This is a genomic window from Erythrobacter sp. WG (genome assembly GCF_026586795.1).
Classification (GTDB): Bacteria; Pseudomonadota; Alphaproteobacteria; order Sphingomonadales; family Sphingomonadaceae; genus Erythrobacter.
Map to the genome: position 1 here is coordinate 1 of NZ_JAPFGY010000018.1, position 57,671 is coordinate 57,671.

Annotated in this window: 45 protein-coding genes (1 of these 45 running past the window's edge); 19 read left to right on the top strand and 26 right to left on the bottom strand. The window is 68.0% G+C overall.

What is annotated here, in order from left to right; genetic code table 11:
- Window positions 1-43: 43 nt before the first annotated feature.
- Both OPU67_RS10320 and OPU67_RS10325 read right to left on the bottom strand, forming a co-directional pair.
- Window positions 44-712: a hypothetical protein gene (locus tag OPU67_RS10320; RefSeq protein WP_267619454.1), complete on the bottom strand. Its 669-nt coding sequence runs from the start codon at window positions 710-712 to the stop codon at window positions 44-46.
- The gene (locus OPU67_RS10325) at window positions 696-947 is read right to left on the bottom strand and encodes a helix-turn-helix transcriptional regulator (RefSeq protein WP_267619455.1); all 252 of its coding nucleotides are present in this window, start codon (window positions 945-947) and stop codon (window positions 696-698) included. The genes OPU67_RS10320 and OPU67_RS10325 overlap by 17 nt, the downstream gene beginning before the upstream one ends.
- 171 nt (window positions 948-1,118) lie before the next feature.
- Between OPU67_RS10325 and OPU67_RS10330 the strand changes: the two genes are divergently transcribed.
- Complete coding sequence (locus OPU67_RS10330) at window positions 1,119-1,622, top strand: lysozyme (protein WP_267619456.1); 504 nt, start codon at window positions 1,119-1,121, stop codon at window positions 1,620-1,622.
- A 43-nt stretch (window positions 1,623-1,665) separates the two neighbouring features.
- Here the strand turns inward: OPU67_RS10330 and OPU67_RS10335 are convergent, their stop codons facing one another.
- From OPU67_RS10335 to OPU67_RS10350, 4 genes are all read right to left on the bottom strand, one after another.
- Window positions 1,666-5,904 carry a translocation/assembly module TamB domain-containing protein gene (locus OPU67_RS10335; protein WP_267619457.1) on the bottom strand — a complete coding sequence of 1,413 codons (4,239 nt, stop codon included), beginning with the start codon at window positions 5,902-5,904 and terminating at the stop codon, window positions 1,666-1,668.
- Window positions 5,904-8,321 carry a BamA/TamA family outer membrane protein gene (locus tag OPU67_RS10340; protein WP_267619458.1) on the bottom strand — a complete coding sequence of 806 codons (2,418 nt, stop codon included), beginning with the start codon at window positions 8,319-8,321 and terminating at the stop codon, window positions 5,904-5,906. The genes OPU67_RS10335 and OPU67_RS10340 overlap by 1 nt, the downstream gene beginning before the upstream one ends.
- Complete coding sequence (locus OPU67_RS10345) at window positions 8,290-9,135, bottom strand: arginyltransferase (protein WP_267619459.1); 846 nt, start codon at window positions 9,133-9,135, stop codon at window positions 8,290-8,292. Before OPU67_RS10345 ends, OPU67_RS10340 begins: the two co-directional genes overlap by 32 nt.
- A 192-nt stretch (window positions 9,136-9,327) precedes the next feature.
- Entirely contained in the window at window positions 9,328-10,590 is a 1,263-nt protein-coding gene (locus OPU67_RS10350; RefSeq protein ID WP_267619460.1) for a threonine ammonia-lyase, read from the bottom strand.
- A gap of 142 nt (window positions 10,591-10,732) precedes the next feature.
- On the opposite strand from OPU67_RS10350, the gene OPU67_RS10355 reads away from it, so the two are divergent.
- Window positions 10,733-12,388 (top strand): amidohydrolase, encoded by a 1,656-nt coding sequence (locus OPU67_RS10355; protein ID WP_267619461.1) that lies wholly within the window; start codon window positions 10,733-10,735, stop codon window positions 12,386-12,388.
- 13 nt (window positions 12,389-12,401) lie between these two features.
- On the opposite strand, the gene tatC is transcribed toward OPU67_RS10355, so the two are convergent.
- The 9 genes from tatC to OPU67_RS10400 all read right to left on the bottom strand — a co-directional run bounded on the left by tatC (window position 12,402) and on the right by OPU67_RS10400 (window position 19,949).
- Window positions 12,402-13,211: a twin-arginine translocase subunit TatC gene (gene tatC, locus OPU67_RS10360; protein WP_267619462.1), complete on the bottom strand. Its 810-nt coding sequence runs from the start codon at window positions 13,209-13,211 to the stop codon at window positions 12,402-12,404.
- On the bottom strand, window positions 13,204-13,605 hold the full coding sequence (tatB, locus tag OPU67_RS10365; protein WP_267619463.1) for a Sec-independent protein translocase protein TatB: 402 nt from the start codon (window positions 13,603-13,605) through the stop codon (window positions 13,204-13,206). Before tatB ends, tatC begins: the two co-directional genes overlap by 8 nt.
- Before the next feature lie 33 nt (window positions 13,606-13,638).
- Window positions 13,639-13,899, bottom strand: a complete 261-nt coding sequence (locus OPU67_RS10370; protein WP_267619464.1) for a twin-arginine translocase TatA/TatE family subunit — start codon at window positions 13,897-13,899, stop codon at window positions 13,639-13,641.
- Window positions 13,900-14,010: 111 nt separating this feature from the next.
- The gene (gene scpB / locus OPU67_RS10375) at window positions 14,011-14,634 is read right to left on the bottom strand and encodes an SMC-Scp complex subunit ScpB (protein ID WP_267619465.1); all 624 of its coding nucleotides are present in this window, start codon (window positions 14,632-14,634) and stop codon (window positions 14,011-14,013) included.
- The gene (locus OPU67_RS10380; RefSeq protein WP_267619466.1) at window positions 14,631-15,416 is read right to left on the bottom strand and encodes a segregation and condensation protein A; all 786 of its coding nucleotides are present in this window, start codon (window positions 15,414-15,416) and stop codon (window positions 14,631-14,633) included. Before OPU67_RS10380 ends, scpB begins: the two co-directional genes overlap by 4 nt.
- A complete protein-coding gene (gene nagZ, locus OPU67_RS10385) occupies window positions 15,413-16,426 on the bottom strand; it encodes a beta-N-acetylhexosaminidase (RefSeq protein ID WP_267619467.1) in 1,014 nt (337 codons plus the stop codon). Before nagZ ends, OPU67_RS10380 begins: the two co-directional genes overlap by 4 nt.
- 153 nt (window positions 16,427-16,579) lie before the next feature.
- Window positions 16,580-17,296 carry an SPOR domain-containing protein gene (locus OPU67_RS10390; RefSeq protein WP_267619468.1) on the bottom strand — a complete coding sequence of 239 codons (717 nt, stop codon included), beginning with the start codon at window positions 17,294-17,296 and terminating at the stop codon, window positions 16,580-16,582.
- 28 nt (window positions 17,297-17,324) lie between these two features.
- A complete protein-coding gene (gene argS / locus OPU67_RS10395) occupies window positions 17,325-19,073 on the bottom strand; it encodes an arginine--tRNA ligase (RefSeq protein WP_267619469.1) in 1,749 nt (582 codons plus the stop codon).
- A 228-nt stretch (window positions 19,074-19,301) separates the two neighbouring features.
- Window positions 19,302-19,949: a hypothetical protein gene (locus tag OPU67_RS10400; protein WP_267619470.1), complete on the bottom strand. Its 648-nt coding sequence runs from the start codon at window positions 19,947-19,949 to the stop codon at window positions 19,302-19,304.
- Between the two features lie 72 nt (window positions 19,950-20,021).
- Here OPU67_RS10400 and ispH point away from each other — a divergent pair, with 72 nt between their 5' ends.
- Genes ispH through rnhA form a run of 3 tightly spaced genes read left to right on the top strand, consistent with a single transcriptional unit; the run spans window position 20,022 to window position 22,469 of the window.
- A complete protein-coding gene (gene ispH, locus OPU67_RS10405) occupies window positions 20,022-20,999 on the top strand; it encodes a 4-hydroxy-3-methylbut-2-enyl diphosphate reductase (protein WP_267619471.1) in 978 nt (325 codons plus the stop codon).
- 28 nt (window positions 21,000-21,027) lie between these two features.
- The gene (locus OPU67_RS10410; RefSeq protein ID WP_267619472.1) at window positions 21,028-21,999 is read left to right on the top strand and encodes a homoserine kinase; all 972 of its coding nucleotides are present in this window, start codon (window positions 21,028-21,030) and stop codon (window positions 21,997-21,999) included.
- A gap of 26 nt (window positions 22,000-22,025) precedes the next feature.
- Window positions 22,026-22,469, top strand: a complete 444-nt coding sequence (rnhA, locus tag OPU67_RS10415; RefSeq protein ID WP_267619473.1) for a ribonuclease HI — start codon at window positions 22,026-22,028, stop codon at window positions 22,467-22,469.
- Between the two features lie 99 nt (window positions 22,470-22,568).
- Here rnhA and OPU67_RS10420 read toward each other — a convergent pair whose 3' ends face one another.
- From OPU67_RS10420 to OPU67_RS10430, 3 genes are all read right to left on the bottom strand, one after another.
- The gene (locus OPU67_RS10420) at window positions 22,569-22,745 is read right to left on the bottom strand and encodes a YegP family protein (protein WP_267619474.1); all 177 of its coding nucleotides are present in this window, start codon (window positions 22,743-22,745) and stop codon (window positions 22,569-22,571) included.
- A gap of 61 nt (window positions 22,746-22,806) precedes the next feature.
- A complete protein-coding gene (locus tag OPU67_RS10425) occupies window positions 22,807-23,922 on the bottom strand; it encodes an NAD(P)/FAD-dependent oxidoreductase (RefSeq protein WP_267619475.1) in 1,116 nt (371 codons plus the stop codon).
- Window positions 23,919-24,878, bottom strand: a complete 960-nt coding sequence (locus tag OPU67_RS10430) for an alpha/beta hydrolase (RefSeq protein ID WP_267619476.1) — start codon at window positions 24,876-24,878, stop codon at window positions 23,919-23,921. The genes OPU67_RS10425 and OPU67_RS10430 overlap by 4 nt, the downstream gene beginning before the upstream one ends.
- An 84-nt stretch (window positions 24,879-24,962) precedes the next feature.
- Here OPU67_RS10430 and OPU67_RS10435 point away from each other — a divergent pair, with 84 nt between their 5' ends.
- From OPU67_RS10435 to OPU67_RS10465, 7 genes are all read left to right on the top strand, one after another.
- Entirely contained in the window at window positions 24,963-25,496 is a 534-nt protein-coding gene (locus tag OPU67_RS10435; RefSeq protein ID WP_420708999.1) for an A24 family peptidase, read from the top strand.
- Window positions 25,497-25,584: 88 nt separating this feature from the next.
- Window positions 25,585-26,724 (top strand): Flp pilus assembly protein CpaB, encoded by a 1,140-nt coding sequence (gene cpaB, locus OPU67_RS10440; RefSeq protein ID WP_267619477.1) that lies wholly within the window; start codon window positions 25,585-25,587, stop codon window positions 26,722-26,724.
- A gap of 44 nt (window positions 26,725-26,768) precedes the next feature.
- The gene (locus tag OPU67_RS10445) at window positions 26,769-28,358 is read left to right on the top strand and encodes a type II and III secretion system protein family protein (RefSeq protein WP_267619478.1); all 1,590 of its coding nucleotides are present in this window, start codon (window positions 26,769-26,771) and stop codon (window positions 28,356-28,358) included.
- Between the two features lie 37 nt (window positions 28,359-28,395).
- Complete coding sequence (locus OPU67_RS10450; RefSeq protein WP_267619479.1) at window positions 28,396-29,028, top strand: CpaD family pilus assembly protein; 633 nt, start codon at window positions 28,396-28,398, stop codon at window positions 29,026-29,028.
- A gap of 3 nt (window positions 29,029-29,031) precedes the next feature.
- A complete protein-coding gene (locus OPU67_RS10455) occupies window positions 29,032-30,312 on the top strand; it encodes a pilus assembly protein CpaE (protein WP_267619480.1) in 1,281 nt (426 codons plus the stop codon).
- 68 nt (window positions 30,313-30,380) lie between these two features.
- A complete protein-coding gene (locus OPU67_RS10460; RefSeq protein ID WP_267619481.1) occupies window positions 30,381-31,352 on the top strand; it encodes a type II secretion system F family protein in 972 nt (323 codons plus the stop codon).
- 19 nt (window positions 31,353-31,371) lie between these two features.
- The gene (locus OPU67_RS10465; protein WP_267619482.1) at window positions 31,372-32,367 is read left to right on the top strand and encodes a type II secretion system F family protein; all 996 of its coding nucleotides are present in this window, start codon (window positions 31,372-31,374) and stop codon (window positions 32,365-32,367) included.
- Between the two features lie 51 nt (window positions 32,368-32,418).
- Here OPU67_RS10465 and OPU67_RS10470 read toward each other — a convergent pair whose 3' ends face one another.
- The 6 genes from OPU67_RS10470 to OPU67_RS10495 form a co-directional block, all read right to left on the bottom strand.
- Window positions 32,419-32,904, bottom strand: coding sequence for a MarR family winged helix-turn-helix transcriptional regulator (locus OPU67_RS10470; protein WP_267619483.1), 486 nt, complete (start codon window positions 32,902-32,904; stop codon window positions 32,419-32,421).
- The gene (locus tag OPU67_RS10475) at window positions 32,897-33,769 is read right to left on the bottom strand and encodes a crotonase/enoyl-CoA hydratase family protein (protein ID WP_267619484.1); all 873 of its coding nucleotides are present in this window, start codon (window positions 33,767-33,769) and stop codon (window positions 32,897-32,899) included. The genes OPU67_RS10470 and OPU67_RS10475 overlap by 8 nt, the downstream gene beginning before the upstream one ends.
- Window positions 33,770-33,973: 204 nt before the next feature.
- Entirely contained in the window at window positions 33,974-34,759 is a 786-nt protein-coding gene (locus OPU67_RS10480; protein WP_267619485.1) for an SDR family NAD(P)-dependent oxidoreductase, read from the bottom strand.
- Window positions 34,760-34,787: 28 nt separating this feature from the next.
- Complete coding sequence (locus tag OPU67_RS10485; protein ID WP_267619486.1) at window positions 34,788-35,960, bottom strand: acetyl-CoA C-acetyltransferase; 1,173 nt, start codon at window positions 35,958-35,960, stop codon at window positions 34,788-34,790.
- A 201-nt stretch (window positions 35,961-36,161) separates the two neighbouring features.
- The gene (locus tag OPU67_RS10490; RefSeq protein WP_267619487.1) at window positions 36,162-37,424 is read right to left on the bottom strand and encodes an aspartyl/asparaginyl beta-hydroxylase domain-containing protein; all 1,263 of its coding nucleotides are present in this window, start codon (window positions 37,422-37,424) and stop codon (window positions 36,162-36,164) included.
- A 114-nt stretch (window positions 37,425-37,538) separates the two neighbouring features.
- Window positions 37,539-40,511 (bottom strand): TonB-dependent receptor domain-containing protein, encoded by a 2,973-nt coding sequence (locus OPU67_RS10495; RefSeq protein WP_267619488.1) that lies wholly within the window; start codon window positions 40,509-40,511, stop codon window positions 37,539-37,541.
- A gap of 221 nt (window positions 40,512-40,732) precedes the next feature.
- On the opposite strand from OPU67_RS10495, the gene OPU67_RS10500 reads away from it, so the two are divergent.
- The 3 genes from OPU67_RS10500 to OPU67_RS10510 all read left to right on the top strand — a co-directional run bounded on the left by OPU67_RS10500 (window position 40,733) and on the right by OPU67_RS10510 (window position 48,240).
- On the top strand, window positions 40,733-41,260 hold the full coding sequence (locus tag OPU67_RS10500; RefSeq protein ID WP_267619489.1) for a hypothetical protein: 528 nt from the start codon (window positions 40,733-40,735) through the stop codon (window positions 41,258-41,260).
- A 147-nt stretch (window positions 41,261-41,407) separates the two neighbouring features.
- A complete protein-coding gene (locus tag OPU67_RS10505) occupies window positions 41,408-44,764 on the top strand; it encodes a TonB-dependent receptor domain-containing protein (protein ID WP_267619490.1) in 3,357 nt (1,118 codons plus the stop codon).
- Between the two features lie 368 nt (window positions 44,765-45,132).
- A complete protein-coding gene (locus OPU67_RS10510) occupies window positions 45,133-48,240 on the top strand; it encodes a TonB-dependent receptor domain-containing protein (protein ID WP_267619491.1) in 3,108 nt (1,035 codons plus the stop codon).
- Window positions 48,241-48,317: 77 nt separating this feature from the next.
- Here the strand turns inward: OPU67_RS10510 and clpB are convergent, their stop codons facing one another.
- Window positions 48,318-50,894: an ATP-dependent chaperone ClpB gene (clpB, locus tag OPU67_RS10515; RefSeq protein ID WP_267619492.1), complete on the bottom strand. Its 2,577-nt coding sequence runs from the start codon at window positions 50,892-50,894 to the stop codon at window positions 48,318-48,320.
- 205 nt (window positions 50,895-51,099) lie between these two features.
- Here clpB and OPU67_RS10520 point away from each other — a divergent pair, with 205 nt between their 5' ends.
- The 4 genes from OPU67_RS10520 (at window position 51,100) to OPU67_RS10535 (ending at window position 57,209) form a co-directional block, all read left to right on the top strand.
- The gene (locus OPU67_RS10520) at window positions 51,100-53,310 is read left to right on the top strand and encodes an acylase (RefSeq protein ID WP_267619493.1); all 2,211 of its coding nucleotides are present in this window, start codon (window positions 51,100-51,102) and stop codon (window positions 53,308-53,310) included.
- A 45-nt stretch (window positions 53,311-53,355) separates the two neighbouring features.
- Entirely contained in the window at window positions 53,356-56,208 is a 2,853-nt protein-coding gene (locus OPU67_RS10525; RefSeq protein WP_267619494.1) for a M16 family metallopeptidase, read from the top strand.
- A 120-nt stretch (window positions 56,209-56,328) separates the two neighbouring features.
- Window positions 56,329-56,628 (top strand): hypothetical protein, encoded by a 300-nt coding sequence (locus OPU67_RS10530; RefSeq protein ID WP_267619495.1) that lies wholly within the window; start codon window positions 56,329-56,331, stop codon window positions 56,626-56,628.
- A gap of 146 nt (window positions 56,629-56,774) precedes the next feature.
- Window positions 56,775-57,209, top strand: coding sequence for an META domain-containing protein (locus tag OPU67_RS10535; RefSeq protein WP_267619496.1), 435 nt, complete (start codon window positions 56,775-56,777; stop codon window positions 57,207-57,209).
- Window positions 57,210-57,216: 7 nt separating this feature from the next.
- Here the strand turns inward: OPU67_RS10535 and acs are convergent, their stop codons facing one another.
- Window positions 57,217-57,671 carry the final stretch of an acetate--CoA ligase gene (gene acs / locus OPU67_RS10540; RefSeq protein ID WP_267619497.1) on the bottom strand. The gene runs 1,477 nt beyond the window's last position, so the window shows 455 of its 1,932 coding nt (coding positions 1,478-1,932); the start codon falls outside the window, past its right edge; its stop codon occupies window positions 57,217-57,219.

Sequence of the window (57,671 nt, forward strand, 5' to 3'; positions counted from 1 at the left end):
CCCGCCATCCGGCGGGCGCCCCTCTTCTTTTGTCCGCAGCCGATCAGCGCGGCATCAGCATCCCGCGCCGGCCGATCGCAATGAAGCTCGCCACCAGCACCAGTACGTAGAAGAGGCTCAGGATGGTGAGCGGCGCGGGTGCAGCGGCGTAGCCAAGATGGGCGAGCATTGCCCAGCCCCCCAGCACGACCACCACCAAGCCATAGGTGACCGCCCCTGCCTCGAGGTTCATCGACAGCATCAACTCGTCGGAATTGCGGTAGCTCTTGAAGGCGAACCACAGGCCGATCAGCAATCCGCCCGCGCCGATCGCGAGCGCGGCCGGCGCCTGCAACGGCCCGACGGGCGCGGCGAGCGCGAGGGCGAGCAGCGCAAGGCCCCACAGGAGCATCGCAACACCCGAAGAGACGAACTGGCCGTGCATCTCGCGCACCTCGTCGGCATCCTCGACGTTGAGGATCCTCGCGCCGATCGCCGGGCTCACCGACCCGGCGAGGACCAGGACCGACACGAAGATGTACAGCACCGCCACCAGCCCGGCGATCTCGACGGAGGGTGGCAGGTCCTTCAGACCGCGCGCCTCGAGGTAATGGCCGGCGAGGTAACCCGCGCCGTAACCGACCACAACGCCGCTCACCAGGCCAAGGGCCAGTTGCGTGAGCAGCTTGCGCCATTTGAGGAGCACGCGCGGTGTCTCAGTCTTGCTCGTCATCTTCGGGCTCCCAAGGGTCTATGAACAGATCAGGCACTGCGACGCCGAACAGCCGGGACATCCGCAGCGCGAGCGGCAGGGACGGATCATACTTGTCGGTCTCGACCGCATTGATCGTCTGGCGCGACACGCCGAGCCGACGGGCGAGTTCGCCCTGGCTCCAGCCCTTCGCCTCGCGGTGATGCTTCAGACGGTTTTCCACCCGGATCCTGCCATGCAAGTTGACGTCGTACATCCAGAACCGCCGTGCCGCGAACCGCGGAGCAACCTGGTGCCTGACAAGAGCTCTTTACAGACAAGAACTCTTGTCAGTCAAGAGCTCTTGTCACCCGCCCTCCAAATTCCATTTTCCTACGCAGGGTTTTCGTGCTCGATACCCCGGCCTCACCCGATGGAGGCCCACGCCATGCCCAATCCGCCCGCATCCGCCCGCACCCGCAGCATCAGCCCTGCCGGCATCGCCCTCATCAAGCGGTTCGAAGGCTGCGCGCAGCTCCATACCGACGGGATGGTCGATGCCTATCCCGATCCCGCCAGCGGCGGCCCGCCGTGGACGATCGGCTGGGGCGCGACGGGACGCGACCATTTCCACGGGGGCCGCATCCAGAAGGGCACGCGCTGGACCCAGGCGCAATGCGACCAGCGCCTCGCCGCAGACCTCGTGCGGGTCTCAGAGGAGGTGGCAGCCGCGATTGGCACCGCGCCGACGACCCAGGCGCAATTCGATGCGCTCGTCAGCTTCCACTACAACACCGGAGCGATCGGCCGCGCCTCGCTCACCCACAAGCACGTCGCCGGCGACATCAAGGGCGCCGCACGCGAGTTCGGGCGCTGGGTGCGGGCGAGCGGGCGCGTGTCCAAAGGCCTCACCCGGCGGCGCATGGCGGAGGCGGATCTCTATCTGAGCTAGCGGGGCGTGCAGATGTCGGCTGGTCCCGGGTCGCGGGCGGGCCTCAATAATCCCGGCTGATCTGCACCAGCACCGAATCCCGTCCGATGGTGGAAACCGTGCCCAGCAGCGCCAGCCAGCTGGTGATGCGGTATTCCACCTGCGTCGCGCTGTAGCCGCGCCCGTCGGTGACGAGCTCGACATAGATGTCGCGCGTGATGTTCTTGCCGATCGCGATGCCGGTCTGCCGCCCGGTCAGCGGATCGGCGCTGACGATGCGCAGCTGATCGAGGCCGATCGAGCGCCTGAGCTTGCCGATCGGGTCGAGCCCCCCGCCCCCGCCCTGGAGCGCCGCCACCGCGGCCGCGAGCTGCACCGCATCGGTTGCCGAAAGCGACGTCACCGACCCGCCGAAAAGCAGCCGCGCGAGGATTTCTTCCTCGGGCAGCGCAGGCTCGGAAGAGAAGGCGATGTTGGGCTGCTGGGCATTGCCGGTGATCGCGATGTTGACCGCCGTGCCGTTCTTGGTGGTCTCGGCCAGCACGTCGAGGCGCGGGTTGATGGGCTCGCCGACGTCGAAGGCGATCCGCCCGCGGGTCAGCTCGAAGCGGGTGCCGGCGAAGGTGTAGTCGCCGCGCACCAGCCGCGCAGTGCCGCCGATGCGCGGTTCGGCGACCGTGCCGCGCAGGGCAATGTCGACGCCCCACTCGCTCGACAGGCCCAAGCCGTCCACCGCCACGCGCGCCGGGGCCGCAGCGTTGACGAGGTAGCGCCACGTCGCATCGCGTCCGGACACCTGCGTGCGCGCCTGGCCGTTCTCGCCGTTGATCTCGCGCGTGGCGATGCGGGGCAAGGCGCGGTCCTCGGCGGCGCGACCCAGCGCCCAGCGCGCCCGGTCGATCGTGACCCGGCCCGCGATGGTGCCTCCCACCCCGTTGGAGACGATCCGCAAGGGGCCGGTGATGGTCGCATCGAGGCCGTTGGCGGCGAGCAGCCGCGCATTCCTCGCCGCAGCGCGCAGATCGAGGCTGGGGCCGCGATTGGCGCCGAGGCCGGCGAGGTCGATCGTGCCGCTGCCGCTGACTGCCCCGCCGTTGCCGGTCTGCCCGGCGAAACGGGTCAGTTCGAGCCGCGATCCGGCGAACCGACCGCGCGCCGAGACCTTCGTGATCCGCGTCCCGGTGAGTGAGCTTTGCAGCGTCAGATCGTCGCTCGCAAGGTTGCCGACGATCCGCGGATCGGCAAGCGTGCCGGTGGCGCGCGCGGCGATCCGCACGGGCCCGGCAAGGTCGAAGGCTTCGATCGCGGCGAGCCGCCACAGGGTCTCGGCTGCCCCGTCGAAGCCGAGCCGGGCGTCGAGCCGCCCGCGATTGAGCCGCTCGGTGAGAGCGCCGTCAGGGGCAAGGCCGGTGATGGCAAGCGATACGTCGCCGCGCCGCGCGTCGCCCTCGTAAAGGCGCAGAGCAGCCGTGAGCTGCGGCGCCGTGAGATCGATCACCCCGAGCACGTTGACCGGCTTGGAGGACAGCACGAGGCCCGCACGGCTGAACCGGTCGATCCGCCCGCGCGCATTGGCAACCGGCGCGCTGCGACCCGTCTGGGAATAGTCGATGATCCCGGTCAGCCGCCCGCCTAGCCCGAAGTCGGTGCCCGCCAGATCGAGCAGGCGCAGCGGCATCTGCGAGAGCTTGAGCTGCACTTGGGTGGTCCCGCCGCCGAAGGTGCCCTGCGCGATGGCGAAGCCGCCGCCGTAGCCGATCTGGGTCGGCGCGAGGCTCCATCCGCCGCCGTCGAGCGCGGTCAGCACCGCACGGCGGGGCATGGTGATCTCGCCATTGCCGTAGACCCCGCGCAGGATGGCGGCGATCCGGCTCGGCGCCACGTCCGCCGCGAAGTTGACCGCAACCCGATCCGCGCGGCGCCCGGCGAGCGTGCCGGTGACGTTGCCGCGCCCGTTGGCGATGGCGGCCTTGGCGGTGAGGCTGGCGATGCTGAGCCCGCCATACTCGAAGCCATTGGCGGAAATGTCGGCGTCGACGGTGGTGTTGCCTTCGCCGATGCGACCCGTCGCGGAGATGTCGCCGCGCGCGATGCTGATGTTGGTGGCGCCGCCGAAGCTGGCGTTGCGGGCGGCGAGGTTGACCGCGAAGCCGGTGGCGTCGCCGGGCTGCGGGCGGAAACCGATCGTGCCGTCGATCCCGCCGCCGGCCAGCCTGAGGTCGCCCGCCGGCCCCGCCTCCTCGAGCCGCACTTCGCCGGTCACGTTGGTGCGATAGACATCGAGCCGGTTGATGGCGATGCGCGTGGGCGCGTTCTCGGGCAGGATCAGCTCGAGCGCGCCGTCGAATTCGCCGAGCAGCGATTGGCCTGCGACATCGAGCCCGAAGCCCTGCTCGCTCGGGGCGAGCGCCACGCGCACATCCCTGAGGCCCGCCGCCGGATAGGGATCGGCGAGCACCAGCACCGCGCGCGGGCCATCGCCTGCGATCTCGGCGTCGAAGCGGAACGGGCCGTACTGCGCCTGCCGACCGCTGCCGGCGAGCACGGTGCGGGTCACGCCGCCGCCGGTCACCACGCGGCTGTCGAGCCTGGCGGTGAGGCGCGGCGCGGTAACGGTCGCGTTCCTGAAGATGATCGGCTGGTCCGCGCCGAGGCCGAGCTCGCCCGCGAAACGCACCTGTTCGCCGGCGAGGTTGACGATGGTGGCATTGCCGATGCGGCTCAGCACCCCGGCAAGGTTGGCGCGCAGGCTCCACGGTACGGCGGGCCCGAACTTGGCGAGGATCTTGGCATTGGCGGTCACCTCGCCCGCGCCCTCGACCCTGAGGCGGCGTGCGGCGATCGGCCCGGCGACCGCGTAGGCGCCGTTGCGGACATCGCCTTGCAGCGAGAGCGTCGCATCGAGGCCGGGGAAGGTGATCCGCGTCCGGTCGGCGGCGAGCGCCTGGCGATTGAAGTCGTAGGTGAGCAGGCCATTGGCGCGGCCGTTGACGAGGCGCGGGTCGGCGAAGGCATTGCCGGTGGTGAGCCGCTGCGCGGTGAGCGCGAGCGGCAGCGACAGGACCGCGTCGGCGTAGCGGGCGCTGCCCTCTTGCGTCACGCCGGTCGCGGTGATGCCGGGGGCGACCAGCCGGCCGACGGCCAGTTCATGCCGGATCGCCAGATCGTCGAAGGCGCCGTTGAGATTGGCGGCGAGCCGCGCGTTCTCGAGCCGCAGGCTCTCGCCGAAGAGGTCGGGATCGCGTAGCGCGAGGCGCAGGCGCGCGCCGTCGACGACATTGTCGGCAAGGTTGACGACGCCCCCGGCCCGCGCGTCGAGCGCCGCCGAAACGACGGCAGCGCGGCCCTCGACGACCGAGTTCTCGAGCGTGAAGGCCGCGGCGAGCGCGGTCGCGGGGCCGAGCGCGCGGCCCACCAGCGTCTCGCTCGCGAGCCCCGCGCGCAACCGGCCGAGCAGCCCGTATTTGCCCGCATCGTTGCTGATCCGGAAGGCGGCGACCGGCGGGCCCTCGGCCCCGATCCGCCGCGCCACCAGCGCCCCGCGCCAGCGCGCCCAGGTGCCGTCGCCGCGGATCCGCCCGTCATAGCCCTCAGTGACCCCCGCGAGCCCCGCCAGCACCCCGCCCGCCGGGGCGCGGTAATCGCCCGCGAGATCGAAGCGGTCGCCATCGGGCTCGGCATCGAGCAGCAGCGCGATCCGGTCCTCGGCCCCCAGCTGCGCCTTGGCATCGACCAGCGCGCGGCCTTGGCGGATGTCGATCCGGGCGGTGAGATCGGCCCGCTCGTCGCGCTGCGTCGCGATGCCCCGGGCGATCACCAGGTCATCGATCACCAGCTTGTCGACCCGGATGTCGAAATCGGGGAGCAGCGGCGCGTCAGGATCGCCGGGGAGAAGCTCAGGCAGCCGCAGCAGCCGCCCGCGCCGCGCCGTTACCTCGCGGATGTCGAGCCCGCTCCACAGCCAGTTGAGCGGCCGCCAGTCGAGCTGCACCTGCGGAATGGTGAGGAACGGCCCCTTGGGATCGCGCAGCACCACGTCGCGCAGCACCGCCTTGCCGTAAAGGTCGCCCTCGATCCGCCCGACGGTGAACCTCAGCCCCGAGGCTGGGGCGACGGCGGCGATGCGGTCGGCGATGAAGCGCTTGCCGATCGGGCTGGCGATGAAGGCGCTGACCAGCACCAGCGGGGCGATGAGGATCGCGAGCGCCCAGCCCAGCCGCTTGCCCCAGCGGCGGCGACTGCCGCTGCCGGCCGACGCGTTGGCCACTTCCGGCGCGGTGACGATCTCGCCCCTGTCCGCCATCAGAACGCCTGGCCGAGGCTGACATAGACCACCACCGGGCTATCGAAGGCGGTCTTGTTGAGCGGGGCGGCAACATCGATGCGGATCGGGCCGAAGCTGGTCTTGTAGCGCAGGCCGATCCCGGCCCCGTAGCGGATATCGCCGAAGTCGGGGGTCGATCCGCGCGCGACCGAGCCGGCGTCAATGAAGGGCACCACCTCGACCGAGCCGCCGAACAGCGGCGTCGGGATACGCGCCTCGAGCGCGAATTCGACGAGCGAGGCGCCGCCGGTGGGATTGCCGACCTCGTCACGCGGGCCGACGCCCTGGAAGCCGTAGCCGCGCACCGAACCGCCACCCCCGGCATAGAGCCGCCGCGAGGGCGCGACGTTGGCGATGTCGGTGCCCTGGATCGTCGCCGCCCGCGCACGGGCCGCCACGACCACCCCGCCGACCGGCTGGTAGTAGCTCGCATCGGCCTGTGCGCGCAGGTAATAGCTCTGCGCCCCTTGCGTGCGCGAGACCTCGGGCGCGACGAACAGCGTGGTGCGCCAGCCCTTGCGCGGATCGAGCAGATCGTCGCTCGCATCGAGCGTGACGCTGCCGAACAGCCCGCCCACCAGATAGGCCTGGCGCGGCGGGAGCGGCACATTGGCGTCGCGCGCGCGGCGGTTGAGGTTGCGCTCGTCGGTGTAGAGCAGCTCGCCGCCGACCTGGAAGCTCACCGGCTTCTGGAACAGGATGTTGGAGACCTTCTCGAAGGCCATGCGCAGGCCGAAGCCGCGCGAATCCACCGACAGGGTGTTGATGTCGCTGGCGTAGAGATCGGCGCTCAGAATCTGGTCGCGGCCGCGGAAGTTGTTGCGCCGGACGCCGACGCTCGCAAGCGCCTCGCGCGTGCCGATGATCCCGCGCAGCCGCAGCGCGCCTTCGGGCGGGAAGAGGTTGCGGTGTTCCCAGCGACCTTCCACCTTGAAGCCGTCCTCGCTGCCGTAGCCGATCGCGCCCGCAATGGTGCGCAAGGGTGCGCGCTCGATGCCGACATCGAGCGCCACCTCTCCCGGCTGATCGCCCTGCGGCGCGCGCGTCTCGCGCGGGGTGAGGGTGACGGACGAGACGAGGCCGGTGGCGAGGATCGCGCGCCTGAGGTCGGTCTCGAGGCTCTTCTGGTAGACCTCGCCCGGCTCGAACCGGGCGATGCGCCCGAGGTGCCGGCTGGACAGGAACCGCGGGTCGCCGCTGACCACCGGCCCGAACACGTATTTGCCCTTCGGCTGCACATCGAGCGTGAGGTCGCCCTCCTCGCGCGCGTGATCGATGAGCAGCGACGGCTCGCCGAGTTCCGCGAAGGGATAGCCGCTCTCGCCGAGCGCGACCCTGAGATTGAGCTCCTGATCGACGATCCGGTCGGCATAGAGCGGGTCGCCCGTCCTGATGCCGAAGACGCCTACGAGATTGGTCGCGTCGGGCTCGCGCAGCGTCGGAAGGGCCCCCAAGTTGATCTGCCCGAAGCGGTAACGGGGCCCGGGAATGATATCGAACCGCACCGAAGCCTCGCGCGAAGCGGCCTCGGCGGCGCTGCCGTTGGCGGTGGCGTTGGCGGTGGCATTGGTGGTGGCGGGCACCGCCGCCGCATCCGTGCCCAGCCCCTCGCGCCGGCCGCCGGACAGCTGGCGCACCACCTCGCCATCGTAATAGCCATAGGTGCGCAGGATATCGCCGAGCAGTTCCTCGTCCGCCCGCGCGCGGGCCGCGACCTGCGGGATGGCCTCGGGACCGCTGGTGTCGAGCGCGCGGAGGGTCGAAAGATCGCGGAAGCGCTCGACGAATTCCTCCTTCTCGGGGAAGGCGTCAGGATCGGCGGGGAGCGCGAGCACCAGCGTGCCGTCGATCCGTGTCTCGGCGAGTTCGGGCAACCCGCCGATCACCGGCAGGTCGATCGCGGCGAGCGCCTCGGCCTCCGGGTCGGACGGCAGCGGTGCGGGATTTTCGACTGCGAGGTCGGCGAAGACCGCATCGACTGCCGGATCGGCCGGCGGGACGACACCGGCGGCAAGCGCCTCGTCCTGCGGCCGCGCGGCGGCGGCAGGGTTGCCCTCCACACCCGCGGCGGCCCAGCCCTCTGGGTTGGCGAGCGCGCTTTCGGGGATCAGCGCGTCGAGCGAATCCGGGACGGGTACGAGCTCGGGCGCGATGCCGAAGGGCGAGGCGGCAGGCGCATCGTCGGCATCGTCATCCTGCGCCGGGTCGGGGGCACGCTCACCCTCCGCCGGGCGCGGCGCCTCGACGCGCGCCGGCTGGCCGGGGCCCTCCGACTGCGCCGCAGCCGGAACGGCGCCCAGCGCGAGCGTTCCCTGACCCAATCCTGCAACAACGGCGAGACCGAGCTTGAGACGCAGCCGGACCTCAGCTGGCCGTGAACTTGACAGGCTGGCCATCCTTGCCCCGCGCAGCCACCGGACCGTGGTCCCGCGCATCGCGCGGCGCCGTCGCCTGCGCGATCAGCCGGTGCTGCTCCTGTTCTTCCATGAGCTGCCAGCCTTCGCGTGTCAGCCGCTCGAGCGGACGATAGCGAACCTTGTATTGCATACGCGGGGAACCCTCGACCCAATATCCGAGATAGACGTAGGGCAATGCCTCAGCCGCCGCGCGCCGGATATGATCGAGGATAATAAAGTTGCCGAGACCCGCGCGCGTCGGGTGATCGGGCTCGTAGAAGGAGTAGATCATCGACAGCCCGTCGCTCTGCCGGTCGGTGAGGCAGGCGCCGACCAAGCGGCCGGGGCGGCCATGGGCATCGGGCTCGCGATATTCTGTGACGACGGTGCTGACCGGCGTGTGCTCGATCATGTCGGCATAATCGAGCTCGTCCATCGCCGACATCCCGCCATCTGGATGGCGCGCGCCCAGATAGCGGGCGAGCAGCGCGAACTGCTCGTCGGTCGCCCAGGGGCGGCATTCCGAGACGATGAGATCGCTGTTGCGCTTGAGATCGCGCTTCTGGGTGGCCGAGGGGCGGAACTTGCCCGCCACGACCCGCACCGAGACGCAGGCCTGGCATTCGAGGCAGGAGGGCCGGTAGGCGACCGTCTGGCTGCGGCGGAACCCGATGCGGCCCAGCGCTTCGTTCAGCTGATCGGCGTGCGGGCCCTTGAGCTCGGTGAACACCTTGCGTTCCGAGCGGCCCGGCAGATAGGGACAAGGTGCGGGGCTGGTCACGAAGAACCGGGGGAAGCGGATCGGTGCCGTCACGGGTGGGGCCTGTCCTTTGGCGCTTGAATCGCGCGGGTCGCGATGTGTTAAGAAAATCTTATGACCGCACTCGCGTTCCGGTAAAAGTCCCTTAACCATGAAAATCACGCGGAAAAGGCGCGACACGCGCCGTCCGGACGCCGAGGCGCATCCGGATCGGTGGCAAATCCCTGATTTTCTTTGGGAGCGGCGTCAGCCCAGTTCGACGAGCTGGACCGAATAGCCCTGCGCGCGCAGGCCCTCGACCAGCCGGTCGACCTGCTCGGCGTCGCGCGCCTCGCATTCGATGTCGGTGATGAGGCCCTTGGCCGGCAGGGTGGTGAAGATCCGCTGGTGGTAGATCTCGATGATGTTGACGTTGTGCTCGTTGAACAGGCGCATGACGCGGAACAGCGCGCCGGGGCGATCCTGGAGCGTGACCCTGAGCCGCGCGAGGCGGCCCTGACGGGCGAGATCGCGCAGCAGCACGTTGGCGAGCAGGCGGGTGTCGATATTGCCGCCGCACAGCACCAGGCCGATGGACTTGCCGGCAAAGCGCGCCGGATTGCGCAGTACCGCAGCGAGCCCCGCCGCACCTGCGCCCTCGACCACCGTCTTCTCGATCTGGAGCAGCAGCGCGACCGCCTTTTCCAGCGCGGGTTCATCGACCAGCAGGATGTCGTCGACCCGCTCGGCGATCACCTTGGCGGTGAAGTCGCCCGGCTGCTTGACGGCGATACCCTCGGCGAGCGTGTCGCCGCCGCAGGGCAGGTTCGCGCCCTTGATCCGGTCGAACATCGATGGGAACAGCGCGGCCTGGACGCCGACCACCTCGATCGCCGGGTTCAGCGCCTTGGCGGCGGTCGCCATCCCGGAAATGAGCCCGCCCCCGCCGATCGGCGTGACGAGGCAATCGAGATCGGGCTTCACCTCGAGCATCTCGAGCGCGACGGTGCCCGCGCCCGCAGCGACGTGCGGATCGTCGAAGGGGTGGACGAAGGTGAGGCCGAGCTCGCCTTCCAGCTTGCGGGCATGGGCATAGGCCTCGTCGAAGGTCTCGCCTTCCAGGACCACCTTGCCGCCGACGCTTTCGGTCTGCATCACCTTCACCGTCGGCGTGGTGCGCGGCATGACGATGGTGACGGGCACGCCGAGCCGGGTGCCGTGGTAGGACAGGCCCTGCGAATGGTTGCCCGCCGAGGCCGCGATCACGCCCCGCGCGCGCTGCTCCTCGTCAAGTTGCAGCAGCGCATTCAGCGCGCCGCGTTCCTTGTAGGCGGCGGTGAACTGGAGGTTCTCGAACTTCAGCCAGATATCCGCGCCGGTGATCTCCGACAGGGTGATCGAACGCAGCATCGGCGTGTCGACCACCGCGCCCGCGATCCGCGCGGCGGCGGCGCGGACATCCTCGAGGGTGAGATCGGCCGGAGAGGCGCTCGCGCCGGTAGGGCGCGTGAAGGCGGGCTGGGTCGACATGGTGGGGCGGCGATTACTTCTTCGCAACGCCGAGGGCAATGTGCTTGCGCGCAAGGATTTCTGTGGGTGGGTGAAAGTTGGCAAGCGGCCGCGAAGGCTCTAGCACCGCCGCCGACATTCACCCTTGCCCACAAGGACCGCCATGCGCCGCCGCTTCGCCCTCGCCCTTGCCGCCGTCTCCGCCATCGCCCTGTCGGCCCCTGCGGTGGCCGACACGCTGATCGACAATGTCGACGGGATGACGATCGGCAAGGACGGCAAGGTGCAGCGCTTCACAGGCCTCGTCTTCGACGACGAGGGCAAGGTGACGCAGGTGCTGGCGCGCGGGGACAAGCGGCCGCAGGTGCAGTACCGGCTCGACGGCAAGGGCCGGATCATGGTGCCCGGGATGATCGATGCCCACGCCCATGTCATGAACATCGGCTTCGGGGCGCTGACGCTCGACCTGTCGGACACCACCTCGCTCGCGGATGCGCTGGCGAAGATCGCCGACTTCGCAAGGACGAACGAGGGCCGCCCGTGGATCATCGGGCGCGGCTGGAACCAGGAGAAGTGGGGCCTCGGCCGCTTTCCCACCGCTGCCGAGCTCGATAGCGTGGTGAGCGACCGCCCGGTCTGGCTGACGCGGGTCGATGGCCACGCCGCCTGGGCCAACACCGCCGCGCTCCGCGCGGCCGCGGTCACCGCCAAGACCGCCGATCCGGCAGGCGGACGGATCATCCGCGATGCGCGGGGCAATCCCGAGGGCGTGTTCGTCGACCGGGCGAAGGACCTCGTCGACAAGGTTGTCCCCCCGCCCCGCCCGCAGGACCGCGATCTCGCACTCGCCAAGGCGCAGGACGTGCTGCTGGCGAAAGGGGTCACCGCGGTTGCCGACATGGGCACCAGCCTGCGCGACTGGGCGACCTATCGCCGCGCCGGGGACACCGGGCGCCTTGCCGTGCGCATCATGGCCTACGGCGACAGCATCGACACCCTCGAACTGGTCGCCGGGGCCGAGCCGACCACGTGGCTTTACGACGATCGCCTGCGCATGGGCGGGATCAAGCTCTACCTCGATGGTGCGCTCGGCTCGCGCGGGGCGCTGCTGAAGGCGCCCTACGCCGACGATCACGCCACCCACGGCCTGCCGCTGCTCTCGCCCACGCAGCTTAGGAACCTGATGAGCCGCGCCGCCATGTCGGGCTTCCAGACCGCCGTGCACGCGATCGGCGATGCCGCCAATGCCGAGGTGCTGGACGCGATCGACGAGCTTGCGGAAAGCTACACCGGCGACCGGCGCTGGCGGATCGAGCACGCGCAGATCGTCGATCCGGTCGATATCGCGCGGCTGGGCCGCCACGGCACGATCGCCTCGATGCAGCCGCTCCACCAGACCTCGGACCGGCTGATGGCCGAGGCACGGCTCGGGCCGGATCGGCTGGCCGGCGCCTATCCGTGGCGCAGCGTGCTGTCGGCGGGCGGCAGGCTCGCGTTCGGCTCGGACGCCCCCGTCGAGCCCGCCGACCCGTGGGCCGGCATCGCCGCCGCGATCAGCCGCACCGACGCCAAGGGCGAGCCCTTCGGCGGCTGGTTCCCGCAGCAGACCGTGACCCGCGAGCAGGCGCTCGCCGGCTTCACCGCCGATGCCGCCTATGCGGGCTTTGCCGAGGGCCGCTTCGGGCGGCTGATCCCGGGCGAGCGCGCGGATTTCCTGTTCGTCGACCGCGACCCGCTGCTCGCCCCACCCGAAGAGATCCGCCAGACCAGGGTGATGGAGGTGTGGATCGGCGGCAGGAAGGTGCGGGAGGCAGAATAACGCGCGTTGAGGCCTACTCCGCCGCCGCCTGCTCCGCCGCGAGTTCAGCCTCGCGCGCGGCCCTGTCGGCGGCGACCGCCTTTTCCTGGAGGCGCATGAGCACCAGCGAGGCCTCGAACAGCAGCCACAGGGGGATCGCCAGCACGAGCTGCGAGCCCGGATCGGGCGGGGTGACGATCGCGGCGATCACGAAGATCCCGACGATCACATAGCGCCGCGCCGCCACCATCTGCTCGCGGCTGACGATCCCCGCCCGGTGCAGCAGCAACAGCAGCACCGGCAGAAGGAAGGTCAGCCCGAAGGCGAGGATGAACTGCATCACGAGGCTGAGGTAGTCCCCCGCGCTCGGCAGCGCCTGGACGTCGAGCCCGCCGGTCATCCCGCCGAAGCCGAGGAAGAAGGTGAAGGCGACCGGCATCACCACGAAATAGGCGAGAGATGCGCCCGCGGTGAACAGCACCGGAGTGGCCAGGAGGAAGGGCAGGAAGGCCTTCTTCTCGCGCGCATAGAGCCCCGGCGCGACGAAGGCCCAGAGCTGGTTGGCGATCACCGGGAAGCTGACCATGAACCCGGCGAACAGCGCGACCTTCAGTTCGACGAAGAACACTTCCGGAAGCTTGGTGAAGATCAGCTGGCCCTTGCCCTCCGGGAAGGCGTTCTTGAGCGGCTGCACCAGAATGCCGAGGATTTCGTCAGCGAAATAGAGGCACACGGCAAAGCCCACGCCCAGCGCCAGCAGCGCTCGGATGATGCGGGTGCGCAGCTCGATCAGATGGTCGAGCAGGGGTGCGCGCGTCTCGTCGAGGTCCTTGATCTCAAACATCGCCGGTGCCCTTGGACGCTGGTTCCGGCTCGGGAATCTGGGCCAGGGGCTCGGCTGTCGCCTCGAGGGGAACGGGTGCCGCAGCCGGCTCGACCGGCACGGTGTCGACCGGCGGCGGCCCCGTCATCACCGGGGCGCCCGCTTCGGCTTCGGTGAGAGCGGCGGAGCGGCGCATGATCTCCTCGTTCTGGGCCTTCCACTTCTTCTCCATTTCCTCGAGCTCGGCCTCGCGCACCATGGCGTCGATGCCCGAGCGGAAATGGGCCGAGACGCGCCGCATCTTGCCGATCCAGCGGCCCGCGGTGCGCATCGCCAGCGGCAGGTCCTTGGGCCCGATCACCACCACCGCGACGATCAGAATGACCAGCAGCTCTCCGGCGCCGATATCGAACATGGGGGAGTGCCTTGCCTCGCGCCCGGCAGCCGATCAGGCGCCGGTGCTGTCGGTCTTCTCGGCCGGCGCAGGCGTGACGACGGGCGCATCAGCGGGGGCGGGGGCGGGGGCGGCTGCGGGCGCCTCGATCCGGGCCGAGGGCTTGGCCGCCTCGTCCGTCTCGTTGAGGCCCTTCTTGAAGCTCGAGATGCCCTTGCCGAAATCGCCCATCATCTCGGAGATGCGGCCGCGGCCGAACAGCACCATCACGATCACCAGGACGATGAGCCAGTGCCAGATCGATCCGATACCCATAGTCTTGAACTCCTGGAATGCGCTGGGCCGGCTGGGGGCCAGGCCGCATGGGCGGGACATGACCCGGCGCGTGACAGAGCCCATTTAGGGCAAGCCCTCGGCAATTGCGAGTCAGTCCGCGACATTCTCCTCGTCCGGCTCGTCGCCTTCCGCGTCGTCGTCAGGCGCGAAGCGCATCTGTGCTTCCATCGCCGCGTCGACCGGATCGAGCAGGCCTGCGGCGCGCAGCTCGTCGATGCCAGGCAGGTCGCGGCGGGTGGCGAGGCCGAAATGGTCGAGGAAGGCGGGCGTCGTCGCGTAGATCACCGGGCGGCCCGGCACCTCCCGGCGGCCGGCGGGCTTCACCCAGCCCGCCTCCATCAGCACATCGAGCGTGCCCGCGCTGGTCTGCACGCCGCGAATCGATTCGATCTCCGCGCGGCTGACCGGCTCGTGATAGGCGATGATCGCAAGCACCTCTGTGGCCGCGCGGCTGAGGCGGCGCACCTGCTCCTTTTCCCGCCTGAGAAGATGCGCCAGATCGGGCGCGGTCTCGAAATGCCAGCGGCCGGCGCGCTCGACGAGGTGGATGCCGCGGTCGCAGTAGCGGGCCTCCAATAGCCCAAGCGCGCCGCGCACCTCGGCCGGCTCCAGCCCGCCGAGATGCGCCGCGAGCGCCTCGATCGACAGCGGCTCCTCGGCGGCGAAAAGCGTTGCCTCGATCGCCCGTTCGAGCGTGCCGGGCTCCTCACTCACGCGGCGGCATCCTTCAGGCGGCGGATGCGCAAGGGAGCAAAGGCGCCCTCCTGATCGAGCTCCGCCCTCCCCCGCTTCGCCAGCTCCAGCGCGGCGACGAAGCTGGAGGCGAGCGCCGAGCGCCTCAGCTCGGGCGAGGCGTGGCGCGGCAGGAAGTCGCGGATCTCCATCCATTCGAGCGTGACGCCGAGCATCGCCGAGACCCGCTCGAGCGCGGAATCGAGCGTCATCACCGGGCGGTTGGCGACATGATAGATGCGCGGGGCGGTGCGCGCCTTGACCTGGCCGTAGGCCTGGATGAGGCTGAACAGGTCGCTCTTCCACACGGTCTTGCGGTCGGTGCGCAGGCCTTCCGGGCTGCCGCGCAGGAAGACGTCGCGCCCGATCCGGTCGCGCGCCATCAGCCGCGCCGCCGCCTCGCGCATCGCGCCGAGGCGCTGGAGGCGCAGTTGCAGGCGCAGCGCGAGTTCCTCGGGGCTGGGGTCCTCCTGCTCGGCCTTGGGCAGCAGCATCGCGGACTTGAGGTAGGCGAGCCAGGCGGCCATCACGAGGTAATCGGCGGCCAGTTCCAGCTTCAGCGTGCCCGCGCGCTCGATATAGTCGAGATATTGGTCGACCAGCGCGAGGATCGAGATTTGCCGCAGGTCGACCTTCTGCCGCCGCGCAAGATCGAGCAGCAGGTCGAGCGGCCCCTCCCACCCCTCGACCGCGACGTGGAGCGTGTCCTCGCTCGGCTTCGCCGCCTCGGGCGCGAACAGGAAGGGCGGCTCGGGCGCGTTCATGCGGCAAGCGCCAGCAGCGCGTCGCGCTTGGCGAGGAGTTCGCCGTGCTCGTCGGAGAGCGAGGGGGCGACGCGGGTCGGCGCCAGCGCCCTGTCGAGCCGCGCGGCGGTGGCCTCGGACATTGGCGGCAGGACCTCGCAGATGCCGATCATGTCGGGCATCTTCGCCCAGCAGTTGAGCACGATGTCGCAGCCCGCTGCATGGGCGCGGGCGGCGCGCTCGGGGATCGTGCCGCCCAGCGCCTCCATGTCGATGTCGTCGGTGAGCAGCAGGCCCGCAAAGCCGATGCTCCCGCGGATGACGTCGCGGATGATCGTTTCCGACAGGGTGGCGGGGTTCGCCTCGTCCCAGGCGGTGAAGAGCAGGTGCCCGGTCATACCGACAAGCGCCTGATTGAGCGTGCGAAACGGCGCAAGGTCGGCCTCCAGTTCGGCGGCCGGGGCGGTGACGGTCGGCATCGCCTTGTGGGTGTCGACATCGGTGCGGCCGTGGCCGGGCATGTGCTTGATGCACCCCGTCACGCCGCCTGCCGCGAGGCCGTCGAGAATCGCGCGGCCCAGCGCGGCGACCTGCATCGGGTCCGCGCCCAGCGCGCGGTCGCCGATCACGTCGTGCGCGCCGGGGACGCTGAGGTCGAGCGGGGGGTGATAATCGACCGTGATGCCCATCGCCGACAGCTCCAATGCCATCGCATGGGCCCCGGCCCGCGCCGCCTCGATCGCGCTGGCAGGGGCGATTTGGTAAAGCCTATCGAAGGCTTGCCCCGCCGGATAGGGCGACCAGCCAGGCGGACGCAGGCGTGCGACGCGGCCGCCTTCCTGGTCGATCGAGACCAGCAGGCGCTCCCGCCCGTGGAGGGTGCGCAGGTCGTCGGTCAGCGCCCTTAGCTGCGCGGGGTCGACGCAGTTGCGCCCGAACAGGATGTAGCCCGCAGGGTCCGCGTCGCGGAAGAAGGCGCGCTCGTCGGCCGTCAGGACCGGGCCGGAGAGGCCGAAAATTGCCGGAATCATGCCCCAAAGTCGCACTGTGGCGGGGGTCTAGCAAGGGCTGGCGGGGGTCTGGGGCGGGGAAAAGCGGTGCTATTTGTGGTCGCGCGGTTGTTTCGAAAAACCGGTGCCCACTTTTTCGAGCCACGCTCCGCCGAAGCCCCCCTAAGCCCTCCCCTACTTCACCTGACAATCGATCCCGTCGGTCTTGAGCGCGGCGCACAGGCGGTCGGCCTCGGCGCGGCTGCCGGCGACCGCCTGGAGGCGATAGACCGTGCCGATGTCGACCTTGCCCTCGACGATGCGGTACTTGACGCCCGCGAGCTTGTCGGTGCGGCGGGAGATGTCGCTCCAGCCCTTCTCGGCGCGGGCGCGGGTGCCGTAGGCGGCGAGCTGGACGCCGGTGCCGGGGGCAGGCGGCGCGGTCACCGCAGCGCCGTCGGCCGGCACGATCTTGCTCCCCGCAGCAGCCGGGCTCGGCGTTGCGGCAGGCGCGGGCTTGCTGTCGGCGCCGGGCAGCGGCGGCGCCTCGGCGACGACCGCCGGGCGCGAGCCGCCCTCGCCCACCACGGGGGCGACATTGCCGGTGCCGGCGAACTGCTTGCCGCCCGGGTCCTCGGGACGCATCTTGACCGGCCCCTCGGGCGCCTCGATCACGCTGCCATCGGCAACCGCCTCGCCCGGCGCGAGCTTCTGGGTGAAGAACCACACCCCGCCGAGCACCGCCGCGCCCAGGGCCAGCAGCGCGCCGACGAAGCCGACGATCTGCCAGGTGTCGATGCCGCCGGCGTCCTCGTCGTCCTCGTCGGATTCGAGCCACGGCAAGCTGTCGGTGTCGGCGAGGTCGAGCTCGCCGTCATCCTCGGGCAGTTCCTCGTATTCGGCCTCGATCATCGCCACATCCCCGCGGGCCGGTACCCGGTCACATACTCTCGACCGCCTCGACGCCGAGCACGCCGAGACCGCCGCGGATCACTTGCCCGATTGCGGCCCCAAGGAAAAGCCTCGCGGCGGTCAGCTCGCGGTCCTGTTCCACGATGAAGCGCTTTTCCGGCCGGTCGTTACCGAGGTTCCAGTAGGAATGCAGATCGCTCGCCAGATCGTTGAGATAAAAGGCGATCCGGTGCGGCTCGCGGGCGCGGGCCGCGGCTTCGATCTCGCGCGGGAACTGCGCGGCGCGGGCGACGAGCGCCAGCTCCTCGGCCCCGAGCCGGTCCAGCGCCGCGTCCGACGGCACGATCCCCATGTCCGCGGCCTTGCGCAGCGTCGAGCGGATCCGCGCGTGGGCATATTGCACATAGAACACCGGGTTGTCCTTCGAAGCTTCGACCACCTTGTCGAAGTCGAAATCCATCTGCGCGTCGGGCTTCCTCGTCAGCATGGTGAAGCGCACCACGTCCTTGCCGACCATCTCGACCACGTCGGCGAGCGTCACGAAATTGCCCGCGCGCTTCGACATCTTGAAGGGCTGGCCGCCCTTCATCAGCTGCACCATCTGGACGAGCTTGACCTCGAAGGGTTTTGGAGTTGCCCCGTCCGCGCTGGTCAGGGCGGCGACGGCGGCCTTGATCCGCTTGACGGTGCCGGCATGGTCCGCGCCCCAGATGTCGACCAGCGCGTCGGCGGTCTGGGCCTTCTGGAAGTGGTAGGCGAGGTCCGCGCCGAAGTAGGTCCACGCCCCGTTCGACTTCTTGATCGGCCGGTCCTGATCGTCGCCGAACTTCGTCGAGCGGAACAGCGGGAGCGAGACCGGCTCCCAGTCCTCGGGCGGGGCCTTGCCCTTGGGGGCTTCCAATACGCCGTCATAGACGAGGTCATGGTCGCGCAGCCACTTCTCCGCCGCATCGACCTTGCCCGAGGCCTGGAGTTCGGCTTCCGAGGAGAACAGGTCGTGCTTGATGCCAAGCGTGGCGAGGTCGGCGCGGATCATGTCCATCATCGCCGCGACCGCGCGGGTGCGGAACAGGGGCAGCCATTCGGCTTCGGGCGCGCTTGCGTAGGCGTCGCCGAACTCGGCGGCGAGCGTTTCGCCGACAGGCTTCAGGTATTCGCCCGGGTAGAGCCCCTCGGGGATCGTCACGCTCGCTCCCAGCGCCTCGCGGTAGCGCAGGTGCACCGAGCGGGCGAGCACGTCGACCTGCGCGCCCGCGTCGTTGACGTAGTATTCGCGGATCACCTTGTGCCCGGCAAACTCGAGCAGCCCGGCCAGCGCATCGCCCACCACCGCGCCGCGGCAATGGCCCATGTGCATCGGCCCGGTGGGGTTGGCCGAGACATATTCGATGTTGACCACCCGGCCCTCGCCCATCCCGGAGCGGCCGTAGTCGGCGCCGAGGATGACGATCGCCTTGAGCTCGTCGAGCCAGGCTTGCGGCGCAAGCGCCAAGTTGATGAAGCCGGGGCCGGCGATGTCGGCGCTGACGATGCCGGGGCGGCTCGCCAGCTTGCCGGTGATCGCCTCGGCGAGCGCGCGGGGGCTGAGCCCCGCGGGCTTGGCGAGCACCATCGCGGCGTTGGTGGCAAGGTCGCCGTGCGCGGGATCGCGCGGCGGCTCCAGCGTGACGTTGGCGAACGAGGTGCCGGCGGGCAGCGTCCCTTCGGCGACAAGTTCGGTCAGCACCTGTTCGATCAGCGCCGCGTAGGCGGCATAGAGGGTCTTGGGCGTGGTCATGCGGGTTCTCTAGCGTCTGGCGCGGTTGTTCGCGCGTGCAAAGAAGGAAGCGGGGCCCCGGGTCAAGCCCCGGGGAAGCGTGGCAGGGAGGACCAAATCCGATGCGGGCGCGTGGCACTCCTCGGCGCCGCAGGCGCCGCGAGGCCACGCGGCCGAGCCGCAGGTGCTCAAGCCAGCAGGGCTTGAAACGCACCGAGGACGCTCGCCCGGATGGGCGAGCGCAACACATCAGCGCGTCACGTTATACTTCAGCTGGTCCTCGGTCAGCTGGAAACCGACCAGCATCTCGAAGCGGGTGCGGGCGATCGCGGCCTTGACCTCGGGCTCGGCGAGCGGGTCGATTGCGGCGTCCTCGTCGCCCGCGCGTCGTCGCCTTGTGATGCGCTCGCGGATGTCCTGGGGCAGCGCCGCGGCCGAGCGGTCGACGAAGCTGCCGGCGCGCCCGGTGGCCGAGGCGCGCTCCTGCCCGTCGGCGAAGGCGAGGGTGACGGTGCCGACCCGCTTGGAGACCACCGCGCTGCCGGCCTGGAGCACGGTCACGAAATAGGGCAGCTCGACGGTGCGCGCGCCGCGCACGTCGGTGCGGCGGGCGTTGACGGTGAATTCGGCCTCGGCATAGACCCGCTCGCCGGTGTCGTTGCAGGTCGAGCGCAGGTTCGTCATCGCCGCGCTGACGTCGAGCGCGGCGGTGGTCTGGTCGGCCCCGCGGAAGGTGGTGACATCGCCCGTATAGTCGGGGATGCCGACCGCCGGACACAGGCTCAGCACGCTGGTGATGCCGACGCCCTCGTCGATCACCAGCTCGCCGTTCTTCGCGCAGGCGGAGAGCGCTGCCAGGGCGGCAAGGGCGTAAAGGGCGCGCGCGCGATGCATCATTGTGGAGCCGTCCTCAATATCCGATCCCGAGCGCCCTAGCGAGGACGTGCGGCTTGCGCTAGAGGGAGCGACATGAACGCGCCCTTTCAAGCCCCCGACGCCGCCGCCGCGGATCGCCCGCCGCTCAATCTTCTGATCGCCGCCCCGCGCGGCTTCTGCGCCGGGGTGGACCGCGCGATCGAGATCGTCGAACGCGCGCTCGAACGTTACGGCCGCCCGGTCTATGTCCGTCACGAGATCGTCCACAACAAATACGTGGTCGAACAGCTCAAGGCCAAGGGCGCGATCTTCGTCAAGGAACTGGACGAGGTGCCCGACGATGCGCCGGTGGTGTTCAGCGCCCACGGCGTGCCCAAGGCGGTTCCCGCCGAGGCGCGGCGCCGCAACCTCCTTTATGTCGATGCCACCTGTCCGCTGGTCAGCAAGATCCACCGGCAGGCCGAACGCCAGATCGAGAAGGGCCGGCACATCATCTTCATCGGCCATGAAGGCCACCCCGAGGTGATCGGCACGATGGGCCAGGTCGAACCCGGGCAGATGACGCTGGTCGAGACGATCGAGGACGTCGACAAGCTGCCCTTCGATTCGGACGAGGAACTCGCCTACCTCACCCAGACCACGCTGTCGGTCGACGACACGCGCGAGGTGATCGAGGCGCTCGAGTGGCGTTACCCCAACATCTCCGGCCCGAAGGCCGAGGACATCTGCTACGCGACATCCAACCGGCAGGCGGCCGTCAAGGAGCTCGCCCATGACTGCGATCTCGTGCTGGTGATCGGCGCCCCCAATTCCTCCAATTCGCTGCGCCTCGTCGAGGTGTCGGAACGGCTGGGGACGCCCGCCAAGCTGATCCAGCGGGCGAGCGAGATCGACTTCGCCTGGCTCGACGGGGTCAAGACCCTCGGCCTCACCGCCGGGGCCTCGGCGCCCGAGATCCTGGTGCGCGAGGTGGTTGCCGCCCTCGCCCAGCGCCACACGATCACCGAGCGCGAGATCACCGCGACGGTCGAGAAGATGATCTTCAAGCTCCCCCGCCAGCTCACCGAATAACCGCGCGCACGGGGCCGGGAGGGGCAGGATGGCGGTCTACACGCACCTCGGCGCGGAGGACCTCGCCCGGCTGATCGATGCCTATGACGTCGGTGCGCTGGTCTCGGCCAAGGGGATCGCGGAAGGGGTATCCAACTCCAACTGGCTCGTCGAGACGACCGGCACCGGCGGAAGCGGCACGCGCTTCATCCTGACACTCTACGAACGGCGGATCGATTATGCGGACCTGCCCTATTTCCTCGGCCTGCTCGATCACCTCGCCGGCAAGGGATGCCCGGTGCCGCGCACCATCCACGACCGCGAAGGCGCCGCGTTCCGGATGGTCGAGAGCAAGGCCGCCGCGCTGATCGAATTCCTGCCCGGCGTCTCCCCGACCCGCCCCACGCCCGCCCAGGCACGTGCGGTGGGCGCGGTGCTGGCCCGCCTGCACCTTGCCGCGCGCGATTTCCCGCAGACCCGCGCCAACGCCATGGACTTCGCTGCCAGCGCGCGCATCCTCGAGGGCTGCGGCGCGGAAGCGCTGGCGACGATCGACCCCGGCCTGCTCGGAATGCTCGCCGCCGGCAGCGCCGCCGCCGCGCTCGACCTTGGCGCCCTGCCGCAATCGCAGACCCACACCGATCTCTTCCCCGACAACGTGCTGATGCTCGGCGAGCGGGTGACGGGCCTCATCGACTTCTACTTCGCCTGCACGGGCCCGATGCTGCTCGATCTGGCGGTAACCCACGCGGCGTGGAGCTTCGACGGCGCGAATGCCTACGCGCCGGCGATCGGCGAGGCGCTGATCGCGGGCTACCAGTCGGTCCGCCCGCTCGAGTCGGCCGAGCGCGCGCTGTTCGCCGCAGTCGCCAAGGGGGCGTGCCTGCGCTTCGTCGCCAGCCGCGCGGAAGACTGGCTCGAGACCCCCGACGATGCGCTCGTCACCCGCAAGGATCCGATGCAATTTGTCCGGCGCTGGCACTTCTACGACCAAAGCGGCGCCGCACTGCTTGAAGGGTGACCGCCTTCGCGACTAAGCCTGCGCGCATGAAAAAGGTCGAGATCTTCACCGACGGCGCGTGCAAGGGCAATCCCGGCCCCGGCGGCTGGGGCGTGCTGCTGCGCATGGGTCCGCACGAGAAGGAACTGTCGGGCGGGGAAGCCGGCACCACCAACAACCGCATGGAACTGATGGCCGCGATCAAGGGCCTCGGTGCACTCATCGAGCCGTGCCGGGTCGATCTCTATTCCGACAGCAAATACGTGCTCGACGGGATGCAGAAGTGGATCCACGGCTGGAAGCGCAACGGCTGGGTCAATGCCAGCAAGAAGCCGGTCAAGAACGCCGATCTGTGGCACGACCTGATCGAGGCCGCGCTGCCTCACCAGGTGACCTGGCACTGGGTGAAGGGCCATGACGGCCACCCCGAGAACGAGCGGGTCGACGCGCTGGCGAGCGCCGCCGCCGCGCGGATCGCGGCGGGCGGCTAGCACCCTTGGTCATTGCGATCGCTAGCGAGGCAATCCAGAGCGGCGCGGACCGCCCCTGATTGCCGCATCGCCTTGGGCGCCGCGCAATGACGGGGGAAATCAGCTGTTGTCGACGACCTCGGCGGCGGGGCCGTTCTTCTTGATCGATTCGATGGCGTTCTGCGCGCTCGCCTTGCTGGCGTAGCCCTCGGTCGCGAACATGGTCTCGGAATTGTACTTGAACCGCACGCGGTACTCGCCGGCCTTGTCCTTGTAGATTTCGAAGTGGTGCGCCATGTCCATGCCCTCCCTTAAGGTTAACGCAGGTTAGGAAGGTGGCAGAAACCTCCGCCCCTGCCTAGCCCGATTGCACGTCATGGGCCGGCGCGAAGCGCACGGGGGCATAGGGAGCCGGATCGATCCCGGCGGTCATCGCATCGGCCCCCTCGCCGAGCACGATCTGCCGGGCGAGCCGTGCGGCGGCGGGCGCGGTCTGGATGCCGAACCCGCCCTGCCCTGCAAACCACACGAAGGACGGCTCTGCCGGGTCGGGGCCGTAGACCGGCAGGCGGTCGGGGGCGAAGCTCCTGAGCCCCGCCCAGCGGTGTTCGAGCGCGGCGATCCGCCAGTCGGTGACCGCCTGGAAGCGATCGATGGCCAGCGCGACGTCGAGCTCCTCGGGCGCGGCGTCGCACGGCTCGGAGGGGACCTCGTCGTGGGGGGACAGCCACAGGCGCCCGGCGTCGGGCTTGAAGTAGAAGCCGCCGTTCACGTCGATCACCAGCGGCAGGTCGGCAGGTGCGGGCGGATCGACGCGCAGGACCGCGACGGTGCGGCGCAGCGGGGTGATGCCGATCGGGCGCACCCCGGCGAGGCGGGCGATCTCGTCGGCCCATGCGCCCGCCGCGTTGACGATCCGTGCGGCGCGGAAGGTCTCGCCGCGCACGGTGGCGATGGTCCACACGCCGCCCTCCCGCCGCAGCTCGGCGACCCGGGCGCGGGTGACGGTGCCGACGCCCGCGCGCCGCGCCTGAGCGAGATAGTGCTGGTGGAGCCCGGCCACGTCGATGTCGGCGCAGGCCGGCTGGTGGAGCGCCTCGCTCCATTGCGGGCGGATATGGGGCACGCGCGTCCCCAGCGCCTCCGGGGCGAGGCGCTCGATCGTCACCCCGGTCCCGGCATAGCTCTGGCGGAAGGCGTCCATTGCCGCGCGATCTTCCGCCCGGCCGACATAGAGCGCGCCGCGCGGGGTGAGAAAGCCGTGTTGGGCAAGGTAGGCGCCCGAGGCGCGGGTCAGCGGGACGATGCCCGGGCCGCCGTAGCATTCCTCCCAGAACGCTGCCGAGCGTCCCGTGGCGTGGCGCCCGGGCGCGTCCTCGGCCTCGAGCAGGAGGACGCGGGCGTGGGCGGCAAGCTCGGCGGCGATGCTCGCGCCCGCCATGCCTGCGCCGATCACGGCGATATCGTGGATCACGGAGCCGGTGCCACCTTGTCGAGAAATTCGTCAATGCGGGCCATGATCGGCCCCCGCACCGCGTCGACCTCGCGCAGCACTTCGTGCGCGGCCTCGGGGCCGAGGGCGAGGAGCTCGCCCTGCGGCAGGCGGCGCGCGGCGGCACAGTTGGCGGGATGGCTGACCAGCCGGTCGGCGCTGGTCGAGATGACCAGCACCGGCACCGCGATGCTCTCCAGCGCGCCCGGCGCCTCGAGCATGATCCACGAGGCATAGGCGCGCTCGACCCAGCGCCAGCTGCCGGGGCCCATGGCGAGTTCGGGGCGGTGTTCGCGCCACCATTGCTCGTCGGCGTAGCGATCGGGGTCATGGGTGAGGAGGCTGGCGCGGGCCGCCGGCAGTTCGCCGGGCTTCTCGCTCCATTTCCACGCCGGGCGGGCCGGATCGCCGATACGGCACATGGCGCGCGCGACGCCATGGAGGAAGCCCAGCGGCAGCGGCGGGCCGTTGACGCCGGTCATCGGCGCGCTCAGCACCACCGCATCGGGGGCGATGCGCTTTGCGACCAGCGCGCGCAGCACCAGGTGTCCGCCCATCGAATGCGCGGCGATGACGTGGGGGCCGGGGGTTTCGGCGGTCCATTGCGCCCACAGCTGCGCCAGATCGTCGATCCATATCGCGAAATCGGCGACATGACCGGTCACATCGTCCCTCCCGAGCCGTCCCGAACCCGCCTGCCCGCGCCAGTCGGCGGCGGTGACGCGCCACCCGGCGCGGTGCCATTCCTCGAGCGTTTCGAGATATTTCTCGTAGAAGTCGCCGCGCCCGGGGAGGAACAGGATCGATCCGCGCGCAGGCGTGCCGCCCGGCCAGTCGATGCGGCGGATGGGGTGCCCGTCGGCGGCGTGCCAGACGCTTTCCCGGGCAGCGGCGGGAATCGCGCGGCGATCGATCGCGGGACGGGCGACCACGTTCATCGCCCGGTCTCGCCGCGCGGGAATCGCGGCTCGGGGATCGTGGTTACTATTTGGTAAGTCATAACCTGTAGCAGTGTCCCAAAGATGGACGGCCGGCGCATGGGGCGCGGCCTTGCCGGGGGCACGAAGTCGATGAATTCCATTTCCTACGGTCTGCTGATCGCCTTGGCAATCGCGCTGCTGTTCGCCGCCTTCACCGATATCCGGCGGCGCCAGATCGACAACTGGCTGAACCTTGCCATCGCCCTTGCCGCGCCGGTGTTCTGGTGGTCGCAGGGGCTCTCGCTGTGGCCCGACGTGGCGTTCCAGCTGGGGATGGCGGCGGCAGCCTTCGCGGTCTTCGCCGCGCTGTTCGCCTTCAAGGTGATGGGCGGCGGCGACGTCAAGCTGCTCACCGCGCTCGCGCTGTGGATCCCGTTCTACGAATATATGCAGCTGCTGCTGATCATGGCGGTCACCGGCGGCGTGCTGACCATGATGCTGGTGTTCTGGCACGTCGCCCGCCGCCAGCGCGATCGCATCGCGGTGCCTTATGGCGTGGCGATTGCGGTGGGGGGGCTGTGGACCCTCGCGATCAACTATCTGCCGGCCGGGGCGCTCGCGGCGCAGGGCGCATAACCCGATCTTAACCAGTCAAGCCTTACGCCACACAACCATACCTGCCCGCTAACCATCTGAGGGCGTTTACGAGGGGGCTATTTGAGCCATGGATAGGAAGAAACTGGTTCTGTTGCTCGGTGCGCTGATCGTCGCGATCGGCACGGCCATCGCTGCGCGCACCATGTTCGCCGGAGGCACAGCCGCCCCCGCCGCCGAGGCTGCCCCGCAGCCGACCGGTCCCCGGGTCCTCGTCGCGAAGCGGGCGCTGCCTGCGGGCACGATCATCACCGCCGATGCGCTGGGCTTCCAGCCGTGGCCGCAGGAGCTGGTGCAGGACGCCTACTTCCTCGATGGCCAGGCCGACATGAACAAGCTGCTCGGCACGGTCGTGCGCTATCCGGTCACCGCCGGCGAGCCGGTCACCCAGGGCTCGCTCGTCGCGCCGGGCGATCGCGGGTTCCTGGCCGCCGCGCTCGGCCCGGGGATGCGCGCCGTCACGGTGCCCGTCTCGGCCACCACGGGGGTCGCGGGCTTCGTCTTCGCCGGTGACCGGATCGATCTGATGCTCGTCCAGAGGTTCGGCGAGAAGCGTGCCGACGGGAGCGAGGGCAACCTCGACGGCGGCGAGACCCTGCTCGAGAACCTGCGTGTTCTCGCCACCGACCAGGCGACCGAGAAGACCACCGACGAGAACGGCAAGACCGTCGTCAACGAAATCCGCACCGTCACGCTCGAAGTGACGCCGCGCCATGCCGAGCTGATCGCGATCGCCCAGTCGATGGGCACTCTGACGCTCTCGCTGCGCTCGATCTCGGACGGCCAGGGCTCGATCGACCGCGCGCTCGCCAAGAGCAGCGTCAAGATCCCCGAGAACGCCACGCCCGAAGAGGAAGAGCGGATCCTGAAGTCCGCCATGGGGGCGCCCCTGCGCGGCTCGAAAACCTTCCAGACCGCCGAGGAAGTGTCCGCCTTCTACCGTTCGATGGCCAGCAACAGCCGCCGGATGAGCAAGGAAATCGCCGCCTCCAGGGGCGCGCAGGGCACCTTCTCCGCCGGGCCGGCCGCCGCACCGGGCGCGTCCGCGCCCAAGGTCTACACCGGTCCCAGCGTCCGCGTGACCCGCGGCAAGGAGACCACCGAGGAGCAGGTCGCCACCGGCGCGAGGAGCATGGTCTCCAGCACGGCGCAAGGTATCGGCCGCGCCGGGAAGACCCTGCCCGCCGCCGGCGCGACGCTCGTCTTCTGAGGACCACAGGGATCATGCCGAGTTTCTTCGAGGGGGGCCAACCCATGACACGCAAGTTCAAGACCAAGCTGCTGGTCGCCGCGCTCGCCGCGGTGCCGATGGCAGCGATGCCGGCGGCGACCGCCACCGCGCAGCAGGTCGTCCGTCCGGCACAGGAAATCGTCCTGTCGATCGGCAAGGGCGAGCTGGTGACGGTGCCGGGCACCATGACCGACGTGTTCGTCGCCAACGACGCCATCGCCGACGTCCAGATCAAGTCGCAGCGCCAGCTCTACGTGTTCGGCAAGGCGGGCGGGGAGACCACCGTCTACGCCAGCAACGCGGCCGGCGACGTGATCTTCTCGGCCAACATCCGGGTGGGTTCCAACATCGGCAGCCTCGACCAGATGCTGGCGATGGCGATGCCCGAGGCCAAGGTCAGCGTGTCGACGATGGGCACCAACACCGTGCTGCTGACGGGCACCGTGTCCGCCCCCGAGGACGCTGCCGAGGCCGAGCGCCTCGTCACCGCCTTCCTCGGCAAGGAAGCCAACGTCATCAGCCGGTTGCGCACCGCAACGCCGTTGCAGGTCAACCTCCACGTCAAGATCGCCGAAGTCAGCCGCAGCCTGCTGCGCGAGATCGGCGGCAACCTGCAGACCATCGACGCGTCCAGCGGCTTCCGCTTCGGCGTCGGCACCGGCCGGCCGATCGGCGGTACCGGCGGGTGGCTGTTCGACGGCCCACTGGGCGCCGGCAACAGCGTCGCGAACACCGCGCTGGTCCTGCCCGATGGCAGCCGCATCGTCGGCCCGGCGGTGGATTCGCGCGGCGGCACCTCTCTGGCTGGCCTCGGCAAGCTGTTCGGCCTGAATATGCTCGGCGCGCTCGACCTGTCGGAACGCCTCGGCCTCGTGACCACCATCACCGAGCCCAACCTCACCGCGCTGTCGGGCGAGACCGCGACCTTCCTGGCGGGCGGCGAGTTCCCGATCCCGATCTCGCAGGGCCTCGGCAACGTGGCGATCGAGTTCCGGCAGTTCGGCGTCAGCCTCGCCTACACCCCGACGGTGCTGTCGAACGGCCGCATCTCGATGCGGGTGCGCCCGGAAGTCTCCGAGCTTTCGAGCCAGGGCGCGATCACGCTGAATGGCTTCCAGGTCCCGGCGATCACCACCCGCCGCACCGAGACGACCGTCGAGCTGGGTTCCGGCCAGAGCTTCATGATCGCCGGTCTGATGAGCGCCAGCTCGCAGAGCCAGATCGACAAGGCCCCGGGCCTCGGCGACGTGCCGATCATCGGCAACCTGATGCGCAGCCGCCAGTTCCGCAAGGGCGAGACCGAGCTGGTGATCGTCGTCACCCCCTATCTCGTGAAGCCGGTCGACCCCAAGGACATCAAGCTGCCGACCGACGGCTATCATTCGGCCAACGAGCTCGAACAGCTGCTCGGCTTCCAGAACAACGCCGGCCGTTCCGGCGAGCAGCGCCCCGGCCCGACCGCCGCGCAGCCCGACGCGCCGCCGCCGCAGGTGAGCGCCGTCGAGCCGGCGGCGATCGTCCCGGTCCAGCCGGAACCGCAGCGTCAGGCGGAACGCAAGAGCCGCAAACCCGAACGTGCCGCGCGCGCCCCGGCGCCGGGCTTCAGCCTCTAAGGTGAGAAAGGTGACCGTGATGCCTTATGCACGACAAATGAAGCTCGCCTCGGCGCTGGCCCTCGGCCTGGCCCTTGCCGGCTGCGGCGGAATGCCGACCAACACCTCGCTCTATTCGGTCAAGCAGCCGGTGGTCGAGCGGTCCAACATGACCCTCGACGTGGCGATCGCGCCGGGCGGGATTCCGATCTCGGAGCAGCAGCGCATCGCCGGCTGGTTCGAAACGCTGAACCTGCGCTACGGTGATCGGATCGCGATCGACAACCCCACCCAGAATCCGGCGGTGGCGAACGCGGTGCGCGAGCTTGCGGCGCGCTACGGGCTGATGATCGCCGATGCCGCGCCGGTCACCCCGGGCTATATCGAGCCCGGCCAGGCGCGTATCGTCATCACCCGCGCCAGCGCCAACGTTCCGGGCTGCCCCGACTGGTCGGCCAAGTCCGACTCGAACTACACCAACGGCGTGAGCCCCAATTTCGGCTGCGCGACCAACAGCAACCTGGCTGCGATGGTCGCCGATCCGCAGGACCTGCTGGAAGGCAAGAAGGGTTCGGGCGAGACCGTGATCGCCACCTCGAACAAGGCGATCTCGACCTATCGCGAGATGGAGCCGACCGGCAAGGCCGGCCTCAAGATCGAAACCCCCGGCGGCAACGGAGGAGGTAACTAAGCCATGAATGCACCCTGGAAATCGGGCCTGCCCGGCAACCGCGACCCCTTCTCGGCCTATATCTGCGACGATGCCGCGCTGGATGTGATCCGTCCGGTGGTGATCGAACTCGGCTGGCAGCCGGAGAAGTGCAACAAGGGCGGCCTGCGCAACGCGGTGCAATCGCTCTCGGTCAGCGCCTCGCCAGCGATCCTCATGGTCGACCTGTCGGAGAGCGGCGATCCGCTGAACGACATCAACGCGCTTGCCGAGGTGTGCGAACCCGGCACGGTGGTGATCGCCGTCGGCCAGGTCAACGACGTGCGCCTCTACCGCGATCTGCTCTCGAGCGGGATCCACGACTACCTCCTGAAGCCGCTGTCGCCCCAGGCCGTGCATGACGCCCTGAACCAGGCGCTGGCGGTGTTCATGAGCCCCAAGGCGGGCGATGCCGATGGGGCCAAGCGCCACATCTCGACCGCCGTGGTGGGCACCCGCGGGGGCGTGGGCGCCTCGACGCTGGCGACCTCGCTCGCCTGGCTGTTTTCCGAACAGCACAAGGCGCCGACCGCGCTGCTCGACCTCGACGTGCACTTCGGCACCGGCGCGCTCGCGCTCGATCTCGAGCCGGGCCGCGGCCTCACCGACGCGATCGAGAACCCGAGCCGCATCGACCCCCTGTTCATCGAACGCGCGATGGTGCGCGCCGGGGACAACCTGTCGATCCTCTCGGCCGAAGCCCCGATCAGCCAGCCGCTGATGACCGATGGCAGCGCCTTCGTGCAGCTCGAGGACGAGTTCCGTCAGGCCTTCGAGATGACGGTCATCGACCTGCCGCGCAACATGCTGATCAACTTCCCGCAGCTGCTGGCGGACGTGAACCTGGTGGTGCTGACCTGCGAGCTCACCCTCGCCTCGGCGCGCGACACGATCCGGCTCTTGTCGTGGCTCAAGTCCAACGCGAGCCACGCGCACCCGATGGTCGTCGCCAACAAGGTGCAGCCCGGCGTCGCCGAGATCAGCAAGGCCGATTTCGAGGCCTCGATCGAGCGCAAGGTCGATTTCGTGGTGCCCTACGACATCAAGGCGGCCTCCAACGCGGCCAAGCTCGGCCAGGTGTTCGTCGATGCCAACCGTTCGAGCAAGGCGACCGCGGCGATGCGCCAGATCGCCGAGCGGGTGATGGGCGTGAGTTCCGATGACGTGGCGGCGGGCGGCGGCGAGAAGAAGTCGCTGCTGGGCAACTTCGATCTGAAGTCGCTGGTCGCCAAGAAGAACAAGGCGCCCGCCGAACCGGCGGAATAAGGGCGAGCGGCACGGCAAGGGGCGGCTCTCCGCGCCCCCCAGGCGAAAACTGAGCAGGAATAGGCGGCATGGACTTTCTCCAGACCCTGATCATCACGCTGGCGATCTTCGCCATGCTCGTCTTCGGCTACCTGCTGATCACCGGGTCGGGCGCGTCCAAGGCGCAGAAGCGCCGGATGCAGGCGGTGCGCTACCGCCACTCCGAAAGCCTCGATGCCAAGGTCGACGCGCAGTTCAAGCGCGCCATCGCCGCCCGCAAGCCCAAGACCTACAAGGTCGCAGGCTCCGGCTCGCGCGCCGAGGCGCTGGCGATGCGGCTCAACCGCACCGGCAAGAGCTGGACGGTCAATCAGTACCTCTACGCCACGATCGGCCTGATCGTGGCGGTGGCCGGGCTGACCTTCAGCCTCTCGGGCGCGCCGCTGCTGTCGCTCGGGGTCGGCGCGGTGGTCGGTGCGGGGCTGCCGCACCTGGTGGTGAACTACCTCATCAACAAGCGCACCAATGCCTTCATCAACAAGTTCCCCGACGGCATCGAACTGCTCGTGCGCGGCCTCAGGTCCGGCCTGCCGGTGACCGAGACGCTGCAGATCGTCTCGCAGGAAGTGCCCGGGCCCGTCGGCTTCGAATTCAAGACGGTGATCGACCGCATCAAGGTCGGCAAGACCATGGAGGATGCGCTTCAGGACACCGCCGACAAGCTCGGCATCGCCGAATTCAACTTCTTCACCATCACCCTCGCCATCCAGCGCGAGACGGGGGGCAACCTTGCCGAGACGCTGTCGAACCTTGCCAACGTGCTGCGCCTGCGCGCGCAGATGAAGCTCAAGATCCGGGCGATGAGTTCCGAATCCAAGGCCTCGGCCTACATCGTCGGCTCGCTGCCCTTCCTCGTGTTCGGCGCGATCATGTTCATCAACCCGGAATACATGAGCCAGTTCTTCATCGACGACCGCCTGATCGTCGCCGGCCTCGGCGCGGGCGTGTGGATGGGGATCGGCGTGTTCATGATGGCCAAGATGATCAACTTCGAGATCTGAGCGCGGGGGGACAGGAACCATGATGAACCAGCCTCAAGGCCCGATGCTGCTCGGCTTCGATGTCATGGTGGTCGGCACCGTGCTCGCCGGCCTCGCCGCCTTCGCGGTGATGCTCGCGATCTATGCCGCCGTCACCATCCGCGATCCGATGGCCAAGCGCGTGAAGGCGCTGGAGGCGCGGCGCGAACAGCTCAAGGCCGGGATCGTCACGGCCTCATCGAAGAAGCGCACCAGCCTGGTGCGCCGCACCGAAACCACCGACAAGGTCAAGGACAGCCTCGGACGCCTCAACGTCCTCCAGGAAAGCCAGGTCAAGTCGATCCAGCAGAAGCTGGCGCACGCGGGCTACCGCAACAAGGAACTGGCGGTCATCATCATCGGGATGCGCGCGATCGCCCCGCTGGTGATCGGCGGCGCGATGGGCCTGCTCATTTACGTCGTCGAGTTCTGGCCCGACTGGGGCCCGATGACCCGCCTGTTCGCCTTCGCGATCAGCGTCTTTCTCGCCTACAAGGGCCCGGAACTCTACCTCAGCAACAAGGCGACCAAGCGCACCAAGGAAATCCAGAAGGGCCTGCCCGACGCGCTCGACCTGCTGGTGATCTGCGCCGAGGCGGGCCTTACCGTGGACGCCGCCTTCAACCGCGTCGCCAAGGAACTGGGCCGCGCCTATCCCGAGCTGGGCGACGAATTCGCCCTCACCGCGATCGAGCTGTCCTTCCTCAACGAACGCAAGCACGCCTTCAACAACCTCGCCTACCGCGTCAATCTCGAAGCGGTGAAGGGCGTGGTGACGACCATGATCCAGACCGAACGCTACGGCACCCCGCTCGCATCCGCGCTGCGCGTGCTCTCGGCCGAATTCCGCAACGAGCGCATGATGCGCGCCGAGGAAAAGGCCGCGCGCCTGCCCGCGATCATGACCGTGCCGCTGATCGTGTTCATCCTGCCCACGCTGTTCGTGGTCATTCTCGGCCCGGCGGCCTGTTCGATCTCCGACAACCTCGTCAAATAGCTTCGTCGTCCGACCCGAGGCCAATCGGCACGACCAGGGGCCGGAGCGGGTTCAGACCCGCTCCGGCCCCTCTTGGTTGGCGGCACCCAGGCTGGTGGCGCGCTCGCGCAAGGCGCCCAGCAGGCGGCGCAGCAGCGCCTCCTCCTGCGGCGCGAGCCCGGCGAGAAGATCGGCCTCGGTGGCCCGGGCCAGCGGCATGACCTCGGCATGGATGCCCCGCCCCTCGCCCGTCAGCGCGAGGAGGTGCGATCGCCCGTCCTCCGGGTTCGGCACCCGCGCGACGAGCCCGCGATCCTCGAGCACCTTGACCGCGCGGTTGACAGCGACCTTGTCCATCACCGTCGCGGCGGTCAGCGCGCGCTGGGTCATGCTGCCCGCATCCCCGAGCACCGCCATCACCCGCCATTCCGCGATCTTCAGCCCGAAGCGCTTGCGATACCGCTCGGCGATCAAGCTGCTCACCGCGTTGGAGGCGACCGAGAGCTGGTAGGGCAGGAAACCCGCCAACTCGCCGGCGCCCTCGGCACCGTCATTCATAGGGGCGCTCGTCCCACCACGGGTAGAAATCGGGCATATCGGCGCTGACCTTGCCGGGGTACATCGGGCGGCGCTTCTCAAGGAAGCTGGCGATGCCTTCCTTCGCGTCCGCGCTCCGGCTGAGGCGGTAGATGGCGCGGCTGTCGATCTTGTGGGCTTCCATCGGGTGATCCGCCGCCGCGAGCCGCCACATCATCGCCCGGGTCATCGCGACCGACACGCCCGAGGTGTTGTCGGCGATCTCGCGGGCGAGGCTGTGCGCGGCGTGGAGGAGATCGTCGGGCGCGTGGACAGACCGGACGAGGCCGCCGGCCTTCGCCTCCGCAGCATCGAAGATGCGGCCGGTGTAGCACCACTCCAAGGCTTGGGCGATGCCGACGATGCGCGGCAGGAACCAGCTCGAGGCGGCTTCCGGCACGATCCCGCGCCGCGCGAAGACGAAACCGTAGCGGGCGTGGGCGGCGGCGAGACGGATGTCCATCGCCAGCTGCATGGTCGCGCCCACGCCGACCGCGACACCGTTGCAGGCGGAGATGAGCGGCTTCTTGCTCTCGAACAGGCGCAGGGTGAGGCGGCCCCCGCCATCGCGCACCCTGGCGTCGGACAGGTCGGCAACCTCGGTCGGATCGGAGAAGACGTGGCCCCCGCCCTCCGGCGTCAGGTCCGCGCCCGCGCAGAAGGCCTTCTCGCCAGCCCCGGTGAATATCACGGCGCGCACGGCATCGTCGGCGTCGATGTCGTCCATCGCCGCGATGATCTCCGCGCCCATGGTGCGGGTGTAGGCGTTCATCTTTTCAGGGCGGTTCAAGGTGATGGTGGCGATGCCGTCGGCCTTGTCGACGATGATCTGGGTGTAGTGGGTCATGGGCTCCCTCTCCTTCTTCCGGGACAGGTGATGCCATTTGGCGCGCAAAAGAAAACCCCCGCCGAAGCGAGGGTTTTCCTTGCGAGCGATTGGCGGGCCTTCGCGGGGCGGTGGCGGGGCCCAGACCCCTGCCAGACCCCTGCCAGACCCCCTCTAGACCCCCGCCAGCCCCCGGTCAGGGCGATGTTTCACGTGAAACACGGCTCAGCGCGGGGCCATCCGGATCGCCCCGTCGAGACGCACGTCCTCGCCGTTGAAATAGCCGGTCTCGATCATGCACATGGCGAGCTTGGCATACTCGTTCGGGATGCCGAGCCGCTTGGGGAAGGGCACGCTGGCGGCCAGCGCATCGCGCACGTTCTGCGGCGCAGCGGCGAGCAGCGGGGTGTCGAAGATGCCCGGCAGGATGGTGTTCACCCGGATGCCCTCGTTCATCAGATCGCGCGCGATCGGCAGGGTCATGCCGATCACGCCCGCCTTCGAGGCGGAGTATGCGGCCTGCCCGATCTGCCCGTCCTCACCCGCGACGGACGCGGTGTTGACGATCGCCCCGCGCTCGCCGTTCTCGTCGAGCGGGTCGAGGGTCAGCATCCCGGCGGCCGACTTGGCGATGCAGCGGAAGGTGCCGATCAGGTTGACCTGAATGACGAAATCAAAAGCGGAAATCGGGAAGTGTTTGATCGAGCCGTCTTCCTTGGAGCGGCTGGCGGTCTTGATCGCGTTGCCGATCCCGGCGCAGTTGACGAGGATGCGCTCCTGCCCGTGCGCTTCGCGGGCCTTGGCGAAACCGGCGTCGACGTCGGCGTCGCTGGTCACGTTGACCTTGCAGAACACCCCGCCGATCTCGGCGGCCATGGCGTTGCCCTTCTCCTCGTTCATGTCGAAGATCGCGACCTTGGCGCCCTTGGCGGCGAGCGCGCGGGCCGTGGCGGCGCCGAGGCCCGAGGCACCGCCGGTGACGACGGCGGGGGTATTGGCTGAAACTTCCATGATTGTCTGTCCTCTCAGGTGGGGGTGATCAGAGCGCCTCGATGATCGTGACGTTGGCGACGCCGCCGCCTTCGCACATTGTCTGGAGGCCATACTTCTTGCCGCGCGCGCGCAGGGCGTGGACGAGGGTCGCCATCAGCTTGGTGCCCGACGCGCCGAGCGGGTGGCCCAGCGCGATGGCGCCGCCGTTAACGTTGAGCTTGTCCGGGTCCGCCCCGGTGTGCTTGAGCCAGGCGAGCGGGACGGAGGCAAAGGCCTCGTTCACCTCGTAGAGGTCGATGTCGTCGATGCTGAGCCCGGCACGCTGGAGCGCCCTGTCGGTGGCGAAGAGCGGCTCTTCCAGCATGATGACGGGATCGCCAGCGGTGACGGTGAGGTTGTGGATGCGCGCGAGCGGAGTGAGGCCGTGGGCCTTCAACGCCGCCTCGCTGACCACCAGCACCGCCGAGGAACCGTCGCAGATCTGGCTCGAGGAGGCCGCGGTGATCGCCCCTTCCGGCGAGAGCAGCTTGACCCCGGCGATGCCTTCGAGCGTCGCGTCGAAGCGGATGCCCTCGTCCACGGTGTGGAGGGCCGCGCCTTCGGGCGTGTCGATCTCGATCGCCACGATCTCGCGCTCGAAGGCGCCGGCCTGGGTCGCGGCGATCGCCTTCTCGTGGCTCGAGAGGGCAAAGCGGTCGAGATCGTCCTTGGTGAAGCCGTGCTTCTTCACGATCATCTCGGCGCCCATGAACTGGCTGAACTGGATGCCGGGGAACTTCTCTTCGAGTCCGGGCGACTTGTAGTGCCCGAGGCCCTCTTTCATGTGCAACGTCGCGGTCGAGCCCATCGGCACGCGGGTCATGCTCTCGACACCGCTCGCGATCACCACGTCCTGGGTGCCGCTCATCACCGCTTGCGCTGCGAACTGGATCGCCTGCTGGCTCGATCCGCACTGGCGATCGATGGTGACGGCGGGGGTAGACTGCGGGAGCAGCTTCGAGGCCAGCACGCCCATGCGGCCGACCTGCATGGCCTGCTCGCCCGCCTGGCTGACGCAGCCGGTCACCACGTCGTCGACCGCCTTGGGATCGATCCCGCTGCGCTCGACCACGGCATCGAGCGACCTGGCGAGCAGATCGACGGGGTGCACCCCGGCAAGGCGACCACCGCGGCGGCCCCCGGCGGTGCGGACAGCTTCGACGATATAGGCAGTGCTCATGAACCTCTCCTCCTCGATAGCCCCATGAAAGGGCCTGGCCGGGCGAAATCGGTTGCGCTTCGCCACTTGCCTGGCGCCATCGCCTATGGGACGCGCAGCCTCAAATCAAGCGGGCAAAACGTCCTCCGGTGTAGCTCCATCATCTCGCGGGGAAGCGTGATGCGGCGGACGGTGCAGTACAGCGGGAACCCTTATCGCCCGTCAGCCACGGGCGTCCGAAATCTCGTAGAAGCTCTGTAACAGCCCCTGTTCCTCGATGGTGAGATGGGGGTTCCAGACATCGAAAATCAGCACGATACGCGGTTCGGCACTGTCGTTCCAGGCTTCGTGTTCGATCGTGTCGTCAAAGGCGAAAGCCTCCCCCTCGCGCCATTCGCGGGTCTCGCCGCCAACACGAAAGCGGCAGCCGCTCGGCACAACCAGCGGCAGGTGGACGATGGCCCGCGTATTGGTGACGCCGGTGTGCGGCGGGATATGCGCCTTGGGGGCGAGGATAGAGAAGAAGGCTGATGGCGCCTTGCCGGGGATGCGGTTGCGCGGCGCGGCTTCGAGCGCCGCAACAGTCTCAGGGCAACGGGCGCAGACCGCTTCATTCGGCTCGCCATACTCCCAGAGAAAGCAGGCGCTCCAGGCCAAGGAGTGATCGAGCGCCGACCACTTGTTCTGCGGTGTTCCGGGGTCTTGCCGGACGTAGGGGCGGATCGCCTCTCCGCCGTCACGCAGCAAGGCCAGCGCCTCCGCCCGGATGGCATCGGTCCGCGCCTCGATCTGATCCAACCAGGGGAAATGCTGGCGGTCGAAGAATTCGTCGGCGGGCAGGAACGGAAAGTAAATGCCGTGACACTCGTTCTTGTAGATGGCCCGGCGCCCCAGAAGATGGTCGACGCAGGCCCCGAAGCGGCGACCGGCGGTACCGAGCCTCGCCAGTTCCGCGCCGAGCGCCTCGTCCAGCGCGCGCGCCAGTCGGTCGTTGTGCTGCGCCAGAAAGGCCTGTCCACGCCTGAGCGCATCGGCAACGCCGGGCGGGCGGTCCTGCATGGAAAGCGCCATCTGAACGACTCCGCTCCACCCTTGTGCCGCCTTGGCCGTCCGCCCGCATCGCTGGTCGAGTTCGGCCATGCGAAGGTTCGCCATGAAGTGCAGACGATCGAGCGACAGGGCGCGCTCCAGTGCGTCTGCCTCGCCTGCATCGTCGCCGAGCAGACGATGCGCCGCCGCAAGGTTCATCCACAGGGCGGGCTCCTTGCTGTCCGCTTGCGCTGCTGCCGCGAAGAAGTTTCGCGCGCCCGCGCCGTCCTGATCGGAAAGAGCGCGAACGCCTCGTGCGTTCAAGGCGCGCGGATCGCTGGGCGCAATGCGCAACGCAGCGTCGAGGTGACGCAGCTCATCACTGCGGTGACCGGCTTGGCGTGCGCGCAAGGCGGCGGAGAGTTCGGCGTCCAGCGGGGATTGGCGGTCAGGCATTTTCACCGTCTAGCGGAGGGCAGTCAGCCCACGCAAGCCACGGCTTGTCGCACGAAAGGAAAGGGAGCGGCCTTTCGACCGCTCCCTCCCATTACCCTTAGCTGTGATCGGCGATCAGAACGTCACGCGCGCCGTGATGTTGAAGCGGCGACCGAGCACGTCGTAGTTCGACGGGAAGGTGTTACCGCTGTTCGCGCCGGTGGAGCCGACGTTGCTGCCGGTCAGCGGCGGATCACGATCGAACAGGTTGGTAACCACCCCGATGAATTCGAAGTTCTCGGCAACGCGGAAGCGAGCCGAAAGATCGAAGTAGTGGTAGGCACCAATCCTGTTGAAATCCTCGGTCGCGCCCACGAACGGGGTCGTGCCGGTGATCGTGCCCCGGAAGATGTTCCGCGTCGCGGCAGTGAAGCCACGGGCGATGAAATCATCTGCCTGACCCTCGTATTCGACCGGGTGGATGTAGCGCCACAGGAGCGACAGATCGACCGAGCCGAAGGTCAGCGTGGTACGCTGCTGGAAGGAGAACTCGGGCGCGATGTTGCCGACCGTCGGGCCGCAGTTCACGCTGAAGTAACCCACGCAGTTGCGATTGAACGACGTCGGCGACGCACGGAAGAACAGGCTGTTCGTCCAGTTGCCGATGAAGTTCAGGTTCAGCCCGACCTTACCGATCTGACGGCTGTAGTTCATCGTCAGGTCGATACCGTCGGTCTCGAAGCGGCCACTGTTCGACAGCAGCAACGGAAGACCGAAAGTATCCGCCGGCGAACCCGAAAGGCTGCCATCCGCGGGGCTGCGGCGGATGGTGTTGCACGCCGCGGTATTCGCCGCCGCTGCCGACACCGACGCCGGGTTGGTACCGAAGCAGGCGGCAATCACGTCACCGGGCGCCGGCTGCGTGATCGCGTCATTCACCTTGATGTTGTAGTAGTCCACCGAGAGCGTGAAGCCGTCGAACAGCGCGCCCGGGCTGATCACAGCACCGACCGTGAAGGTGTCGGCCGTTTCCGGACGGATGTTGGGATTGCCACCCTGTTGCGACTGCGCCTGACCGGCGGCCGGCGCAGGGATGCGCCCGATGGTCGCCGCCGGCGCACCCTGCGCAAGACACACCGCCGTCAGGCCGGCGTTGCCCACAGGCGCGGCGCCTTGGCACGGATCGACGGCGAGGTTGGTGAGGAGGATGTTAACCGGCGAGAACAGCTCCGCGATGTTCGGCGCACGCACGGCGCGCTGATAGTTGCCGCGGAACTTCAGGTCAGCAACCGGCTCCCAGCTACCGCCGACCTTCCACGTCGTAGTATCGAAGTTCGGATTGTTAGCCGCTTCGACGCTGTACGACGAATAACGAATGCCGGCTTCGAGGGTCAGCGATTCCGCGAAGGGAACGCCGGCAAGGAGCGGCGCGACGACTTCGCCGAACACTTCCTTGACGTCGTAGCTGCCGGTGAACGGGGGTACGGCACCGCCCGCGCCACCGAGTTCGCCCGGGACAGCAGCAAAGTTGTCAGGGATGCGCTCGTAACCATAGTCACGATATTCCGCACCGACCGCGTAAGAGATCGGTTCCGCGCCCGCAGAAAGACTGCCGAAGTCCCCGGTCAGGATGGCGCGGGCTTGCGAGAGACGATTCTTGATCGTGATCGTGCTCTGCCCCGCAATGAAGGCAACCTGCGCAGGGCTGATGCTCCCCGACGGACCGAACAGGTTGAGCGGGACGCAGCCCCCGGTGGTGACGGTGCAGGTGTTGGGGTTGGTCGCATTCAGGGCCTGCTGAACGCGCGAGCGCAAGGTGTAGCCCGACTGGATCTGGACCAGATCGCTCTCACCATAGGCACCCGAGATATCGAGGCGCGTGCGCTCGTCGATATTGACGCGCATGCCGGCGCGATAGTCGAAGAAGGTCGTCGTGAAGTCCGAAATGCGCGGCCCGAGCTCGACCGTGCGACGGAACACCGCAGGCAACACAAGCGCCGGGTTGTTGTTGCACGCCGCACCGAGCGCGATCCCGTTGGCCGTGCAGATCTGGTCACGCACGCCAGCCGGAAGGAACGGGTTGTTGCCCGGGATCGTCAGACGCTCGCCGAAGATGCCGGACGGCGCGATGATCGTGTCGATTTCATTCTTCGAGAAGATCGCCCGCCCATAGACCTCGATCGTGTCGGTCAACTCGTAGTTGGCGGCCGAGTACACGTTGAAACGGCGGGAAGGAGTCTGGAAGATGTTGAAGGGGTTGAAGTTGAAGCCCTGGTATTCGGGCACCAGCTGGGTGCTAGCCGGGTTCAGCTGAAGACGGGTGCCACCAAGCGTGACCGTCGTCGGAACCGACGTCGGAGAGGACCCTGCGCCACGACCGGTCAGGCCGTTGACCTCGAAAACCGAGATGTCCCGCGCGCCCTGGAAGATGGCGTCGATTTCCTGGTAACCCAGGCTCAGCACGGCGTTGCCGCGGCCGTCGTCGAAGTTGGCGCCAATGGTGATGTCGGCGGTGAAGGAGTGACCATCACCCTCTTCGGTGATGCCGTTGGACACCTGCGCGAGCAGACCCGCGAAGTCCTTGCGGGTGATGAAGTTGACAACGCCCGACACCGCGTCGGCGCCGTAGGTGGTCGATGCACCGCCGGTGAGAACCTCCGCACGCTGCAGCAGCGCGACAGGGATGTTGTTGAGGTCGACGGTCCCCAGCTGGTTGGCAGTGACGAGGCGGTCACCGTCGAGCAGCACGAGGTTGCGCTGAGCACCGAGGCCGCGCAGATCGACGGTCGCGAAGCCGCCGTTGCCGTTGTTGGTCTGAGCGCCGATGCCCGGCACCACACCCGGCAATTCGCGGATCACCTGCTCGGTGCTCTGGATCGCGCGAAGCTGGAGTTCGCTCTCGGCCACCACGTTGACCGGGCTGGACGACTCAAGGTTCGCGTTGCGGATCAGCGAGCCGGTCACCACGATTTCGCCGGAGGGAGCAGAAGCCTCGGGCGCCTCGGTGGCGACGTCAGAGGAGTCCTGTGCCAGTGCAGGCTGCGCGATTGCAGCGCAGCCGGCGATGAAAGTGGTCGCCATCAAGCGCGATCGAATTTGGTACTTCATCTGAGCCCTTTCTTGCTTGCCCATACAAGTTGCAATACGACGCGTGGCGTCGCAGCCCCCACACGAGCTATCGCGCCAGCTAATCCATGTTGTCCCGCGGCTGCAAATGGGCGATGCATTCCGAAAGAAGATTGCAACATATGTGTTGCAGCCGAGTCACAAGTTGAGCAGGAGGGCGTCATGCGAATGGGTGCTGACTTCTTCGGGGTGCGAGGCGGGAAATGGCGGGATTGATCCATAAAGCAGTGGCTGTGTCCGCGATGGCCGCCATGTCCCTGGCGGATAATGATAAGAATCAGGCGGAACGACTGGTCGATGCCCTGGCGCAATGCCAGAAGATCGAGGCGGCCGATCAACGCCTCGGCTGCCTCGACGCCGCTGCGGACGCGATCCTCAAGGCCCGCGAGAAACGCGAAGTGGTGATGATCGATCGCGAAAGCGTCCGCGAGGCCAAGCGCTCCCTGTTCGGCTTCTCTCTACCGAAGATCAGGCTATTCGGTCGCGGGGATGGAATCGAGGATGCCGAACCCGAGGTCGAATCGATCGAAAGCACCGTCACTGCGGTCAGCCGCGACAGAAGCACGCTGTCGACCTTCAGCCTTGCCAATGGCACGCAATGGAGATCCACGGAAACCATGCGTGTCCAGCCCAAGGCCGGCGACGCGATCCGGATCGATGCCGGCATACTGGGAAGTTACCGTGCCAGCGTGCGCGGCATCAGCGCAGGCAAAGTGAAGCGCATCAAGTAATCCTTTTTCCGGCAGTCGGGCACGGCGGCGGTTCGCCGATGCCGCGATCACGTCGTCGCTAGGCGCCTGCGAAGGCAGCGATGGATCGGTGCGGCGCGCGGTCCTGCCGGATTCGGCTCGCAAAATCCTTGGCACCAGGCCCAGCGGTTGCTGCTGGCCCGGGCGACCGACCCGCGAGCGGCGCGCATCCGCATCCCCTTCACTTCAGGTTGTTGCAGTTTAGCAACAATTGTTTCGCATCCGTGGCGGCGCGACTGTTCGCGCTGGAAAATCCGGCCTCCCGACGGCAAACAAGGATACAGGAGCGACATATTGTTGCGCGCCAGCCATCCAGGGGACTATTTGATGAAGAGCTTGACGGTCATCGGCCGCCGTATCGGCCTGTATTCCAGCGTGGGCATTGCTGCCATCGCGCTGGCGGCTCCCGCCTTCGCGCAGGACGTTCAGGGTTCGACCGACCAGAACACTGCCGTTGAAGAAACCGATTCGACCGAGCAGCCCACGGGCGCCATCATCGTGTCGGGTACGCGCCTCAACCGCCCGAACCTCGACGCGACCGTGCCGATCACATCGTTGACCGGCGCCGAACTGACCCAGACCGGTAACGTCAACCTCGGTGACCGTCTGGCGCTGCTCCCGCAGTTCCGCCCGACCTTCACCAGCCAGAACTCGGGCCGCTTCATCGGCACCGCGGGCCTTTCGATCCTCGACCTTCGCGGGCAAGGCACCCAGCGCACCCTGGTGCTGCAGAACGGCCTGCGCCACGTTACCTCGCAGCCGGGCCAGGCGACCGTCGACGTTTCGACCATCCCCGTCGACCTGATCGAGCGTGTCGATATCATCACCGGCGGTAACTCGTCGATCTACGGCTCGGACGCCATCGCGGGTGTTGTCAACTTCGTCCTGAAGCGCAACTTCGAAGGCGTGCGCGTGCGCGTGCAGAACGGCATCTCGGACGAAGGCGACGGCAACAACTTCATCGCCGCCGTGACCGCGGGGACAAACTTTGCGGACGGCCGCGGCAACATCGCCGTCAGCCTCGAGTACAACAACAACGATCCGATCTTCTTCAGCCAGCGCGGTTATGCCGGTGCCTTTGACGGCCGCCGCCAGTTCCAGCTGGTGCAGGACACCTCGGTCACTGGCCCGAACCGCACTCCGGAGCCGGCATCGGGTGATGGCATTGCCGACAGCCAGCTGATCGAGCGTATCAAGAACATCGGTATCTCGACCGGCGGTGCCTTCACTTCGACCTGCCAGGGCACCACGGGCGTACGTGCGGCCACCAACTGCGGCGGCGTGTTCAACGCGCTGGGCACGTCGCAGTTCGGCAACGTCTTCGTCTTCACGCCCGAGGGCAACCTCGTTCGCAACGTTGTGGAGCGCGACTTCCGGACCTTCGGTTCGGGTAACGCGCAGGGTGGCCTCGGCTCGACGCTGCGTGAAACCGGCCTGCTCCAGACCGGCAACACCCGCTATGCGGCCAACCTGCTCGCGAGCTTCGAAGTGTCGGACGCCTTCCGTCCGTACATCGATGCCAAGTTCGTCCGGACCGAATCGCTCCAGGAAGGTCAGCCGACCTTCTTCCAGGGCTCGGGCGGTCTGCTCGGCGTGACCTTCTCGATCAACAACCCGTTCCTCACCACCCAGGCGCGCAACCTGCTGGTCAACAGCCTCGGCACGGGCACGACCTTCACGCTGCAGCGCTTCAACACCGACTTCGGCGGGCGCGGCGAAAACCACGAGCGCGATCTCTACCGCGTGGTCGTCGGCGCCGAAGGCAGCTTCTTCGACACCTGGAAGTACAACGTCGCCTTCAACTACGGCCGGGTCGAGACCTACTACGAGACCCAAGGGAACGTGCTGGTCGCCAACTACCAGCGCGCCGTCAACGCGGTCCGCAACACCGCCGGTCAGATCGTCTGCGCCGTCAACGCCGACGCTATCACGACCAATGACGATCCGGCGTGCCGTCCGCTGAACCTGTTCGGCACCGGCGCTCCTTCGCAGGAGGCTCTGAACTACATCCTCTACACCTCGAGCCGCAACCAGTGGTCCGAGCAGCTGAACGCGATCGCATCGGTTTCGGGCGATCTCGGCAAGCTCTTCGAACTTCCGGGTGGCCCGATCGCCTTCGCGCTCGGCGGCGAATGGCGCAAGGAAGACAGCTTCTCGGCCTTCGATGACGTGACCCGCACCGGTCTGACCTTCCTCAACGCGATCGGCAACTTTGCACCTCCGGCGCTGGAAGTGCGTGAAGTGTTCGGCGAAATCCGCATTCCGCTGCTCGCCGACATGCCCGGCTTCCAGGAGTTGACCATCGAAGGGGCGGGCCGTGCGTCCGACTACAATTCGGGGGCGACCGGGACGATCGTTTCGTACAACGCCGGCGGCGTCTGGGCTCCGTTCGACGGTCTGCGCTTCCGCGCCAACTATGGCCGCGCGGTCCGTGCTCCGACTCAGGGCGACCTGTTCGGCGCGCGTTCGCAGACCTTCCTCAACGGTCTTGTGGATCCCTGCGGTCAGCAGAACATCAACGCGAACCCGAATCGCCGCGCAAACTGCGCAGCGGCCGGTGTCCCGACCACCCAGACCTTCAACGGCGTGACCGAACCGTTCACCAACCGTGCGGCCTCGGGCATTTCGGGCGTTTCGGGCGGCAACCCGAACCTCTTCGCGGAACAGTCGGACAGCTGGACCGTCGGTGCGGTGTTCACGCCGAAGTTCCTCCCGGGCTTCACGATGAGCGTCGACTGGTACTCGATCAAGCTCGAGGACGCGATCAACACGATCGGCGCCCAGACCGTGATCAACCAGTGCTATGACGATCCGGGTGGCATCAACAACCAGTTCTGCGCTGCGGTGTTCCGCAACCCGAACGGGACCTTCCGTGGCCAGACCAACGTCTTGAACGGCGGTGAGACGATCAGCTTCAACACCACCGGCGACGGCGTGTCGTTCATCCAGGGTCCGTTCAACTACGCCCGTCAGGAGACGAGCGGTATCGACCTCGACCTGGGCTACAACACTTCGATCGGCGACAACTGGCGCCTGTCGGCCCGTGCGATCGTCTCCTTGCTGCTTGACCGGAATGTGTTCACCTCGGTCACGGACCCGAACTTCCTGACCCGCGAGCGTTCGGTGCTGGGCAACCCGGAGTGGAACGGTCAGCTGAACGTGACGGTGGGCTACAAGAACTTCGACCTGCTCTACAGCCTGCGCTACCTGAGCAAGCAGACGATCAACAACTGGCGCACCCAGAATGTCGAGCAGGGCCGTCCGCCCGAAAACCTCGACGCTACCTCGCTGGTCTACTACCCGGCTGCGACCTACTCGGACATCCGCGCTTCCATGCGGATCAACGACAAGCACAGCTTCTTCCTCGGGGTGGACAACCTGTTCGATCGCTTGCCGCCGTTCGACCTGCTCGGCGACGGTGCCGGTTCGGCAATCTTCCCGAACATGGGACGCTTCTTCTACGCGGGCGTTACCGCCAGCTTCTGATAGCGCTCCAGCGCCACAGACAAGGAAAGGCCCCGGTCATCCGGGGCCTTTTTTTGTGCCCGGCTGTCGCAGCGCGCTGCGCGGCGGACGGGACATCCATAACCTTGATCAGGGTCATGTTCGTTTATTGGCAGGTAGCGCCAGATGGTTCGCAGTTTGCGATAGTTGCCCCGATTGGTTGCGAACGTGCAACGCCAAGCAATGCTGCGATAGGCCGAGTGGGCTGTCGCGTGACGCATCCTCCTCCACGAGCCTAAGCCTCTCCCCGGGCGGCATTCCCGCCAAATTCCTTTGCCGCTGCCGCTGCCCGTAGCCGGAACAGTCGGCCCGGCCTTTGCGCACTTGATGAGAACTGAGAGGTTTCTGCGATGTCATTCCTTCCTGCAGCCCCGAGCCTGCGAGCCGGCGTCGGCCTTGCGGCCCTCGCCCTCGCCTTCCCTGCCGTGGCGCAGACCGGGCAAGTACAGGTCCCCCCCGAAGACGCCGCCGCCCCGACGGTCGACGAGCAACAAACCAGTGCAGAAGGCACGACGGCCGAAGGCGGAGCGATCACCGTCACCGGTTCGCGCATCCGGCGGCCGGAGCTGGTCGGCCTCGAGCCCACCCTGTCGATCTCGGACGAGTACTTCCGTGATCGCAACCTGACCAACGTCGGCGACGCACTCAACGAACTTCCCCAGTTCCGTGGCAGCGTCACACCCCGCGGCGTGCAGTCCTCGTTCGGCAACGGGGTGAACTTCATCAACACCTTCGGCCTCGGCTCGAACCGCACGCTGACGCTGGTCAACGGCCGCCGCGTCGTGTCCTCGAACCTGCCCTCGCTGTTCGGCCCCGGTGGCGCGGGCGTGCAGGTCGATCTCAACATCATCCCCAGCGTGCTGGTCGATCGCATCGACAACGTTTCGGTCGGCGGCGCGCCGGTCTACGGCTCCGACGCGATTGCGGGGACGGTCAACATCATCCTCAAGAACCGCTACGAAGGCCTCACGCTCAACGCGACGAGCGGCATCACCAGCCGTGGCGACACGTTCAACTACAATGTCAGCGGCGTTGCTGGCAGGAACTTCGACGAGGGCCGCGGCAACGTCACCCTCGCGGTCGCCTACGACAAGGCGGACGGGCTACGCGCCACCAGGCGCAAGCACCAGCGCGACAATCTCGGCTTCCTCAACAACTGCACAACGGCGGGCACCACCACACCGATCAACGACGGGCGGGTCAACCCCAACATCGGCTGCAACACCGGCGCCAATGACGGCATTCCGGCACGCATCCTCTTCCGCGACCTGCGTTCGCCGTTCCTGTCGCAGAGCGGCGTGATCCTCAGCCCCGACTTCGACCTCATCGGCTTTCAGTTCGGCGAGGGCGGGAACCTGATCCCGACCGAGCCCGGCACCCAGCTGACCGGGTTCTTCCAGTCGGGCGGCAACACCTACAACACGGTCGACCAGACAAACCTGACCTCTGATCTGAAGCGCTTTACCGTCAACGGCTTTGCCTCCTACGAGATCACCGACGGGGTCGAGTTGTTCTTCGAAGGGCTCTACTACAAGGCGCGCTCGAAGGAGGAAGGCAACAACCCCTCGTTCAACACCTTCGTCTTCGATCCCGACACCAGCGGCGGCCTGACCTTCGACACCGCCACGACGCCGTTCATCTCGCCCGCAACGCGCGCCTTCCTGCTCGGCCAAGGCTTTGACACCTTCAACGTGTCGCGCTCGAACGAGGACCTGTTCGACAACGGCGCCCGCTCCGAGACCGAGTTGAAGCGCGGCGTGGTGGGCGTGCGCGGGGACTTCGGCGCGTTCGGCCGTTCGCTCAACTACGAGGCGAGCTTCAACTACGGCACCAACAGGATCGACAACTTCCAGCAGAACATAAACCAGCAGCGCTTCATCAATGCGGTGAGCTTCACCCAAGGACCGAACGGGCCGGTGTGCACCGCCACGCCGCCGGTGCCGGTCGCGCCGGACCAGCCTGTCCAGCCGATCGCGGATGCCAACTGCGTGCCGCTAAACCTCTTCGGCTTCCGCGCTGCAAGCCCCGAGGCGCTCGCCTATATCCGGGAAGACACGATCGAAGCCGCGAACATCCGGCAATACGTCTTCAACGCCAACGTGGGCGGCGATCTGTTCGACCTGTGGGCCGGCCCGGTCGCCTTCAACATCGGCTACGAGCACCGTGACGAGAAGGCGAGCTTCACGCCGTCGAGCTTCACGCAGAACGGCGGCGGCCGCGGCGCGGCGATCGCCCCGACCCGCGGACGCTACAACGTCGACGAAGTGTTCGGCGAAGTGCTCGTCCCGCTGGTTTCGCCGGAGAACGGGGTGCCGCTGATCAACTCGGCGGAGGTGTTCGGCCGCATTCGCTACGTCGACAACACCGTCAACGGCGGGTTCACCTCCTGGGCTGCAGGCGGGAAGATCGAGATCCTCCCCGACATCGGCCTGCGCGGCAACTTCACCCGCTCGTTCCGCGCACCGGCGATCACCGAGCTCTTCCTGCCGCAGAGCCCGACATTCGAGCGCCCCACGGACCTGTGCACGGCGCAGGCCCGCAACGCCGGACCCGCGCCCGACATTCGCAGCCGCAACTGCAACGCCTTCCTGCAGGCGACCGGCAACAACTCGGCCACCTACACGCTGCTCGCGGCGCAGGCTTCGGTCGCGGGCCTGTCCGGTGGCAATCCGAACCTCGAGAACGAGAAGGCGGACAGCTACACCTTCGGCACGATCATCCGACCGCGCTTCGTGCGGGGCCTCACGATCACCGCCGATTACGTCAACATCAAGATTTCGGGCCCGATCGCGAGCCTGGATTCTGACGATCTGGCGCGCGGGTGCTTCGACAACCCCAACTTCGACCTCGACAATCCCCTCAACGGCAACACCTTCTGCAACGCGCTTGGCTTCGGTGCGGACGGGCAGATCCCGAACACCCCCACCAATCCGGCGGTGCGGACCGGCTTCGTCAACGGTCAGCAGATCAAGTTCCAGGGGATCACCGGGGCGGTGGACTATGTCACCAGCCTCTCGGGACTGGGGATCGGCGGCGCGCTGCGGCTCGGAGGCGATATGCTTTACGTGCGCCGGCGGGTAGACGACATCACTGGGGTTGCGCCGCAGCGTTCGGACGGTATCGTCGGCGATCCAGAGTTCTCCGGCCAGGCTCGGGTCGTCTACTCGGCGGATCGGTGGGGCTTCGGCACCTATGTCAACTACACGGGTGAGCAGCTGATCTCGCGCTTCAACCGCGGGCCGAGCCCCAACGACACGCGCGAGTTCGACCAGTACGACGACTTCGTCACGGTGAACGCGAACATCTTCTTCCGGACCGCGGACAACTTCCGTCTCAACATCGCAGTCACCAACCTGTTCGACCGGATCGGCCAAGGGTACTTTGGCTTCATCATCCCGGGCTCAATCAACGACGATATCGGCCGCCGCTTCTCGGTGAGCGTCAGCAAGGAATTCTGACCGACCGCGTCGCACACCGAAGCACAGGAAAGGCCCCGGGAGACCGGGGCCTTTCGCATTTCAGCAGGAGCGCGGCGTCAGGCGACCGTCATCGTAAGCGCCCCGTCGCCCTCATCGATCTTCAGCGTGCTGCCATCGGAAAGCCGCCCTTCGAGCAGCATCTCGGCGAGCGGGTCCTGAAGGTAGCGCTGCACCGCACGCTTCAGCGGCCGGGCGCCGTAGACCGGATCGTAGCCCACCCGGCCGAGCCAGCGCAGTGCGGCATCGGTGAGGTCGAGCGTGATCTTGCGATCCGCCAGCAGCTTCTGCACCCGCTTGACCTGGATCTCGACGATCGGCGCCATGTGCTCCTGCCCCAAGCGGTGGAACAGGATGATCTCGTCCAGACGGTTGAGGAATTCGGGCCGGAAATGCCCGCGCACCACGTCCATCACGTCCTTCTCGACGCTGGCGACCTCGGCCCCGTCGGGCAGGTTGGCGAGATATTGGCTGCCGAGGTTGCTGGTGAGGATGATCAGCGTGTTGGCAAAATCCACCACCCGGCCCTGCCCGTCGGTCAGGCGCCCGTCATCGAGCACCTGGAGCAGCACGTTGAAGACATCGGAATGCGCCTTCTCGACCTCGTCGAACAGCACCACCTGATAGGGGCGGCGGCGCACCGCCTCGGTCAGCACCCCGCCCTCTTCATAGCCCACATAGCCCGGAGGCGCGCCGATCAGGCGAGCGACGGCGTGCTTCTCCATGAACTCGCTCATGTCGATCCGCACCATCGCGCTGTCGTCGTCGAACAGGAAGCCGGCGAGCGCCTTGGTGAGCTCAGTCTTGCCGACACCGGTGGGGCCCAAGAACAGGAAGGAGCCCAAGGGCCGACCGGGGTCTTGCAGACCGGCCCGCGCGCGGCGAACGGCCTTCGACACGGCCTCAATCGCCTGCGACTGGCCGATCACCCGCTTGCCGAGGATTTCCTCCATCGCCAGCAGCTTTTCGCGCTCGCCCTCCATCATCTTGTCGACCGGAACGCCCGTCCAGCGGCTGACGACGCTGGCAATGTCCTCTTCGGTCACCTCCTCGCGCAGCATCGCGTTGGCGGCCTGGCCCTGCGCTTCGGTGAGCTGCCGCTCCAGTTCGGGGATGCGCCCGTAGGAAAGCTCCCCGGCCTTTGCGAGGTCGCCTTCGCGCTGGGCCTGGTCCAGCTCCAGCCGCGCGGCGTCGAGCGCTTCCTTGATCTTGCCTTCGGCCGCGATCTTGTCGCGCTCGTTCTGCCAGCGGGTGGTGAGTTCCGCCGATTGCTGTTCCAGATTGGCGAGGTCCTCGCGCAGCGCAACCAGCCGATCCTTCGAATTCCGGTCGGTCTCCTTCTGGAGCGCCTGTTCCTCGATCTTGAGCTGGATGATCCGCCGGTCGAGCGCCTCGATCTCCTCGGGCTTGCTCTCCACCTCCATGCGGATGCGACTCGCGGCCTCGTCCATCAGGTCGATCGCCTTGTCGGGGAGGAAGCGGTTCTGGATGTAGCGGTCGGAGAGCTTCGCGGCGGCGACGATCGCGCCATCGGTGATGCGCACGCCGTGGTGGAGCTCGTACTTGTCCTTGATGCCGCGCAGGATCGAGATCGTGTCCTCGACCGTGGGTTCGGCGATGAACACCGGCTGGAACCGCCGCTGGAGCGCGGGGTCCTTCTCGACGTATTTCTGATACTCGTCGAGCGTGGTGGCGCCGATGCAGTGCAGTTCGCCGCGCGACAAGGCGGGTTTCAGCAGGTTCGAGGCATCCATCGAGCCTTCGCTCGCCCCCGCCCCGATCAGGGTGTGCATTTCATCAATGAAAAGAATGATCTGGCCCTCGGCATGCTTGACCTCGTCGAGCACGGACTTGAGCCGCTCCTCGAACTCGCCGCGGTACTTCGCCCCGGCGATCAGCGCGCCCATGTCGAGGCTCATGAGGGTTCGGCCCTTGAGGCTGTCGGGAACGTCGCCGTTGGCGATCCGCAGCGCGAGGCCTTCGGCAATCGCGGTCTTGCCGGTGCCGGGCTCGCCGATCAGCGCCGGGTTGTTCTTGGTGCGGCGGGCGAGGATCTGGATGGTGCGGCGGATCTCCTCGTCGCGGCCGATCACCGGATCGAGCTTGCCGTCGCGCGCCGCCTTCGTCAGGTCGCGCGCGAATTTCTGCATGGCGTCATAGGTGCTCTCGGCACCCGCGGAATCCGCCTTCCTGCCGCCGCGCAACTGTTCGATGGCGGTGTTGAGAGCCTGCGGGCTGACCCTGGCGGCCTTCAGGGCCTCGCCAGCGGCGCCTTGCGACAGGGCAAGCGCGGTCAACAGGCGCTCTACGGTGACGTAGCTGTCGCCCGCCTTGTCAGCAAGCTGCTCGGACTGGTCCAGCAGCCGCACGGCATCGTTGTCGAGCCCCGGCGTCGCCTGGGCACCGCTGCCGGTCACTGCCGGAATTTTCGAAAGGCCCGCATCGATGGCAGTCGCCGCGAGCGGGGCGTCGCCCCCGGCGCGCTGGATCAGCCCGGCGGCCATGCCCTCGCTGTCCTCGAGCAGCGCCTTGGCGATGTGCAGCGGCGTGATGCGCTGGTGGTTCATCCGGATCGCGACCGTCTGCGCGGCTTGCAGGAAGCCCTTCGCCCGGTCGGTGAATTTTTCGAGATTCATCTGGTCCAACCCCTCCAATGGTTGCCGCCCGGAAATAGTGTTGCACTTTAGCAACACAAGCCCCGCCCCGACAAAATTTATACGCCAAGGTGTATTAGTCAGATAGGTGGGCTCGCCAGCATCCCGCCGCAAGGGGGCACTGCCGTGCTTGACCTTGCGCGGACGCCAAGCGATTGAAGCGCCACAGGGTTGGAGAGAATCCCGGATGAACTGGCTGAAGTACGGCGCTGTGGCGCTGGTGGGCGTGCTCGTGCTCGCGGTGGCGGCGCTCGCCACATGGGAGCCGTTCCTCGCGCGATCCGCCGCGCGTGCGCCGGGCGGCACCTACAGCGCCGAGATCGTCCGCGACGAATGGGGCGTGCCGCACATCTACGGCAAGACCGACGCGGACGTCGCATACGGGGTCGCCATCGCCCATGCCGAGGACGATTTCTTCACCCTCCAGGACGTCGTCGCCATGGCGCGCGGTCGCTACGGCGCCATCGCGGGGGAGGACGGCGCGAAGATCGACTTCGCCTACCACCTCCTCGACGCACGCGGCACGGCGGAGCGCGAGTATCCCAAGCTGCCCGCCGACACCCGCGCCCTGTTCGAGGCCTATGCCGCAGGGCTCAACCAATATGCGAAAGACCACCCGGCCGAGGTCAAGCTGGCGAACCTCTTCCCCGTCAACGGTACCGACGTGGCGGCGGGCTTCGCGCTGCGCCAACCATTCTTCTTCGGCCTCGATTCCGTGATCGGCCCCCTCGTGTCGGGCGAGCCGCTGCGCCGCGAGCACGGTCCGGACATCCCCGGCTTCCCGAGGCCGCCTCTGCCCGGCGCCGACCCCGTCGCGGCGGCGGCGCCGAGGCAGGCGCGCATGCTGGTTCTCCCGACCGGCGAGGATGCCGAACACCTCGGCTCCAATGCCTTTGCCGTCGCGCCGCAGAAGGGCGGCGGGACGACGACCCTCGTTTCCAATTCGCACCAACCCTATCGCGGCGGGGTCGCGTGGTACGAGTTGGTCGTCGAAAGCGGCGAAGGCTGGCACTTCGCGGGCGCCAACTTCCCCGGCTCCCCCTACCCCTTCCTCGGCCATAACGAGCATCTGGGATGGACCAACACGGTCAACACGCCGGACATGATCGACGTCTACAAGCTGGAGCTCGACGATACCGGCACGCGTTACAGGCTCGACGGCAAATGGAGACCGCTCGAGAGCCGCACGGTCACGCTTCCGGTGAAGCTCGGCCCGCTCGTCCTTCCGATCCGCCGCGAGGTGCTGCGCTCGGTCCACGGCCCGGTCATCAAGAACAAGGACGGCGCCTTCGCCATCCGCTACGGCGGGATCGGCGCGTTGCAGCAGCTCGATGCCTATTACCGGCTCAACAAGGCGAAGACTTACGCGGAATGGCAGGGGCAGCTGTCCCGCCTCGCCATCCCTTCGACCAACTTCATCTATGCCGACAAGAAGGGCACCATCGCCTTCGTCTACAACGCCGCGATCCCCGACCGGCCGCAGAACGTGCAGGCGAACTGGCGCGGCGTGCTGCCGGGGAACCGCTCCGACCTGATCTGGCAGGGCCACGTCGCCTTCGTCGCCCTGCCGCAGATCGTGAACCCGGCAAGTGGGTGGCTCTACAATTCGAACAACACGCCCTTCACCGCCGCTGGCGAGGGCAGCGACCTTAATCCAGCCCGCTTCGCGCCGGCGATGGGGATCGAGCTCAAGCAGACCAACCGCTCGCGCCGCGCCTATGCCCTGCTCTCGCAGGCTGGCGTGCTCGACCGCGCGGCGCTGACCCGCATCAAGTACGACACCGGTTATGCGCGCGAAGGCTATGTCGCGCGGCTGTTCGATGCGCTCGACCGGATGCCGGCAGGCGGGCCGCTCGGCACGGCGCGCGATCTCTTGCGGTCGTGGGACTTCGACGCCGACGGCAAGGGTGCCGCCGATTCCATCGCGCTCCTGATGATCCGCGATTTCATGGCGGCCGATTACAACAACAAGCCGTTCCCCGACGTCGCCGAGAAGCTGCAGGCGGCGAGCGACCATCTGATGACCCACTTCGGCCGCCTCGACCCGCCGATGGGCGATCTGCTGCGCCTGAGGCAGGGCAAGATCGACCTGCCGATGGACGGCGGATCGGACACGCTGCGGGCGGCGACCACATGGGATGTCGACCCCGACGGTCGGCTCAACCTCAAGCACGGGGACAGCTTCATCATGTGGATCGAATGGGCGCCCGGCGCGCGCGTGGTCTCGCGTTCGGTCCAGCCCTACGGCGCGGCGACCACCCGGCCGCGCAACCCGCATTACACCGACCAGATGAAGCTTTTCGTCGAACACGGGCTGAAGCCCGTCCACTTCTGGCGCGATGATCTGCTGGCGCAAGCCAGCAGCACGCGGCGAACCACCGTCACCAACGCGCGCTGAGAGGCGCCTCCTCCTTATCCGATTCAGCCACCGGAGCCTTCGTCAATGACCCACCGTTTTGCCGCTGCCAGCCTTTCGGCCATCGCCCTTGCGCTCGCCGCGCCCTTTGCGCCCGCCGCTGCGCAGACCAAGCCCGCCGCCGCGCCCGCCGGCCCGCAGGCCACCGCCGACCTGCCCTCGCTCGTCAAGCAGGTGCAGATCCCCTACGAGGAGTTCCAGCTCGCGAACGGCCTCACGGTGATCGTCCACGAGGATCGCAAGGCGCCGATCGTCGGCGTCGCCGTGTGGTACAATGTCGGTTCGAAGGACGAGCCCGCCGGCAAGACCGGCTTTGCGCACCTCTTCGAGCACCTGATGTTCAACGGCTCGGAAAACGCGCCGCAGGACTACTTCCAGTACCTCGCCGAGATCGGCGCGACCGATTACAACGGCACCACCAATTTCGACCGCACCAACTACTTCCAGACCGTCCCCCGCCCGGCGCTCGAGCGCGCGCTGTGGCTGGAGAGCGACCGCATGGGCTACCTGCTCGGCGCGATCACCCAGGAGAAGCTCGATAACCAGCGCGGGGTGGTGCAGAACGAGAAGCGCCAGGGCGACAACCAGCCCGGCGGCCTCGTGTTCTACGAGGTGCTGAAGCAGCTCTTCCCCGAAGGCCACCCCTATCGCCACAACGTGATCGGCTCGATGGCCGACCTCGACAGCGCCTCGCTCGAGGACGTGAAGACCTGGTTCCGCGACAAGTACGGCCCCAACAACGCGACCCTGGTGCTGGCCGGCGACATCTCGCCTGCCGAGGCGCGCCCGCTGGTCGAGAAGTATTTCGGCCCGATCGCGCGCGGGCCGGTGAACAATCCGGCGCAGGCCGCCGTGCCGACCCTCGCCGCCCCGGCGCGCACGATCATGAAGGACCAGGTCGCCGCGACCGTGGTGCAGAAGTACTGGCCGGTGCCCGGCATCACCGACAAGGACCGCACCGGCCTTGCGATGGGCGCAGAGATTCTCGGCGGTCTCGCCTCGAGCCGGCTCGACGAGATCCTGGTCCGCAACGAACAGCTCGCCGTGCAGGTCTCGGCCGGCACCTTCGACTTACAGCGCGTCGGCGCGGTGACGGTCACGGCGGTGCTGCGGCCGGGCGTCGATCAGGCGGTGCTCGAGAAGCGCCTCGACGAGGTGATCGCCGACTTCATCGCCAAGGGCCCGACCGAGGACGAGGTGCGCCGCGCCGCGACCAGCAATGCCGCGCAGATCATTCGCGGGCTCGAACAGGTCGGCGGCTTCGGCGGCAAGGCCGTGGCGCTCGCGCAGGGCAAGGTGCTGGCGGGCGACACCGCCTTCTACGCCAAGGACCTCGATCGCCTCGCCAAAGTCACCCCGGCCGAGGTGCGCGACACCATGGCGCGCTGGCTGAACCGCCCGGCCTTCACCCTCGTCCTCCAGCCGGGCGCGCGCGATGCGACCTACGAGGAGGCCGCCTCGGTCGCCAAGGCGGACGCCAACGCCTCGGCGCGCGATCGTTCGGCCGAAACGCTGACCGTGAGCGTCGAGCGGCCCAAGCCCGCCCTCGCAGGTGAGGCGAAGCTCGACTTCCCGACGCTCGAGCGCGCGACGCTCAAGAACGGGATGAAGGTCACCTATGCGCGCCGCACCGCGGTGCCGGCGACCTATGTGGCGATGAGCTTCAATGCCGGGTCCGCAGCCGATCCCGCGGACAAGGCCGGCCTCCAGTCGCTCGCCATGGGGCTGTTCGACGAAGGCACCGCGAAGCTGACCTCGCAAGCGATCGCCGAGGCAGGCGAGCGGCTAGGCTCCGATATCTCGGCCGCCGGCAGCGACGACCGTTCGACCTTCACCCTCTCGGCGCTGACGGCCAACCTCGCCCCCTCGCTCGACCTGCTGCGGCAGGTGATCCGCGAGCCGGCCTTCAACCCGGCCGATATCGAGCGGGTCCGCAACCAGACCCTCACCGGCATCCGCCAGTCGATGCGCTCGCCGCAGGGCATCGCCCAGCGCACCCTCACGCCCGAGGTCTTCGCCAACAGCCCCTATGGCGGGGTGAGCACGGTGAAGAGTGTCTCGGCGATCGCCCGCGATGACCTCGTCGCCTTCAAGGACCGCTGGATCCGCCCCGACAACGGCGAGGTCTTCGTCATTTCGGACAAGCCGCTTGCCGAAGTGGTCAAGTCGCTGAACGCCGCTTTCGGCGACTGGAAGGCACCCGCCGCGCCCAAGGGCACCAAGCAGTTCGCCGCGACGGGCGCGACGAAGGGCAACCGCATCATCCTCGTCAACCGGCCCAACTCGCCGCAGAGCGTGATCGTCGGGGCGCAGATCACCCCGCTCAAGGCCGGCGAAGATGCCTTCATCGCCTTCAACAGCGCCAACAACTCGCTGGGCGGCAACTTCCTCTCGCGGCTCAATATGAACCTGCGCGAGACCAAGGGCTGGAGCTATGGCGTGCGCGGCGGCACCTCGGCGCGCGAGAATGCGGTGCTCTACAACGTCTCGGCCCCCGTGCAGGCCGACCGCACCGGAGAATCGCTCGCCGAGATGATCCGCGAGACCAAGGAGTTCCTGACCGTCAAGGGCGTGACGCCCGAGGAGCTCGAGCGCAACATCGCCTCGGAGGTCGGCGCGCTGCCGGGCCGGTTCGAGACCTCGCCGGCGGTGCTTGGCGCGATGCAGAGCAATGCGCTGTTCGGCCGGCCGGACGATTATCAGGAGAAGCTCGCCGGGATTTACGCCAAGCAGACCGCCGCCAGCCTCGACGCTGCAGCCCGCGCCGCGATCAATCCCGACAGCTTCGTCTGGGTGGTGGTCGGCGATGCCGCAAAGGTGCGCGCCCAGCTCGAACCGCTCGGCCTGCCGATCGAGCAGCGCGAGATGGAGAGCGAGTGATCATCGCCATGTGGGCGCGCTTGAACCGGATTCCGGTTGAAGCGCGCTGACAGCGGTGTAAATAGCGCCAACCAAGTGCCGGGTCGCCGGAGGCCTGCACGTAACCCAAGGGAGTTGGATATGTCCGTTGCAGGTACCTACAAGACCACCGTCAAGAGCCCGATGGGCGACCAGACCGGCACGCTCAAGGTCGTGCCCGATGGCGACAGCTTCACCGGCTCGATGGTCGGCAGCCTCGGCTCGATGGACATCACCGACGGCAAGGTCGAAGGCAACACCATCAAGTGGCAGATGAACATGGTCGTGCCGATGCCGATGACGCTCGATTGCGAAGCGACCATCGACGGCGACACGCTGACCGGCTCGGTCAACGCGGGCGCGTTTGGCGCAATGCCGCTGTCGGGTACCCGCGAGGCCTGATCGGCTCTCCCTGAGAGGCACGAAAAGCCGCCGGAGTTCGTGCTCCGGCGGCTTTTTCGCGCGCTGCACCGGGCGGCCGGATTGCCTGCGTTCAGCATTGTCCTGTATCACTCAGGCGAGTTCGCCACCGGGGGAGACGACCCGCCATGAAGACCACTATCGCCGCCGCCAGCACCGCAACCCTCTTGCTCGGAGCCTGCGTTACCGTGCCTGCAAGCCACCCCCTGACCGGTTCGCAGTGGCAGCTTGTGTCGATCGACGCCTCGGGCAGCACCACCGCCCTCAACCCGGAACAGCAGGCGCGCCACACGCTGGCTTTCGGCGAGGAGGGCGCGGCGCAGGTGAAGCTCGACTGCAACCGGGGCCGCACCACCTGGATCGCAGGCCAGCCGCGCGACGGGGCGAGCACGATCACTTTCGGCCCCGTCGCGAGCACCCGGATGATATGCCCGGAGCCCAGCTTCGGCAACCAGCTGGCGAGCGCGCTGGGCTTGGCGCAACGCTTCAGCCGCTCATCGGATGGCCGCAAACTGGTGATCGAGGCGCCGGACGCGCGCCTCACCTTCGTTAACGTGGACTAGGGCGCGCTCAGCGGTTCGCGCGCCCCTCGATCAGCCGATCGACCAGCGAGGGATCGGCGAGGGTCGAGGTGTCGCCCAATGATCCGAAGTCGTTCTCGGCGATCTTCCTGAGGATGCGGCGCATGATCTTGCCCGAGCGGGTCTTGGGCAGGCCATCCGTGAAGTGGATCACATCCGGCGTGGCGATCGGGCCGATCTCCTTCCTGACGTGCGCCTTCAGCTCCGCGAGCAGCGCGTCGGTGCCCTGCTCGCCGGCGTTGAGCGTGACGTAGCAGTAGATGCCCTGCCCCTTGAGATCGTGCGGATAGCCGACCACCGCGGCCTCGGCGACCTTGGGGTGCAGCACCAGCGCGCTCTCGACCTCGGCCGTCCCCATGCGGTGGCCCGAGACGTTGATGACGTCGTCGACCCGGCCGGTGATCCAGTAGTAGCCGTCCTCGTCGCGCTTGCAGCCGTCGCCGG

Coding starts and splice junctions, on each gene's coding strand:
- OPU67_RS10475 (WP_267619484.1), bottom strand. CDS start 33,769: ATGACCCACTACACCCAGATCATCGTCGACAAGGCCGACGGCATCGCC.
- OPU67_RS10460 (WP_267619481.1), top strand. CDS start 30,381: ATGGACTTTCTCCAGACCCTGATCATCACGCTGGCGATCTTCGCCATG.
- OPU67_RS10400 (WP_267619470.1), bottom strand. CDS start 19,949: ATGATGCATCGCGCGCGCGCCCTTTACGCCCTTGCCGCCCTGGCAGCG.
- OPU67_RS10370 (WP_267619464.1), bottom strand. CDS start 13,899: ATGGGTATCGGATCGATCTGGCACTGGCTCATCGTCCTGGTGATCGTG.
- OPU67_RS10350 (WP_267619460.1), bottom strand. CDS start 10,590: ATGTCGACCCAGCCCGCCTTCACGCGCCCTACCGGCGCGAGCGCCTCT.
- OPU67_RS10335 (WP_267619457.1), bottom strand. CDS start 5,904: ATGGCGGACAGGGGCGAGATCGTCACCGCGCCGGAAGTGGCCAACGCG.
- tatB (WP_267619463.1), bottom strand. CDS start 13,605: ATGTTCGATATCGGCGCCGGAGAGCTGCTGGTCATTCTGATCGTCGCG.
- OPU67_RS10420 (WP_267619474.1), bottom strand. CDS start 22,745: ATGGCGCACCACTTCGAAATCTACAAGGACAAGGCCGGCGAGTACCGC.
- OPU67_RS10465 (WP_267619482.1), top strand. CDS start 31,372: ATGATGAACCAGCCTCAAGGCCCGATGCTGCTCGGCTTCGATGTCATG.
- OPU67_RS10410 (WP_267619472.1), top strand. CDS start 21,028: ATGGCGGTCTACACGCACCTCGGCGCGGAGGACCTCGCCCGGCTGATC.
- OPU67_RS10380 (WP_267619466.1), bottom strand. CDS start 15,416: ATGAACGCGCCCGAGCCGCCCTTCCTGTTCGCGCCCGAGGCGGCGAAG.
- clpB (WP_267619492.1), bottom strand. CDS start 50,894: ATGAATCTCGAAAAATTCACCGACCGGGCGAAGGGCTTCCTGCAAGCC.
- OPU67_RS10485 (WP_267619486.1), bottom strand. CDS start 35,960: ATGAGCACTGCCTATATCGTCGAAGCTGTCCGCACCGCCGGGGGCCGC.
- OPU67_RS10450 (WP_267619479.1), top strand. CDS start 28,396: ATGAAGCTCGCCTCGGCGCTGGCCCTCGGCCTGGCCCTTGCCGGCTGC.
- OPU67_RS10330 (WP_267619456.1), top strand. CDS start 1,119: ATGCCCAATCCGCCCGCATCCGCCCGCACCCGCAGCATCAGCCCTGCC.
- OPU67_RS10430 (WP_267619476.1), bottom strand. CDS start 24,878: ATGAACGTGGTCGCCCGTCCCGCGATCGATCGCCGCGCGATTCCCGCC.
- argS (WP_267619469.1), bottom strand. CDS start 19,073: ATGACCACGCCCAAGACCCTCTATGCCGCCTACGCGGCGCTGATCGAA.
- cpaB (WP_267619477.1), top strand. CDS start 25,585: ATGGATAGGAAGAAACTGGTTCTGTTGCTCGGTGCGCTGATCGTCGCG.
- OPU67_RS10390 (WP_267619468.1), bottom strand. CDS start 17,296: ATGATCGAGGCCGAATACGAGGAACTGCCCGAGGATGACGGCGAGCTC.
- OPU67_RS10510 (WP_267619491.1), top strand. CDS start 45,133: ATGTCATTCCTTCCTGCAGCCCCGAGCCTGCGAGCCGGCGTCGGCCTT.
- OPU67_RS10325 (WP_267619455.1), bottom strand. CDS start 947: ATGTACGACGTCAACTTGCATGGCAGGATCCGGGTGGAAAACCGTCTG.
- OPU67_RS10530 (WP_267619495.1), top strand. CDS start 56,329: ATGTCCGTTGCAGGTACCTACAAGACCACCGTCAAGAGCCCGATGGGC.
- OPU67_RS10535 (WP_267619496.1), top strand. CDS start 56,775: ATGAAGACCACTATCGCCGCCGCCAGCACCGCAACCCTCTTGCTCGGA.
- OPU67_RS10340 (WP_267619458.1), bottom strand. CDS start 8,321: ATGGCCAGCCTGTCAAGTTCACGGCCAGCTGAGGTCCGGCTGCGTCTC.
- tatC (WP_267619462.1), bottom strand. CDS start 13,211: ATGTTTGAGATCAAGGACCTCGACGAGACGCGCGCACCCCTGCTCGAC.
- OPU67_RS10500 (WP_267619489.1), top strand. CDS start 40,733: ATGGCGGGATTGATCCATAAAGCAGTGGCTGTGTCCGCGATGGCCGCC.
- OPU67_RS10490 (WP_267619487.1), bottom strand. CDS start 37,424: ATGCCTGACCGCCAATCCCCGCTGGACGCCGAACTCTCCGCCGCCTTG.
- OPU67_RS10355 (WP_267619461.1), top strand. CDS start 10,733: ATGCGCCGCCGCTTCGCCCTCGCCCTTGCCGCCGTCTCCGCCATCGCC.
- OPU67_RS10495 (WP_267619488.1), bottom strand. CDS start 40,511: ATGAAGTACCAAATTCGATCGCGCTTGATGGCGACCACTTTCATCGCC.
- OPU67_RS10470 (WP_267619483.1), bottom strand. CDS start 32,904: ATGAATGACGGTGCCGAGGGCGCCGGCGAGTTGGCGGGTTTCCTGCCC.
- OPU67_RS10445 (WP_267619478.1), top strand. CDS start 26,769: ATGACACGCAAGTTCAAGACCAAGCTGCTGGTCGCCGCGCTCGCCGCG.
- rnhA (WP_267619473.1), top strand. CDS start 22,026: ATGAAAAAGGTCGAGATCTTCACCGACGGCGCGTGCAAGGGCAATCCC.
- OPU67_RS10455 (WP_267619480.1), top strand. CDS start 29,032: ATGAATGCACCCTGGAAATCGGGCCTGCCCGGCAACCGCGACCCCTTC.
- OPU67_RS10435 (WP_420708999.1), top strand. CDS start 24,963: ATGGACGGCCGGCGCATGGGGCGCGGCCTTGCCGGGGGCACGAAGTCG.
- OPU67_RS10525 (WP_267619494.1), top strand. CDS start 53,356: ATGACCCACCGTTTTGCCGCTGCCAGCCTTTCGGCCATCGCCCTTGCG.
- ispH (WP_267619471.1), top strand. CDS start 20,022: ATGAACGCGCCCTTTCAAGCCCCCGACGCCGCCGCCGCGGATCGCCCG.
- nagZ (WP_267619467.1), bottom strand. CDS start 16,426: ATGATTCCGGCAATTTTCGGCCTCTCCGGCCCGGTCCTGACGGCCGAC.
- OPU67_RS10520 (WP_267619493.1), top strand. CDS start 51,100: ATGAACTGGCTGAAGTACGGCGCTGTGGCGCTGGTGGGCGTGCTCGTG.
- OPU67_RS10480 (WP_267619485.1), bottom strand. CDS start 34,759: ATGGAAGTTTCAGCCAATACCCCCGCCGTCGTCACCGGCGGTGCCTCG.
- OPU67_RS10320 (WP_267619454.1), bottom strand. CDS start 712: ATGACGAGCAAGACTGAGACACCGCGCGTGCTCCTCAAATGGCGCAAG.